At 51.5% G+C, this 57516-nt stretch carries 54 protein-coding genes, 1 tRNA gene, 4 pseudogenes and 1 other annotated feature (2 of these 60 running past the window's edge); of the genes and pseudogenes, 40 read left to right on the top strand and 19 right to left on the bottom strand.

What is annotated here, in order from left to right:
- The 4 genes from C8R14_RS01590 to C8R14_RS01575 form a co-directional block, all read right to left on the bottom strand.
- Nucleotides 1–729 carry the 5' portion of a BPSS1780 family membrane protein gene (locus tag C8R14_RS01590; RefSeq protein ID WP_011633869.1) on the bottom strand. 63 nt of this gene lie to the left of the window's left edge, so the window shows 729 of its 792 coding nt (coding positions 1–729); the start codon lies at nucleotides 727–729; the stop codon falls past the left edge of the window.
- 90 nt (nucleotides 730–819) lie between these two features.
- A complete protein-coding gene (locus tag C8R14_RS01585; protein WP_011633870.1) occupies nucleotides 820–1770 on the bottom strand; it encodes a homoserine kinase in 951 nt (316 codons plus the stop codon).
- A 93-nt stretch (nucleotides 1771–1863) separates the two neighbouring features.
- A complete protein-coding gene (locus C8R14_RS01580) occupies nucleotides 1864–2244 on the bottom strand; it encodes a DUF2782 domain-containing protein (protein WP_011633871.1) in 381 nt (126 codons plus the stop codon).
- Between the two features lie 60 nt (nucleotides 2245–2304).
- Nucleotides 2305–3024 carry an LOG family protein gene (locus tag C8R14_RS01575; RefSeq protein ID WP_011633872.1) on the bottom strand — a complete coding sequence of 240 codons (720 nt, stop codon included), beginning with the start codon at nucleotides 3022–3024 and terminating at the stop codon, nucleotides 2305–2307.
- A gap of 15 nt (nucleotides 3025–3039) precedes the next feature.
- On the opposite strand from C8R14_RS01575, the gene polA reads away from it, so the two are divergent.
- Both polA and C8R14_RS01565 read left to right on the top strand, forming a co-directional pair.
- Complete coding sequence (polA, locus tag C8R14_RS01570) at nucleotides 3040–5760, top strand: DNA polymerase I (RefSeq protein WP_011633873.1); 2721 nt, start codon at nucleotides 3040–3042, stop codon at nucleotides 5758–5760.
- A 122-nt stretch (nucleotides 5761–5882) separates the two neighbouring features.
- Nucleotides 5883–7070 (top strand): DesA family fatty acid desaturase, encoded by a 1188-nt coding sequence (locus tag C8R14_RS01565; RefSeq protein ID WP_011633874.1) that lies wholly within the window; start codon nucleotides 5883–5885, stop codon nucleotides 7068–7070.
- Between the two features lie 81 nt (nucleotides 7071–7151).
- On the opposite strand, the gene rpmG is transcribed toward C8R14_RS01565, so the two are convergent.
- The 3 genes from rpmG to radC all read right to left on the bottom strand — a co-directional run bounded on the left by rpmG (nucleotide 7152) and on the right by radC (nucleotide 8327).
- The gene (gene rpmG / locus C8R14_RS01560; RefSeq protein ID WP_011633875.1) at nucleotides 7152–7307 is read right to left on the bottom strand and encodes a 50S ribosomal protein L33; all 156 of its coding nucleotides are present in this window, start codon (nucleotides 7305–7307) and stop codon (nucleotides 7152–7154) included.
- 40 nt (nucleotides 7308–7347) lie between these two features.
- Complete coding sequence (rpmB, locus tag C8R14_RS01555) at nucleotides 7348–7584, bottom strand: 50S ribosomal protein L28 (RefSeq protein WP_011633876.1); 237 nt, start codon at nucleotides 7582–7584, stop codon at nucleotides 7348–7350.
- Between the two features lie 68 nt (nucleotides 7585–7652).
- A complete protein-coding gene (gene radC / locus C8R14_RS01550) occupies nucleotides 7653–8327 on the bottom strand; it encodes a RadC family protein (protein WP_011633877.1) in 675 nt (224 codons plus the stop codon).
- A 133-nt stretch (nucleotides 8328–8460) separates the two neighbouring features.
- Here radC and coaBC point away from each other — a divergent pair, with 133 nt between their 5' ends.
- The 3 genes from coaBC (at nucleotide 8461) to C8R14_RS01535 (ending at nucleotide 10544) form a co-directional block, all read left to right on the top strand.
- Nucleotides 8461–9666 (top strand): bifunctional phosphopantothenoylcysteine decarboxylase/phosphopantothenate--cysteine ligase CoaBC, encoded by a 1206-nt coding sequence (gene coaBC, locus C8R14_RS01545; RefSeq protein WP_011633878.1) that lies wholly within the window; start codon nucleotides 8461–8463, stop codon nucleotides 9664–9666.
- A 9-nt stretch (nucleotides 9667–9675) separates the two neighbouring features.
- The gene (gene dut / locus C8R14_RS01540) at nucleotides 9676–10125 is read left to right on the top strand and encodes a dUTP diphosphatase (protein WP_011633879.1); all 450 of its coding nucleotides are present in this window, start codon (nucleotides 9676–9678) and stop codon (nucleotides 10123–10125) included.
- A 74-nt stretch (nucleotides 10126–10199) separates the two neighbouring features.
- Nucleotides 10200–10544, top strand: coding sequence for a DUF192 domain-containing protein (locus tag C8R14_RS01535; protein WP_242500200.1), 345 nt, complete (start codon nucleotides 10200–10202; stop codon nucleotides 10542–10544).
- 372 nt (nucleotides 10545–10916) lie between these two features.
- On the opposite strand, the gene C8R14_RS01530 is transcribed toward C8R14_RS01535, so the two are convergent.
- The 3 genes from C8R14_RS01530 to adk form a co-directional block, all read right to left on the bottom strand.
- Nucleotides 10917–12974, bottom strand: a complete 2058-nt coding sequence (locus C8R14_RS01530) for a sodium-translocating pyrophosphatase (RefSeq protein ID WP_011633881.1) — start codon at nucleotides 12972–12974, stop codon at nucleotides 10917–10919.
- Nucleotides 12975–13127: 153 nt separating this feature from the next.
- Nucleotides 13128–14387 (bottom strand): 6-phosphofructokinase, encoded by a 1260-nt coding sequence (locus C8R14_RS01525; RefSeq protein ID WP_110332543.1) that lies wholly within the window; start codon nucleotides 14385–14387, stop codon nucleotides 13128–13130.
- 170 nt (nucleotides 14388–14557) lie between these two features.
- Complete coding sequence (gene adk, locus C8R14_RS01520; RefSeq protein WP_041353442.1) at nucleotides 14558–15232, bottom strand: adenylate kinase; 675 nt, start codon at nucleotides 15230–15232, stop codon at nucleotides 14558–14560.
- Nucleotides 15233–15485: 253 nt separating this feature from the next.
- Here adk and recA point away from each other — a divergent pair, with 253 nt between their 5' ends.
- The 6 genes from recA to C8R14_RS13435 all read left to right on the top strand — a co-directional run bounded on the left by recA (nucleotide 15486) and on the right by C8R14_RS13435 (nucleotide 21514).
- A complete protein-coding gene (gene recA, locus C8R14_RS01515) occupies nucleotides 15486–16517 on the top strand; it encodes a recombinase RecA (protein ID WP_011633883.1) in 1032 nt (343 codons plus the stop codon).
- A 2-nt stretch (nucleotides 16518–16519) separates the two neighbouring features.
- On the top strand, nucleotides 16520–16960 hold the full coding sequence (gene recX, locus C8R14_RS01510; protein ID WP_011633884.1) for a recombination regulator RecX: 441 nt from the start codon (nucleotides 16520–16522) through the stop codon (nucleotides 16958–16960).
- A 17-nt stretch (nucleotides 16961–16977) separates the two neighbouring features.
- On the top strand, nucleotides 16978–19569 hold the full coding sequence (alaS, locus tag C8R14_RS01505) for an alanine--tRNA ligase (protein ID WP_011633885.1): 2592 nt from the start codon (nucleotides 16978–16980) through the stop codon (nucleotides 19567–19569).
- A gap of 38 nt (nucleotides 19570–19607) precedes the next feature.
- Nucleotides 19608–20561, top strand: coding sequence for a thioredoxin-disulfide reductase (trxB, locus tag C8R14_RS01500; RefSeq protein ID WP_011633886.1), 954 nt, complete (start codon nucleotides 19608–19610; stop codon nucleotides 20559–20561).
- 5 nt (nucleotides 20562–20566) lie between these two features.
- The gene (locus C8R14_RS01495) at nucleotides 20567–21163 is read left to right on the top strand and encodes a Smr/MutS family protein (RefSeq protein WP_110332542.1); all 597 of its coding nucleotides are present in this window, start codon (nucleotides 20567–20569) and stop codon (nucleotides 21161–21163) included.
- 204 nt (nucleotides 21164–21367) lie between these two features.
- Nucleotides 21368–21514, top strand: coding sequence for a hypothetical protein (locus tag C8R14_RS13435; protein ID WP_011633888.1), 147 nt, complete (start codon nucleotides 21368–21370; stop codon nucleotides 21512–21514).
- Nucleotides 21515–21671: 157 nt separating this feature from the next.
- Here the strand turns inward: C8R14_RS13435 and C8R14_RS13965 are convergent, their stop codons facing one another.
- Complete coding sequence (locus C8R14_RS13965) at nucleotides 21672–22055, bottom strand: protein phosphatase CheZ (RefSeq protein ID WP_242500240.1); 384 nt, start codon at nucleotides 22053–22055, stop codon at nucleotides 21672–21674.
- A 161-nt stretch (nucleotides 22056–22216) separates the two neighbouring features.
- Nucleotides 22217–22480: pseudogene (locus C8R14_RS01485) on the bottom strand (response regulator); the annotation flags it as partial.
- A 62-nt stretch (nucleotides 22481–22542) separates the two neighbouring features.
- Here C8R14_RS01485 and C8R14_RS01480 point away from each other — a divergent pair.
- From C8R14_RS01480 to C8R14_RS01450, 8 genes and pseudogenes are all read left to right on the top strand, one after another.
- A pseudogene (locus tag C8R14_RS01480) lies at nucleotides 22543–23304 on the top strand (IS5 family transposase).
- Nucleotides 23305–23517: 213 nt separating this feature from the next.
- The gene (locus tag C8R14_RS01475; protein WP_011633891.1) at nucleotides 23518–25212 is read left to right on the top strand and encodes an NADH-quinone oxidoreductase subunit 5 family protein; all 1695 of its coding nucleotides are present in this window, start codon (nucleotides 23518–23520) and stop codon (nucleotides 25210–25212) included.
- A gap of 3 nt (nucleotides 25213–25215) precedes the next feature.
- Complete coding sequence (locus C8R14_RS01470; protein WP_011633892.1) at nucleotides 25216–26016, top strand: hypothetical protein; 801 nt, start codon at nucleotides 25216–25218, stop codon at nucleotides 26014–26016.
- Nucleotides 26001–29129, top strand: coding sequence for a DUF2309 domain-containing protein (locus C8R14_RS01465; RefSeq protein ID WP_110332541.1), 3129 nt, complete (start codon nucleotides 26001–26003; stop codon nucleotides 29127–29129). The genes C8R14_RS01470 and C8R14_RS01465 overlap by 16 nt, the downstream gene beginning before the upstream one ends.
- Nucleotides 29126–29452, top strand: coding sequence for a P-II family nitrogen regulator (locus C8R14_RS01460; protein WP_011633894.1), 327 nt, complete (start codon nucleotides 29126–29128; stop codon nucleotides 29450–29452). The genes C8R14_RS01465 and C8R14_RS01460 overlap by 4 nt, the downstream gene beginning before the upstream one ends.
- Before the next feature lie 205 nt (nucleotides 29453–29657).
- Nucleotides 29658–29828 carry a hypothetical protein gene (locus C8R14_RS13430; RefSeq protein WP_181413693.1) on the top strand — a complete coding sequence of 57 codons (171 nt, stop codon included), beginning with the start codon at nucleotides 29658–29660 and terminating at the stop codon, nucleotides 29826–29828.
- Nucleotides 29813–32941, top strand: coding sequence for a DUF2309 domain-containing protein (locus tag C8R14_RS01455; protein ID WP_110332540.1), 3129 nt, complete (start codon nucleotides 29813–29815; stop codon nucleotides 32939–32941). Before C8R14_RS13430 ends, C8R14_RS01455 begins: the two co-directional genes overlap by 16 nt.
- On the top strand, nucleotides 32938–33264 hold the full coding sequence (locus tag C8R14_RS01450; protein WP_011633894.1) for a P-II family nitrogen regulator: 327 nt from the start codon (nucleotides 32938–32940) through the stop codon (nucleotides 33262–33264). The genes C8R14_RS01455 and C8R14_RS01450 overlap by 4 nt, the downstream gene beginning before the upstream one ends.
- Nucleotide 33265: 1 nt before the next feature.
- On the opposite strand, the gene C8R14_RS01445 is transcribed toward C8R14_RS01450, so the two are convergent.
- Nucleotides 33266–34186: a LysR family transcriptional regulator gene (locus tag C8R14_RS01445; protein WP_011633895.1), complete on the bottom strand. Its 921-nt coding sequence runs from the start codon at nucleotides 34184–34186 to the stop codon at nucleotides 33266–33268.
- A 199-nt stretch (nucleotides 34187–34385) separates the two neighbouring features.
- On the opposite strand from C8R14_RS01445, the gene C8R14_RS01440 reads away from it, so the two are divergent.
- From C8R14_RS01440 to C8R14_RS01365, 16 genes are all read left to right on the top strand, one after another.
- A complete protein-coding gene (locus tag C8R14_RS01440) occupies nucleotides 34386–35807 on the top strand; it encodes a form I ribulose bisphosphate carboxylase large subunit (RefSeq protein WP_011633896.1) in 1422 nt (473 codons plus the stop codon).
- An 84-nt stretch (nucleotides 35808–35891) separates the two neighbouring features.
- Nucleotides 35892–36218 (top strand): ribulose bisphosphate carboxylase small subunit, encoded by a 327-nt coding sequence (locus tag C8R14_RS01435; protein ID WP_011633897.1) that lies wholly within the window; start codon nucleotides 35892–35894, stop codon nucleotides 36216–36218.
- A gap of 176 nt (nucleotides 36219–36394) precedes the next feature.
- Nucleotides 36395–39019 (top strand): alpha-carboxysome scaffolding protein CsoS2, encoded by a 2625-nt coding sequence (locus C8R14_RS01430; RefSeq protein ID WP_207204482.1) that lies wholly within the window; start codon nucleotides 36395–36397, stop codon nucleotides 39017–39019.
- 10 nt (nucleotides 39020–39029) lie between these two features.
- Nucleotides 39030–40559 (top strand): carboxysome shell carbonic anhydrase, encoded by a 1530-nt coding sequence (locus C8R14_RS01425; protein WP_011633899.1) that lies wholly within the window; start codon nucleotides 39030–39032, stop codon nucleotides 40557–40559.
- Nucleotides 40560–40588: 29 nt separating this feature from the next.
- Nucleotides 40589–40837, top strand: coding sequence for an alpha-carboxysome shell vertex protein CsoS4 (csoS4, locus tag C8R14_RS01420; protein WP_242500201.1), 249 nt, complete (start codon nucleotides 40589–40591; stop codon nucleotides 40835–40837).
- On the top strand, nucleotides 40837–41085 hold the full coding sequence (locus C8R14_RS01415; protein ID WP_011633901.1) for a carboxysome peptide B: 249 nt from the start codon (nucleotides 40837–40839) through the stop codon (nucleotides 41083–41085). Before csoS4 ends, C8R14_RS01415 begins: the two co-directional genes overlap by 1 nt.
- Before the next feature lie 108 nt (nucleotides 41086–41193).
- Complete coding sequence (csoS1, locus tag C8R14_RS01410) at nucleotides 41194–41490, top strand: alpha-carboxysome major shell protein CsoS1 (protein WP_011633902.1); 297 nt, start codon at nucleotides 41194–41196, stop codon at nucleotides 41488–41490.
- 41 nt (nucleotides 41491–41531) lie between these two features.
- The gene (gene csoS1, locus C8R14_RS01405; RefSeq protein WP_011633903.1) at nucleotides 41532–41879 is read left to right on the top strand and encodes an alpha-carboxysome major shell protein CsoS1; all 348 of its coding nucleotides are present in this window, start codon (nucleotides 41532–41534) and stop codon (nucleotides 41877–41879) included.
- A 20-nt stretch (nucleotides 41880–41899) separates the two neighbouring features.
- A complete protein-coding gene (locus C8R14_RS01400; protein ID WP_011633904.1) occupies nucleotides 41900–42322 on the top strand; it encodes a ferritin-like domain-containing protein in 423 nt (140 codons plus the stop codon).
- Nucleotides 42323–42330: 8 nt separating this feature from the next.
- Entirely contained in the window at nucleotides 42331–42597 is a 267-nt protein-coding gene (locus tag C8R14_RS01395; RefSeq protein ID WP_041353708.1) for a 4a-hydroxytetrahydrobiopterin dehydratase, read from the top strand.
- Nucleotides 42598–42608: 11 nt separating this feature from the next.
- A complete protein-coding gene (parA, locus tag C8R14_RS01390) occupies nucleotides 42609–43238 on the top strand; it encodes a ParA family partition ATPase (RefSeq protein ID WP_011633906.1) in 630 nt (209 codons plus the stop codon).
- Complete coding sequence (locus C8R14_RS01385) at nucleotides 43235–43429, top strand: hypothetical protein (RefSeq protein ID WP_041353443.1); 195 nt, start codon at nucleotides 43235–43237, stop codon at nucleotides 43427–43429. The genes parA and C8R14_RS01385 overlap by 4 nt, the downstream gene beginning before the upstream one ends.
- A 120-nt stretch (nucleotides 43430–43549) precedes the next feature.
- Complete coding sequence (locus C8R14_RS01380) at nucleotides 43550–44386, top strand: CbbQ/NirQ/NorQ/GpvN family protein (RefSeq protein WP_011633907.1); 837 nt, start codon at nucleotides 43550–43552, stop codon at nucleotides 44384–44386.
- A gap of 22 nt (nucleotides 44387–44408) precedes the next feature.
- Nucleotides 44409–46769 carry a nitric oxide reductase activation protein NorD gene (locus C8R14_RS01375; protein ID WP_011633908.1) on the top strand — a complete coding sequence of 787 codons (2361 nt, stop codon included), beginning with the start codon at nucleotides 44409–44411 and terminating at the stop codon, nucleotides 46767–46769.
- Nucleotides 46770–46781: 12 nt separating this feature from the next.
- On the top strand, nucleotides 46782–47414 hold the full coding sequence (locus tag C8R14_RS01370) for a BMC domain-containing protein (protein ID WP_011633909.1): 633 nt from the start codon (nucleotides 46782–46784) through the stop codon (nucleotides 47412–47414).
- 44 nt (nucleotides 47415–47458) lie between these two features.
- Complete coding sequence (locus tag C8R14_RS01365) at nucleotides 47459–48283, top strand: S1 family peptidase (protein WP_011633910.1); 825 nt, start codon at nucleotides 47459–47461, stop codon at nucleotides 48281–48283.
- Nucleotides 48284–48421: 138 nt separating this feature from the next.
- Nucleotides 48422–48521 (bottom strand) — a sequence feature (AL1L pseudoknot).
- On the opposite strand, the pseudogene C8R14_RS13960 reads toward C8R14_RS01365, so the two are convergent.
- Nucleotides 48435–48790, bottom strand: a pseudogene (locus C8R14_RS13960) (transposase); the annotation flags it as partial. (Overlaps the previous feature by 87 nt.)
- A 54-nt stretch (nucleotides 48791–48844) precedes the next feature.
- On the opposite strand from C8R14_RS13960, the pseudogene C8R14_RS14350 reads away from it, so the two are divergent.
- Both C8R14_RS14350 and C8R14_RS01350 read left to right on the top strand, forming a co-directional pair.
- A pseudogene (locus C8R14_RS14350) lies at nucleotides 48845–50085 on the top strand (nitric oxide reductase activation protein NorD); the annotation flags it as partial.
- Between the two features lie 18 nt (nucleotides 50086–50103).
- Nucleotides 50104–50406, top strand: coding sequence for a hypothetical protein (locus C8R14_RS01350; RefSeq protein WP_011633911.1), 303 nt, complete (start codon nucleotides 50104–50106; stop codon nucleotides 50404–50406).
- Between the two features lie 124 nt (nucleotides 50407–50530).
- On the opposite strand, the gene C8R14_RS13935 is transcribed toward C8R14_RS01350, so the two are convergent.
- The 5 genes from C8R14_RS13935 to ispB all read right to left on the bottom strand — a co-directional run bounded on the left by C8R14_RS13935 (nucleotide 50531) and on the right by ispB (nucleotide 54239).
- Nucleotides 50531–50980 carry a hypothetical protein gene (locus C8R14_RS13935; RefSeq protein WP_240142295.1) on the bottom strand — a complete coding sequence of 150 codons (450 nt, stop codon included), beginning with the start codon at nucleotides 50978–50980 and terminating at the stop codon, nucleotides 50531–50533.
- 24 nt (nucleotides 50981–51004) lie between these two features.
- Nucleotides 51005–51934, bottom strand: coding sequence for a surface carbohydrate biosynthesis protein (locus C8R14_RS01345; RefSeq protein WP_240142296.1), 930 nt, complete (start codon nucleotides 51932–51934; stop codon nucleotides 51005–51007).
- 229 nt (nucleotides 51935–52163) lie between these two features.
- On the bottom strand, nucleotides 52164–52583 hold the full coding sequence (locus C8R14_RS01340; protein ID WP_011633912.1) for a hypothetical protein: 420 nt from the start codon (nucleotides 52581–52583) through the stop codon (nucleotides 52164–52166).
- A 522-nt stretch (nucleotides 52584–53105) separates the two neighbouring features.
- Nucleotides 53106–53182, bottom strand: a tRNA-Pro gene (locus C8R14_RS01335).
- A gap of 88 nt (nucleotides 53183–53270) precedes the next feature.
- Nucleotides 53271–54239: an octaprenyl diphosphate synthase gene (gene ispB / locus C8R14_RS01330; RefSeq protein ID WP_011633914.1), complete on the bottom strand. Its 969-nt coding sequence runs from the start codon at nucleotides 54237–54239 to the stop codon at nucleotides 53271–53273.
- Nucleotides 54240–54422: 183 nt separating this feature from the next.
- Between ispB and hemA the strand changes: the two genes are divergently transcribed.
- The 3 genes in view from hemA to prmC are tightly spaced (each overlapping or abutting the next) and all read left to right on the top strand, a layout consistent with a single transcriptional unit that may run on beyond the window.
- Nucleotides 54423–55676: a glutamyl-tRNA reductase gene (gene hemA, locus C8R14_RS01320; protein ID WP_011633915.1), complete on the top strand. Its 1254-nt coding sequence runs from the start codon at nucleotides 54423–54425 to the stop codon at nucleotides 55674–55676.
- Entirely contained in the window at nucleotides 55673–56752 is a 1080-nt protein-coding gene (prfA, locus tag C8R14_RS01315; RefSeq protein ID WP_011633916.1) for a peptide chain release factor 1, read from the top strand. The genes hemA and prfA overlap by 4 nt, the downstream gene beginning before the upstream one ends.
- Nucleotides 56749–57516 carry the 5' portion of a peptide chain release factor N(5)-glutamine methyltransferase gene (prmC, locus tag C8R14_RS01310; protein ID WP_011633917.1) on the top strand. The gene runs 114 nt beyond the window's last position, so 768 of the gene's 882 nt are visible here — the first part of the coding sequence; its start codon is at nucleotides 56749–56751; its stop codon lies beyond the right edge, outside the window. The genes prfA and prmC overlap by 4 nt, the downstream gene beginning before the upstream one ends.

Below are 57516 nucleotides of genomic sequence, written 5' to 3'. Positions count from 1 at the left end.
AGATCTGGTATTTTCGTCTTGTTCGTAGTGAAAAATATCCTTGTAGCTGACATATGCTGAGGCAAATGCAACCGGGAACCATACGATGAAACCAAGTCCGTAGAGCATGGCTGAAAGCATGGCAAGAATAAACAGGACAATAAAGTAAATCTGGAAAGCAAAGAGATTTTTCAGGCACGCAAAAAAACTTTTACGTATAGCGATGAGAGGGGGCATTTTCTCAAAGATCACCAGCATGGGAGCAAACCAGATTGCCATCAGCAGCGGAATAGTTAGTAGCAGGGAAAATAAAGTAGCAGATAATATGTCGTTCATGACCCCGGCCAGCTCGGTTTCATCAAATCGTTTGCCATGCAGCCACATGTCAATGGCGGCATCTCCTCCACGCAGCATGAAGAACCCAGTAATCAGAACATCACCGACCAGGTAAATTCCACCGATCGTAATAAGGGGTAGGGTATATTTCTTGAATCCGTAAAACAGATATTCCAGTTCCAGTTTACCGTTTAGATCCAGCTGCCTGCATCCAGCCATAATGCCGGCCACAAAGACAGGTACGGTCAATATGCCGACAAGACTCCCCAGGTAAGGGATAAGCCCCAGCGTCGTTCCGATCAGCAAATAAGTAAAACATAGAAAGATCCAGTTAAGGGGTGCCTGGCGGAAAAAGTAAAAACCACTCAAAATCCACTGTAATCCCTGTTTTCCGCGTACATATCGTGCTTCCATCGTATTTCTCCAGTAATTAAAGTACGCCCGGCCAGAATTTTAATTGTTTATAGAGCGTATGTGAAAAGGATAACGATAATCTGTTTGGCTTCAAGCCTGAAGAGAGGGTAGTACACTCGGATTGGTCAGATGATATTCCAGAATTTTTCTGAAGTATTCTGGATCCTTTTTATGTGTCAACTCACCCGGGCGAGGCAGATAATAGTCATATAGACGTGATAACCAAAAACGCAGTGCACCTGCCCGTAGCATAGCAGGCCAGGCAGGGTATTCTTCCGCTGTTAATGGTCGGGCGGCCTGGTAGGCCTTCACGAGGGCATGCATGCGCGCTTTGTCCATTACGCCGTCCCCAAGCGTACACCAGTCGTTTGCAGTAATAGCCAGATCGTATAGTAAAGCATCATTACAGGCAAAGTAGAAGTCGATAATTCCGCCAATGCCGGTGGATGTAAATAAAACGTTATCACGGAAAAGATCGGCATGGATAATGCCTTGAGGAAGGTTGGTTGTGCGCTGCTTTATCTGGAATTGCAACTCCTCATCGAGCAGGCTTTGCTCCGAGCGGGAAAGGAAGGGCATGACTGTTCCAGCAGCAGTTTGCCACCAATCCAGTCCGCGCGGGTTTCTGTTTTTACCATTGTAGTTTAGTCCTGCCAGGTGCATTTTGGCGAGTATTTCTCCGACCTGTGCACATTGTTCTTCTCTGATTTGTGTCATGGATTGCCCGGGTAGAAAGCTCACAATAGAGGCCGGTTTGCCATTGAGAGTACCTAGCAAAGCGTGATCTTGTGATTCAATAGGTTTGGGGCAGGGAATACCCTGCTCGGAGAGATACGCCATCAGATTGAGATAAAAGGGCAATTCAGTGCTGGTTAGCTTCTCGAACAGAGTGAGAATAAATTTGCCTTGTGTCGTGGTAACAAAATAATTGGTATTTTCGATTCCGGATGAAATACCCTGCAAATCAGTCAGTGATCCAAGTGAGTAATTCTGCAGCCAGACGGCAAGTTGCTTTTTGGTAACCGGGGTGAAAACAGACATGAATGAAGTACTGAAAAGGCAGTTTGTAAAGGATGGGATGGCAAATAAACCAGCAAGTTTACTGGAGATCGCTCAGGTTCCGGTGAATCTTGCTCAAAAGCGGTAAATCTCCCACATTGGAACACTTACACCAGATCCCATATCCCCAGGGTGAGTTATGCCGGCAGCACTGCGCCGGTTCAGGAGGTAATAAGGTTTTCCGATTCGAGGGGTGATTTTGATCATGTATAACTCACCATTAACACGATATTCCTCGATTGTTCTGTCTTTTCCTTCATGGATTGTTATTTCTGGCTCAAGAGATGGATCCAGCCCCAGTTCGGGGGGAAGGACACTCTCTTCGCCGCTAGAAGGAGGTTCTGGAATCTCTGGTAATGGAATCAGGTTATCCGGTTGCGGTTTGTTTTGTGCGAATACCAAAGAGGATATCCAGACCAGATTGCTGCAGAAAAATAAAATAATTACTGGCCTCATGCTGATATCCGGATGGTTGGAATATTCTGGTATTTGTCTGATGAAATAAATCTGTCGATGTCAAAGATTGAGTTGTATGTTACGTTCAGTAGCTGAAGGCTCAAACCCGGAAGTTTCGTAGTAACGGAAAATTGCGTCTACGACTTGAGCGGGTTCATCAACAATTTGAATGAGATCCATATCTTCTGGAGAGATGAAATTATCCTGGACGAGTACCTGGCGAAACCAGTCTATTATTCCCTGCCAGAAATCTGAGCAGACCAGAATGATTGGCATCTTGCGGGTTTTTCCAGTTTGGACTAGGGTCAGTGCTTCCATTAGTTCATCTAGTGTGCCGAATCCACCCGGCATCACGACGTAGGCAGTTGCAAACTTGATGAACATATACTTGCGAGCAAAGAAATGGCGGAAAGTCTGGCTGATATCCTGATAAACGTTGCGGCGTTGTTCGTGTGGTAGCTGAATGTTTAGCCCTACACTGGGAGATTTGCCATAAAAAGCGCCTTTGTTGGCAGCTTCCATAATGCCTGGCCCTCCACCGGATATGACTGAGAATCCAGCATCCGACAATTGTCTTGCAATTGCTTCGGTTAATTTATAATGCGGATGGTCGGGATGAGTTCTGGCGCTGCCAAAAATACTGATGGCGGGCTGGATACATTCGAGTCGCTCCGTGCCTTCAACAAATTCTGCCACAATACCGAAAACCCGCCATGATTCTCTGGCTGACCAGGGTTTTTCCAGGGTAAGGGCATCCCCCAACTTTGCTTGTAAACTCATAAAGGTCCTTATTTGATGAAAACACTCGTGCTGGTTGATGGCTCTTCTTACCTGTATCGTGCCTTTCATGCGTTGCCCGATTTACGTAATCGCCTGAATGAACCGACTGGTGCAATTTATGGCGTACTGAATATGCTGCGTCGCTTGTATAAGGAATACCAGCCAGATTATAGCGCGTGTGTGTTTGACGCAAAAGGTAAAACGTTCCGGGAAGAGATTTATCCGCAATATAAAGCAAACCGTCCGCCGATGCCGGCAGATTTGGCTGGCCAGATAAATCCCTTGTATGCCTGTATCCGGGCAATGGGCTGGCCGCTGCTGGTGGAAGAGCAGGTCGAGGCGGATGATGTCATCGGTACGCTGGCCAGACGTGCAGCAGGTGAACGGATACAATGTGTTATATCGACGGGTGACAAGGATATTGCGCAATTGGTTGCGCCAGGTATACGACTGGTAAATACCATGAATAGTGAATCACTGGATGAGGCGGGTGTGCTGCAAAAATTCGGTGTGATGCCTGCGCAAATCATCGATTTTCTGGCGTTGGTGGGGGATAGTGTAGATAACATTCCCGGCGTAGAAAAAGTAGGCCCCAAAACTGCGGTGAAATGGCTTAATCAATATGGCTCGTTGAATAATCTGATCGCACATGCACATGAAATAAAGGGTGTGGTGGGTGAAAATTTGCGCAAGGCACTGGATTGGTTACAGGTTTCAAGAGAGTTGCTAACAATCAAGTGCGATGTTCCGCTTGCAATGGGTTGGCAGGATCTGGTTGCTGCTCCTCTTGATGTTGCTCGGTTGATGGCGCTTTATGAGCATCTTGAATTCCGAAGTTGGTTACGTGAACTCAGGCAATCAGATTCTGAAACAGGCCCAGCAACTATACCTATGTATGATCCATTAGTGCCGGGAGAAAGAAACAGCGATAGCCGGGATTATCAAATCATCCTGACTGATTCCCAATTTGAAGAATGGGTCCAGCAATGCGAGTCTGCTGAACTGGTTTCGATTGATACCGAAACAACCAGCCTGAATCCAATGGAGGCTGAACTGGTGGGGCTTTCGTTATGTACGGAGCCGGGGCACGCAGCTTATATACCGCTGGCACATCATTATCAGGGTGTGCCTTCACAGCTAAATCGTGAACAGGTACTGCAACGGTTGAAGCCCTGGCTGGAGAATAGTGATATACCCAAGGTAGGGCAGAATCTGAAATACGATCGGCATGTGTTTGCTAACCATGGGGTCATGCTGAACGGAATCGCGCACGATACGCTGTTGCAATCGTATGTGCTGGAATCCCATCTGTCACACGATCTGGACAGTCTGGCCCGCCGACATTTGGATATCCAGACCATCAGCTATGATGATGTAACCGGGAAGGGCGCAAAGCGTATCGGGTTTGAACAGGTGGAAATTCAACAAGCGGGGATTTATGCTGCTGAAGATGCTGATATTCCCTTGCGTCTGCATCATTTTTTGTATCCAATCATCAGTAAGGATGCTCATCTTGGACATATTTATCAGCAGATTGAAATGCCATTGCTGGAGGTTCTGTTCCGGATAGAGCGTAATGGTGTGTTGCTTGATACCGATCTTCTACGGGAGCAAAGTGGTGAACTGGCGCGGCAACTGGTCATACTTGAGCAGCAGGCCCATTCCCTGGCTGGCCGTGCTTTTAATCTGAACTCAACTAAACAGATACAAGAGATTTTATTTGGGCAGCATAAGTTGCCAGTTATTAAAAAAACACCAAAAGGTGCGCCATCCACTGATGAAGAAGTTTTACAACAGCTGGCTCTGGATTATCCGTTACCCAAGATCTTGCTGGATTACCGGAGTCTTGCCAAGCTCAGATCGACTTATATCGATAAGCTACCGCAAATGGTGAATAGACAGACCGGTCGTGTCCATACAAATTATGCGCAGGCGGTGGCAGTTACCGGTCGCCTGGCGAGTAACGATCCCAATTTGCAGAATATTCCGGTACGCACACCGGAAGGCAGGCGTATCCGTGAGGCATTTATTGCTCCGAGTGGCTGGTATATTATTTCAGCAGATTATTCCCAGATTGAGTTGCGTATCATGGCGCATATTTCCCAGGACGCTGGGTTGATACGGGCATTTTTGGGAGGGCAGGACATTCATAGCGCTACTGCTGCCGAGGTATTTGGCATTTCTGTTGGTCAGGTGAATGCAGAGCAGCGCCGCTACGCTAAAGTCATCAATTTTGGTCTGATTTATGGCATGTCGGAATTTGGGCTGGCCACCCAGCTGGGTATTGATCGTAGCGCTGCGCGAGCGTTTATTGATCGTTATTTTGCGCGTTACCCAGGAGTGGCAGATTACATGCAACGTACAAGAGAGCTTGCGAGACAGAATGGATATGTTGAAACTGTGCTGGGAAGAAGACTGCAGCTACCTGATATTCGCAGTAGCCAGCATAATCGCCGGATGGGAGCTGAACGGGCGGCGATTAATGCCCCAATGCAGGGTACAGCTGCTGATATTATTAAATTAGCAATGATTTCCGTACATCAATGGCTGGTAAAAGCGCCGCTTCAAAGTAAATTGATCATGCAGGTACATGATGAATTGGTGTTGGAGGTGATTGAGGATGAACTATTTGTAGTTAAGGAAAATCTAATAATATTGATGGAAAATACGTTTAAGTTGGATGTGCCATTAAAGGTTGAGGTCGGGGTTGGGAAAAATTGGGATCAGGCGCATTAACTTTCTATTTGATCCACCTTCTTTTCGAGAATCTTATGAAATTTCTTGACTAATAAGTAGCATCTATTTAGATTGAGCTGTTATAGAATAATTTATGATTACAAAGGAGAACATTTACAGATATGGATATCGCATCGGTATTGTTAACTGGACTTATTGATCTGCCGTGGTGGGGATATATTATTGTGACACTGGTGTTTACCCACATAACGATTGCCAGTATTACTATCTTTTTGCATCGTCATCAGGCACATCGGGCATTGGATTTGCACCCCATACCTAGCCATTTTTTCCGTTTCTGGCTGTGGTTATCGTCTGGGATGGTAACTAAGGAGTGGGCGGCAATCCATCGGAAGCATCATGCAAAATGTGAAACTGTGGATGATCCTCACAGTCCGCAAATTTTTGGGATTAGAAAGGTATTGAGTGAAGGAGCAGAGCTCTACAAGATCGAGGCCAAAAATCAGGAAACACTTGATCGCTACGGGCATGGTACCCCGGATGATTGGATGGAGCGTAATGTGTATTCCAAACATAGTGTGGCAGGTATCGCATTAATGCTAATCATCAATGTGGTATTGTTCGGTCCGATCGGTTTATCGATCTGGGCTGTACAAATGATGTGGACACCGGTATTTGCAGCGGGTGTCATCAACGGCATTGGCCACTACTGGGGTTATCGCAATTTCCGTCCTGGGGATGCGAGTCGCAATATTAGCCCATGGGGGATATTGATTGGTGGGGAAGAGTTGCATAATAATCACCATGCCTACCCAACCTCTGCCAGATTGTCCAACAAGTGGTATGAGTTTGATATCGGTTGGATGTATATCCGCATACTGGAAATGATGGGATTGGCGAAGGTGAAAAAAACAGCTCCCAAGCTGCAACTTAATAAAGCCAAAACCCAGTGTGATCTGGAGACATTGCAGGCGGTTATTTCCCATCGATATGAGGTGTTAGCGAAATATACCAAATCATTGAAAATTGCATTCAAGAATGAGCTGTCATCTTTACAGCAAGCAGCGGTTGAGCTTGGTGTAGATGGCTCAACTCTGAAAAACTGGATACTGGCTGATGCGAAAACCTTGAAGGAAGAGGAACGTACCAAGCTGGATCAGGTGTTGAGCCATACTCAGAAGCTGGATACGCTTTATCGTATGAGAGAAGAGCTGTCTGCGATATGGGAACGGTCAGCGGCAACCAAGGATGAGTTGCTCAAGCAACTTGAAGACTGGTGTCGGCGCGCAGAAGAAAGTGGTATTGAGCTGCTGGAGAATTTTTCACGCAGACTAAGATGCTATGCATAATACTTTCTTTCTGCTTCGGAAGGATGTAAGTTAAGCAATAAAAAACCCGCTAAAAGCGGGTTTTTTATTGCTGGTAATAATTTATTTTAGTTTTGTTTCTTTGTACATAACATGTTTTCTTGCTACCGGATCAAACTTTTTGAGCTCCAACTTTTCCGGGTTGGCACGCTTGTTTTTGGTCGTGGTATAAAAGTGACCAGTACCTGCTGAGGATTCCAGTTTTATTTTTTCACGCATAAATACACCTTCCTTGGTTCGTCGTCTTGCCGAGTGTCAATCAGATACGTTCTCCGCGCGCACGCATGTCGGCAATTACTACATCGATGCCGTTTTTATCTATGGTACGTAACGCGGCATTGGTAAGACGTAAACGTATCCAGCGATTTTCACTTTCTAACCAAAAGCGGCGTGACTGAAGGTTGGGCAGAAAGCGGCGTTTGGTTTTGTTGTTTGCATGAGAGACATGATGGCCGCTCATGGGACGCTTTCCCGTGACTTGACATACACGCGCCATGTTACTAACTCCTGTCATTAAAATACTGAAGCCTTGCATTATAGCTTGTAGAGATATGTTTTTTCAATTTAAATCAAGCCCCGTTCTGCAAATGATACGGTTTCATTATTGCCAATTACAAAGTGATCAAGCACTTTCACATCCACCAGCGCAAGCGCCTGTTTGAGAGATTGAGTCAACATTTCATCTGCCCTGCTGGGTTCGGCAACTCCGGAAGGGTGATTGTGCGCAAAAATCATGGCGGCTGCGTTATGATACAGGGCGCGCTTGACTACTTCACGTGGATAAACACTGGCTTGGGTGAGTGTACCGCGAAATAGTTCTTCGATCATTATGGTTCGGTGTCTGGCATCCAGAAAAATACCGACAAAAACTTCATGTGGCTTTCCTCCCAGGCTAAGACGGAGATAACTGCGCACAGACTGTGGTGAATCCATAATGTCACCGCTTTTGAGCTCTTCTGCCAGTGCACGTCTTGCCATTTCCATAACTGCCTGCAATTGTGCAAATTTTGCCGGCCCCATTCCAGGCAATTTACTGAATTCGTGTAAATTCGCTGCACATAGTTTTGTCAGGCTGCCAAAATGAGTCAACAGATTGCGTGCCAGCTCAACTGCACTTTTTCCGGTAATCCCGGTACGCAGAAAAATAGCCAGTAATTCCGCATCGGAAAGTACGGTTGCACCTTTCTGGATTAACTTTTCCCGTGGACGTTCGGCTTCCGGCCAGTCTGAGATTGCCATATTTAAATGAATCCTGTAAAAATGAGTGTGTTTAATTTAGTGATACGAATGAACGGTCATTCTGGGTAAAAATGAATAGCTATTTGTTTTTATTCAAAAATATATCTAACCAACTGAATATAGATTTATTGTCATGATTTCAACTTGCTCGCTTGCAGGAAAGCGCCTGTTATTGGGAGTAACAGGCGGTATTGCTGCCTATAAGGTAGCAGAACTGACCCGGTTGCTGATGCAGGAAGGAGTGGAGGTACAGGTTGTAATGACTGAATCTGCTTGCCGGTTTGTCGGCATAGCCACGTTTCAGGGGTTAACAGGCAAAAAAGTATTTACTGAGCTTTGGGATACTGATGTACCAAACAGCATGGCACATATCAATCTTTCCCGGGAAGCAGATGCGATTTTGATTGCACCAGCGAGTGCGGATTTCATTGCCAAAATCACGCATGGCTTGGCTGATGATTTGCTTTCTACGCTTTGTTTAGCACGAAACTGTCCTTTGCTGATCGCCCCCGCCATGAACTTACAAATGTGGGAAAACGCTGCAACTCGACGTAATCTGGCTACCTTGCAACAGGATGGGATCACAGTACTCGGCCCGGGTAGTGGTTATCAGGCTTGTGGAGAAACCGGGACAGGGCGCATGCTGGAGCCGAAGAATTTGCTGGATGCGGTACAAAGTTTCTTCCAGCCCAAATATCTTGATGGCAGGCGGGTACTGATTACAGCCGGGCCTACTTTTGAAGCGATTGATACGGTCAGGGGGTTAACCAACCGGAGTTCCGGGAAAATGGGATTGGCAATTGCGCAAGCTGCGCTTGCAGCTGGAGCACAAGTGACGCTTGTATGCGGCCCAATCTGCCTGCCATTTCCGGCCGTCCACAAACTTATTCGTATTGTTAGTACTGAAGAAATGTTTGCTGCTGTCAAAGATGAAGTGAGCAGCAGTGATATCTTTATCAGTGTGGCAGCAGTTGCGGATTACCGTCCGGCTGAACAGCATTCTTTCAAGCTGAAAAAGACAGCGGCGGATATTACACTGACACTGATTCCCAATCCGGATATTTTGCAATATGTGGCCAGCCTGTCCAATCCTCCGTTTTGTGTCGGATTCGCGGCAGAAACGGATGCCGTCCAACAATATGCGGAAGAAAAAAGAAAAAGGAAAAAATTACCACTGATTGTTGCTAACAATGCTGTAGAAGCCATTGGCACAAATGAGAGTGCACTGATTCTACTGGATGATGACGGATCACATTATTTGCCAAGAGCTGACAAGAATGCACAAGCAAGGCTGGTGATGGCGCACATTGCCGGCCTCTACGATAAACACAAAGGATGAATTATCGCAATGAAACAAGTTGATATCAAACTGTTCGATCCACGTCTGAAAGATTGCTTTCCCGGTTATGCCACACCCGGATCGGCTGGCCTGGATTTGCGCGCCTGCATTGATGAACGCACTGAGATTCACCCGGGTGAGACACTCCTGATTCCCTCCGGGATAGCTATTCATCTAGCTAACCCTGGTTTCGCTGCCGTGGTTCTGCCACGTTCCGGCTTGGGGCATAAACATGGAATCGTGCTGGGCAATCTGGTGGGGCTGATTGATTCGGATTATCAGGGACAAATCCTGGTTTCCTGCTGGAATCGGGGACAGACTACATTTGCACTGGAGCCATTGGAGCGGATTGCGCAACTGGTCATCGTTCCGGTGATACAAGCCAGCTTTAATGTGGTGAATGATTTTCAGCACAGTCAGCGCGGAGAGCGGGGATTCGGTAGTACCGGCAAATGCTGAGAGCCTGTTTCACTGTACTGTTGATAATCAGTGTATTGAATACAGCCGGTGCCGAAAATCAACAATTGCCAATCATGAAGCTCAGTATTCTGGATCACGTAATTACTGTCGAGCTGGCGGATACTGCCTCGGCTCGCATGATTGGGCTGATGCATCGACGTAATCTGCCAAAAAATAGTGGTATGCTTTTTGTTTTTCCAGCTCCCGGTATTCATTGCATGTGGATGAAAGATACCGTTATCCCTTTGAGTGTCGCTTTCTTAGATAAAACGGGAAAGATCATCAATCTCGCTGAAATGGCATCTGAAACACTCGCTCCACACTGCTCGACCAGTGCAGCACGATATGCACTTGAAATGAATTCTGGTTGGTTTGCAGCACGAAAGATCAAAGTGGGTGATCGGATGATCGGACTATAGAAACCATAAATTCCGGCAGCATGTGGTGGTAGGAAATGTGCGAGCTATTGCAAGTGTGGATGCCTCTGCTTGACAGCAGATCAGTTTCTGCCTTTCGTATGTGAAAATTTCTATCTTTGTTTGTAGTATCCAGAAGGGTGCTGTAAGACAGAATTAGTTTAAAAATTATCTAACCTCGTGCGAGTGAAGATGAGTAGAGAGGCCAATAGTTAAAACGTGGAATAGAGCTGGTATTGTAGATTATTAATCTGGGATTCTGAATACGTTTACTGATAAATAGAGCGTTTTATCTTTGAATGGATCTTTTTGCAGGATGTACGAAAAAGCCCACCAGATTTGGTGGGCTTTTTGGCAGTGGAGCCTAACTTCTAATTATAGCAGCGGAATAATCAGTAGTGCTACGATATTGATAATTTTGATGAGTGGGTTAATAGCCGGGCCCGCAGTATCCTTGTAAGGATCACCAACCGTATCACCCGTTACAGCAGCTTTGTGGGCATCACTGCCTTTGCCACCATAATTTCCGTCTTCGATATATTTCTTTGCATTATCCCATGCTCCGCCACCAGCAGTCATGGAGATAGCAAGGAACAAGCCCGTAATGATTGAGCCCATCAATACACCTCCCAAAGCCTGCGGGCCGAGGAAAACTCCGACCAGCACTGGTATCAGTACAGGCAGCAAGGATGGAATGATCATTTCCCGAATCGCTGCCTTGGTCAGCATATCGACCGCACGGGAGTAATCAGGTTTACTCGTACCATCCATGATTCCCGGGATTTCTTTGAATTGGCGACGTACTTCAATCACAACGGAGCTTGCTGCACGACCAACCGCTTCCATCGACATTGCACCAAACAAGAAAGGGACCATGCCGCCAATAAATAACCCAATAATCACCAGGTGATTAGATAAATCAAAGGTAAGCAGTTTGTCAGCATGTTCTAGTCCGTGAGTATAATCGGCGAACAGCACCAGTGCAGCCAGGCCGGCCGAGCCAATCGCGTAGCCTTTGGTAACAGCCTTGGTGGTGTTGCCTACCGCATCCAGCGGGTCGGTAATGGCACGGACGGATTCGGGCATACCCGACATTTCAGCAATACCGCCAGCGTTGTCAGTAATCGGACCATAGGCATCCAGTGCTACGATGATCCCGGTCATGGATAACATGGCGGTTGCAGCGATCGCAATTCCATAAAGACCGGCGAGTGAATAGGCAATGATGATACTTGCACAGATTGCTAGCACAGGAGCTGCAGTAGCACGCATGCCCACGCCGAGCCCGGCGATGATATTGGTAGCGTGCCCGGTGGTGGAAGCATTGGCGATATGCTGTACTGGTGGATATTCGGTAGAAGTGTAGTATTCGGTGATGATAACTAATAGACCGGTTAGAGCCAGGCCAACGGCTGTACTGGCAAACAGACGCATGATCAACTCGCCGCCTCCGACTTCGACACCGCCCAGTGACAAGGTTGCTCCCCCCATAAACCATACGGTTATCGGCAAATAAGCGAAGAAAGCAATTCCACCGGCAACTGCCAGTCCGCGATACAGGGCGTTCATGATCTTGCCGCCTTCACGCATCTTGACAAAATAGCAACCGATAATTGAAGCAACGATGGATACTGCACCCAGTGCGAGTGGGTAGACTACTGCATTGCCAGTTTCGGTCTGGAACAATAAAGCACCCAGCAACATTGTTGCAATGATTGTGACTGCATAGGTTTCAAAAAGATCAGCTGCCATCCCGGCACAGTCACCTACATTGTCGCCTACGTTGTCTGCAATCACTGCCGGGTTGCGCGGATCATCTTCAGGGATTCCGGCTTCGACTTTACCGACCAGATCAGCGCCAACATCCGCGCCTTTCGTGAAAATACCACCACCCAGCCGTGCGAAAATTGAAATGAGTGAGCCACCAAAAGCAAAACCAATCAGTGGGTGGATGAGGTTGCTGATATTGCTACTTACATCTGCGCCATTGACCAGCAACGCTGTATAACCGGCTACACCAAGCAAGCCGAGCCCCACAACCAGCATCCCGGTTACAGCACCGCCACGGAAGGCGATGGCCAACGCTTCGCTCAATCCGCTGCGTGCGGCTTCAGCTGTCCGAACGTTGGACTGAACCGAGACATTCATGCCCATGAAACCGGCCAGGCCGGAAAGTATAGCTCCCAGCGCAAAACCAAAGGCTGTATCCCAGGAAAGTGTCAAGCCGATAATTAGGAATAAAACCATACCTACCATACCAATGGTTAGATATTGTCGCTTGAGGTAAGCCGACGCACCTTCCTGTATGGCGGCTGCAATTTCCTGCATGTGCGCATTGCCCGCGGGTTGTGCGTAGATACGCCGAATCCACAGGCCACTAAAAATCAGGGCAAGTATCGCGCTGCAGATTGCAATCGTTAAACCGTTTGCCATAAAGAACTCCAGTTAAAATCAGACCATCCTAAATATGTACGGAGCCAGGCCTGATAGCCCCGCATCAATCTACAATCAAAATCGTGAACAGCTTGAGCATATATAGCTTAAACACATATTTTATATGCTCTTACTGCTAAAAAACAAAACAGATTAAATTTTGAACTCAGCCAGCTTTTTAGCAACTGCCGTATTTTTAAGCCGAATATAGTCGGGCAGTCCATTCTTGTAGGGTGGATAGTCTTCCCCCTCGATTAAAGGGCTGAGATATTCGCGGCATTTGTCGGTAATGCCAAAGCCATCTTCACTGATAAAGTCTGCTGGCATCATTTTTTCTACATTGGCAACTTTGGAAAGTTCAACCATACCGATTTTCCAGGTATAGGGCGAATTGGAGATGCGTTCGATAGTCGGCATCACCGAATTGTATCCGGCAATTGCATATTCCACGGCAGCTTTGCCTGTGGCGTAGGCTTGCTCCACGTCTGTTCGGGAAGCAATATGCCGGGCAGCACGCTGCAGATAATCCGAGACTCCCCAATGATATTTTAATCCCAGGCCATTTCTGACCATATTTGCGATTACTGGCGCCACACCACCCAGCTGCGCATGTCCAAACGCATCGCGCAATCCCTGATCGGACAGAAATTTGCCGTCAGCTCCTTTCACTCCCTCTGATACCACCACCGTACAATAACCGTATTCCTTGACGTAACGATCCGTTTTGGCCAAGAATTTCTCTTCATCGAATGTAACTTCTGGAAACAGGATGATAATTGGGACATGACGATCCTTGCTGGACGCCAACCCGCCTGCGGCTGCAATCCATCCAGCATGACGCCCCATCACTTCCAGAATGAACACTTTGGTTGAAGTCTTGGCCATACTGGCGACATCAAAACTGGCTTCCAGCATGGAAACAGCTACATATTTGGCAACTGAACCAAACCCTGGGCAACAATCCGTGACGGGCAGATCATTGTCAACTGTCTTGGGTATGTGAATTGCCTGGATTGGATAGCCGAGTGTATCGGCCAGCTGTGAGACTTTTAGGCAGGTATCGGCCGAATCGCCGCCACCGTTATAGAAAAAGTAGCCGATATTATGGGCCTTGAATATTTTTATCAGACGTTCGTATTCCCGTCGGTTATCTTCAAGGCTTTTCAGTTTGTAGCGACAGGAGCCAAAAGCGCCGGATGGTGTGTGGCGCAATGCCCGGATTGCTTCGAGGGGCTCTGAGCCGGTATCAATTAAGTCTTCAGTGAGTGCCCCGATAATGCCATTGCGACCGGCATAAACGTTTCCAATTTTATCCGGGTGTGCACGTGCTGTTTCCAGTAAACCTGCCGCTGAAGCATTGATTACAGCCGTTACACCGCCAGATTGGGCATAGAATGCATTTTTTATAGTCATACTCCACTCCTGGTTGATCAAAACCTGTTTCTCGTCCGCGTATCGTGTAAATAAATGTCACGCAGCAGAAGTCTTTGAAAAACCAGCTGCCTGATCAGGTAGTTACAATCTGCCCGACGTTTACGTTAGTCATTTTTCAGCAAATGATCTGGTCTGGAACAGGGAACGGTTCAAAGAAGCGCTTGTCCTGTTTGTTTGAGCGCTGCGAGAATATTTTCCTGTATGGTTTCCACGCTGCCGGTTCCGGCAATTTTGACGTAACCTGGTGCATCGGGATCGCTACTGTTTGACCATTCAAGGTAGTATCCAGCCAATGGCTGAGTCTGCTCATGGTAGACCTGCAGACGTTTGCGCACGGTTTCTTCCCGGTCATCATCACGCAGAACCAGCGCTTCGCCAGTCACATCATCCCGATCAGCAACTGCTGGCGGGTTAAATTCAATATGGTAAATCCGGCCCGAGGACGGGTGTACGCGGCGGCCTGATAAACGTTTTATGATCTCAGCATCAGGCACATCGATTTCGATGACATAGTCTATATGCACATTGGCCGTTCTAAGTGCATCGGCCTGAGGAATGGTGCGGGGGAAGCCATCAAACAAAAAGCCGTTAGTGCAATCAGGTTCTTCAATTCGGTGTCGGACCAGATCAATAATGATTTCATCCGAAACCAGGCCGCCAGATTCCATGATTTTTTTTGCCATTATGCCTAGCTCGGTTCCTGCTTTTACAGCATTGCGGAGTATATCGCCGGTGGAAATCTGTGGAATTGAAAAATGTTCGCGGATAAAACCTGCCTGCGTGCCTTTGCCCGCGCCTGGTGCGCCTAGTAAGATGATACGAATGATTGGCCTCCTTTATTTTTATCTGGATGTTAACCATCCTGAAGCTACGCGTGCCATAGATGTCCTGTGAGTAATCGGTGTTAGACAAATCGGCATTCTGCTCTGTAGATTTTGCTGTGAATTATATCTCAGGCCAGCCAGTGGCTTGAAGTTTTTGGGGGCATTTAGCGCGTCGGCATAGCAGTTGATGCTGGATGGCGTTTTTTACAGATTGAATATGCGATAATTTCAGCTGTCTTTTTCGGGGATAGCTATGGACGAAAACAAAAATAAGGCACTTACGGCTGCACTAGCGCAGATTGAAAAACAGTATGGCAAGGGCTCAATCATGCGGCTTGGTGATAGCGATGTGGCTAAAGATATCCAGGTGGTATCTACCGGTTCGCTGAGTTTGGATATTGCACTGGGTGTGGGCGGACTTCCGCGCGGGCGTATTATCGAGATTTACGGTCCGGAATCTTCAGGTAAAACTACCCTGACGCTGCAGGTGATAGCAGAAATGCAAAAGCTTGGTGGAACAGCCGCTTTTATTGATGCAGAACATGCACTGGATCCACAGTATGCTCAAAAAATCGGCGTTAACGTACAGGAATTGCTGATTTCCCAGCCAGATAACGGTGAACAGGCGCTAGAGATCACGGATATGCTGGTTCGATCCGGATCGGTTGATATTGTTGTAATCGATTCGGTTGCGGCACTGACGCCCCGCGCTGAAATAGAAGGAGAAATGGGCGAGCCGCAGATGGGGTTGCAGGCAAGGTTAATGTCGCAGGCCTTGCGTAAGCTGACCGCCAATATCAAGCGCACCAACACCACGGTAATTTTTATCAATCAGATACGCATGAAAATTGGTGTGATGTTTGGTAATCCGGAAACAACCACGGGTGGTAATGCGCTGAAATTTTATGCTTCCGTTCGCCTGGATATTCGTCGTACCGGATCAATTAAACGTGGTGAAGAAATAGTTGGTAATGAGACCCGTGTCAAGGTCGTTAAAAACAAGGTTGCCCCTCCCTTCAAACAGGCAGATTTCGCTATTTTGTACGGCGAAGGCATCTCGCGCGAGAGCGAGATTATAGAACTGGGTGTGTTGCATAAACTGATCGAGAAAGCCGGCGCTTGGTATTCCTATAATGGTGAGAAAATCGGGCAGGGCAGAGATAATGTGCGTGACTACCTGAAAGAGCACAAGGATCTTGCACATGAGATTGAACAGAAAATACGTGCGGCAGTTGACCTTGCTGAAACAAATAACCGGACTGTTCCACCTTCTCCCAGCGAATAAAGATGAATTTATATACGCGCGCGCTGGGATATCTTGCCCGACGGGAGTATTCGCGGCAGGAGCTGGAAAGAAAGCTATCGCGCCATGAGTGCACACTTGCAGAAATAAAAAATATTCTTGACAGACTTGAGCAGCAAAAACTACTGTCAGATGAAAGGGCAGCTGAGCAGATTCTCCATACGCGCAGTCGTAAATATGGAAGCAGGCGAATACGCTATGAGTTGCAAATGAAGGGAATTACCGATCATCTGATTGAAGCTGCCATGAAAGATTTTGAGCAAACAGAATTTTGCTGTGCACGAGCGCTTTGGTACAAAAAATTTGGCGGGGTTCCGTCTACTCCGGCGGAACGAGGGAAGCAAATTCGTTATTTGGCAGGAAAAGGCTTTCCTTCCGAAGTGATAAGCAGGGTTTTGTGTGATGCTCGGGAAATAGAGAATTGAGTCATGAGGTTTTCAGGATGAAAAGCAGTGAAATCAGGCAGAAATTTCTTGATTTTTTTGAGACACATGGGCATGTCGTCGTGCCATCCAGTCCGCTGGTGCCAGGGAATGACCCCACCTTGCTGTTTACCAATGCAGGTATGGTGCAATTCAAGGACGTGTTTCTTGGTCAGGATAAACGCCCTTACGTTCGTGCCGTCAGTGCCCAGCGTTGCGTGCGTGCAGGTGGCAAGCATAATGATCTGGAAAATGTAGGTTATACCGCGCGGCATCATACTTTTTTTGAAATGCTCGGTAATTTCAGCTTTGGAGATTATTTTAAGCGTAATGCTATTTTGTTTGCCTGGGAATTTCTGACCGGTCCGTTAAATATTCCCAAGGATAAGCTATGGGCAACTGTATATGCGGAGGATGATGAAGCAGCGGATATCTGGCTGAATGAGGTGAAGATTGCTCCTTCCCGGCTGGTGCGTATTGCAACATCAGATAATTTCTGGCAGATGGGGGAGACAGGGCCTTGTGGCCCCTGTTCCGAAATTTTTTATGATCATGGCCCGGAAGTGGCGGGTGGCCCACCCGGATCCGAGGATGCAGATGGTGATCGTTATGTCGAAATCTGGAATCTGGTATTCATGCAATATAACCGCGATACCAGTGGCGAGCTGCATCCTTTACCCAAACCATCGGTGGATACTGGCATGGGTCTGGAGCGTATTGCAGCTGTTATGCAACAGGTTCACAGCAATTATGAAATCGACCTGTTTCGCTGTTTGATTGAAGCGGCTGCCAGAGTGACCGGTGAACAGGATTTGTCAAACAACTCGCTCAAGGTTATTGCTGATCATATCCGTGCCTGTGCTTTCCTGATTACGGATGGTGTGATTCCAGGCAACGAAGGACGAGGTTATGTGTTGCGGCGTATCCTGCGTCGCGCCATTCGGCATGGATACCGGCTCGGACAGAAACAGTCCTTTTTTCATTTGCTGGTGGATGATCTGGTTGATGTCATGGGGCAGGCCTATCCGGAATTGATGGCTGCCAAGAAGCATGTGATCGCTGTTATCAGGCAGGAAGAAGAACGTTTTGCTGAAACACTGGAGAATGGCATGGGAGTGCTGGAAGCAGCATTGGCTCGGGAAAGTAATATGCTTCCGGGCGATGTTGTTTTCCGTCTGTACGATACCTTCGGTTTTCCGGTTGATCTGACTGCGGATATTGCTCGTGAACGGGGAGGTGGAATTGATCTGGCCGGATTTGAGATGTGTATGGCCCAACAACGGGATCGCGCACGTGCCAGCGGCAAATTCACTATGCAGGCGGGTCTTGAATATGTTGGATTACCAACCGAGTTTCACGGCTATGAAACGTTGCAGCATGAAGCGCATATTTTGGTGTTGTATAAGGAAGGCAGCCATGTGGATTTCATAGAGGCCGGTGATGAAGCTGTGGTTGTGCTGGATCAGACTCCTTTTTATGCAGAATCAGGTGGCCAAGCCGGCGACAGCGGAGAACTTCTGTCAGGTAGCGGCACTTTTACCGTAAAAGATACTCAGAAAATTCAGGCCAAGGTATTTGGCCATGCCGGAATGCTGAGTAGTGGTCGGCTGGTGACAGGTGATCGGGTGATCGCCAGGGTTAATCCGATTGCTCGAATCAATACTGCCTACAATCATTCCGCGACACATTTGCTGCATGCTGCATTACGCCAGATATTGGGTAATCATGTCACGCAAAAAGGATCACTGGTTGATGCTGATAGGTTGCGCTTCGATTTTTCCCATAACAGTGCTATGCAGGCAAACGAGATTCGCCAGGTTGAAAATCTCGTCAATGCGCAAATCCGTAAGAACCATGAGGTGGCGACACAGTTGATGGCCTATGATGAGGCCGTCAAGCAAGGTGCCATGGCATTATTCGGTGAAAAATACAGTGATACGGTACGTGTTGTATCAATGGGCGATTTTTCAACCGAGCTATGTGGTGGTACTCATGTGCAACACAGTGGCGATATCGGTTTCTTCCGGATTGTTGCTGAATCTGGCGTGGCAGCGGGTATTCGCCGGATTGAAGCATTGACGGGTGAGGCTGCATTGGCTTACACACAGCAACAGGAGCAACAGTTGCAACAGGTTTCCGATGTGCTCAAGGCAGCACCACACGAAGCTGCTCTGAAGTTATCCCAAGTGCTGGATCATGTCAGACAAGTAGAGAAGGAAATCACAGTTTTGCGATCGAAGCTTGCTGGCATGCAAAGTTCTTCCCTGATTGAGCAGGCGCAGGAAATCAAGGGAATACGAGTGTTGGCGGCAGCGCTGGAAAATGTGAACGTTAGAACATTGCGTGAAACACTGGATAATTTCAAGAGTCGGTTGAAATCGTGTGTTGTCGTGCTGGGTACCATCGAAGACGATAAAGTAATGCTTATTGCCGGTGTAACCAATGATCTGACAGCAAAGCTCAAAGCAGGTGACCTGATCAACTTTGTTGCGCAACAGGTGGGCGGGAAAGGCGGCGGGCGTGCGGATATGGCGCAGGCCGGCGGGACGCTGCCAGACAAGCTACCGCAAGCTCTGACAAGTGTGGCGGGCTGGGTGGAACGCAATCTTTAACCTGTAATTAAAAATTATTCAAATACCTCTTATTCAATATGACAACAACCAGACATTGCAAATTACTCATTCTCGGATCCGGCCCAGCCGGCTATACAGCAGCCATTTATGCTGCACGGGCGAATCTCAATCCGGTGCTGATTACCGGGATGGCGCAAGGTGGGCAACTCACGACGACGACGGATGTGGATAACTGGCCGGCGGATGTTGCCGGGGTGCAGGGTCCAGAGTTGATGGAGCGCTTTCTGAAGCATGCTGAGCGTTTTCAGACTGAAATCATATTTGATCATATCCATACCGCCAAATTGTCAGGAAAGTCGTTTGAACTGACAGGCGACCAAGGAACCTACACCTGTGATGCACTGATTATTGCGACAGGCGCTTCGGCGAAATATCTCGGGCTGCCTTCAGAGGAAGCTTTTATGGGGAAAGGGGTTTCAGCCTGTGCAACTTGTGATGGGTTTTTCTATAAAAATCAGGATGTGGCTGTCATTGGGGGAGGGAATACCGCAGTAGAGGAAGCGTTGTATCTCTCTAATATTGCTCGTAAGGTAACTGTGGTACATCGTCGTGACAAGTTCCGTTCAGAAAAAATTCTGATCGACAAATTGATGGAAAAGGTACAAAGCGGCAAGATTGAGCTAGCGCTTGATCACGTTCTGGAAGAGGTGAAGGGTGATGACAGTGGCGTTACCGGAGTTCGCATTCGTCATGTCCGGGACGATACGGCACGTGATCTTGATTTGCAGGGTGTGTTCATCGCTATCGGGCATCATCCCAATACTGATCTATTCCAGGGACAGCTGGAAATGAAAAATGGCTACATTATTACGCAAGGTGGGAACGAGGGTAATGCAACAGCGACCAGTATCCCGGGTGTATTCGCGGCTGGTGACGTGCAGGATCATATTTATCGCCAGGCGGTTACCAGTGCCGGCAGTGGCTGTATGGCTGCTCTGGATGCGGAAAGATATCTTGAAAAATCCAGCTGAGTGCCATGAATTTTCTGTCCGCATATTTACGTATAGAGAAGGATAACCCGTCATCCAGTCAGGAGACTATCCATGATGCTGCTGCCTTGTTCCGCGAGGCTATGCAGGGAGTTAAACCGCTTGCCAAGACTGGGAGGAAAGTGATGCTTTCTCAATCAAAACGCCGGCTGTTTATTCAACCTCATGTACCAATCCTGCCTTGTGTTGACCATGACTTGCCCGGCGGTCATCAGCAAGAGATAGGAGAGGGTGATGAATGGTCGTTTGCCCGTCCTGGTCTGCAGCGATATACCTTGCGCAAGCTACGGCGTGGATATTGGTCTATTCAGGATGAACTTGATCTGCATGGATTAAATCGGGATGAGGCGTATCGGGTATTGATGACATTTCTGGAGGCTGTTATTTTGCAGGGATATCGCTGTGTACGTGTTATTCATGGCAGAGGACTCAGTTCAAAGAACCGCAGACCGGTACTAAAAATTCTGACAGGCAACTGGCTGATGCGCCATGATGATGTGCTCGCTTTTTGCCAGGCGCTGCCTGAACATGGGGGAAGTGGCGCTGTACTGGTTCTTTTGAGAAATGCGGATAAGTCACCCTGAAAATTGCAGTTGATCGTTTATCTGTTTCTGGAAGCCTGGAAATAACTCTGCCGCTTCGTCGCCCTTTGCCCGACATGCATCCAACATACAGAAATTTTTTTACCTGTTTTTATAAAGTATTGAACCCTCCCCGAGCCTTGTATCGAACGATTCACAAATGGCTATCATCGTTTTTCTACATGCAGGAGTGATATTGAGAAACAGGTGAATTCCAAATGTGGTGCAGTCAAGGGCGCGTGCCACGGTATCAAACTGGGCAATCTGACTACTTTGCTGGATAACAAGGAAATTGCTTTGGAAGGTGGAATGTACGATGTGGATACAGGGATAGTTACGTTTTATGACAAGTAATCATCTTTAAGACGTAACTATCCCCCATTAGTTAGAAACTGCTTTTGTAATAATGATTTTAGAATCCCAATTTTGCCAGCAGATCATTAACCTGTGCCTGGTTGACGTAAACATCTTCTTGTTTTTTGGGTTAATTTCCGGGCCGTTTAATAGATTGTTACTCGGTTTGGTTGCTATTTCTTTGCTGGCCGGAGTATCTCCCAACAATTGTTGAGTTTCCCCTCTCAATTGTTTCAATTGTTTGCAAGATTCTCTGGACAAACTGGCCTGTCAGATCATGAAAGTTTTGTGCTGCCAGAATTTCTGTCAGATAGATTTGTGTGGCAGCCGTTTGATCCGGAACTTCATTCAGAAAATCAAGAGTCTGCTTGAGTGCACGATGTATAACAGGTTCGTTTGCTATGGTGGTTACGGTTTCTTCAGGTATCTGCTTCCATAATTTATGTAAACTTTCGGCGTTTGCAGACAGATTCTCAAGGATGGGCTTGGCATCCTCTACCGCGAACGGAGTAGATTTGGCAGATTGAGTTGTTTTGCTAATAATGTAATTTGTTGCAAACGCTGATCATGTCCAAGCTCGGCCAATCAACTGTATATCACTCTCGTAACCCATTTCAGATGATCTACAATTTTTTCATTAGTATCCAAGCTGCTGTTCATTTTTTGGCAATACCTATTGACTAATCAATAAAAACTCCAGGTTTACGCATGTACCGCCATATTCTGAAGAATTTTGTTCAGTTTCTCGTCGAGTGTGGCTGCAGTAAAAGGTTTGGCGATATACCTGCTTGCGCCGGCTTGAGCCGCGACAATAATGTTTTCTTTCTTGGCTTCGGCGGTGATCATCAGCACGGGGATGTCTTTCAATGCATCATCCGCACGGACATTTTGTAACATGGCTAATCCATCCATATTGGGTATGTTCCAGTCGGAAACAACAAAATCAAAACCACCATCGCGAAGTTTTTAGATAGTGTAGTCATGAGATTAAAAATTTGAGATTCTTTTAAAAAACAAAAGGATTTCATATGACACAATCACATCGCAGACATGATATTTCGGATAAGGTATGGGCATTGCTGGAGGGTCATTTACCGGGGTGCGAAGGAGTATAGGGAGAGGTGGCTGCAGATAATCGTCGATTTTCAATGCTGTTTTCTGGATATAAGAACAGGCGCTCCATGGAGGGATTTACCGCCGGACTACGGAGGCTGGAGCAACACCCATCGCCGCTTTATTCGCTGGCATGATAAGGGTATCTGGGAAAAGTTGCTGGAAATTCTGATTGATGACCCAGATTATGAATGGCTGATGATTGATGCCAGCCACTGCAAGGTTCACCCCCATGCCAGTGGAGCCAGAGGTGGTAATCAGGATATGAGTCGGACAAAAGGAGGCTCAACACCAAAATATATCTGGCTGTGGATGCGCATGGTATGCCGATCAGAATCCTTGTCACGCAAGATGCCACTGCTGATTGCACGCAAGCTGGCCACCTGATTGAAGGAATCGATGTCGATTATCTATTGGCTGATTACGGTTATGACAGTAATGTTCATTATTGAACAGGCGAAAAAACAGAAGATGAACGTTGTTATTCCACCAAAAAAATAGGAAAATGCAAAGATCATTATGATAATGAATTGTATAAACTGAGGTATCTCTTTGAAAATACTTTCCTTCATCTAAAAAGATGGCGTGGTATTGCTACACGATATGCTAAAAATACCTCTCCCTTTCTTACTGCCGTGCAAATCAGGTGTATCGCTCTTGGGGCAAATATCTTGTGACTACACTGCCCGGGTAAAGCATAATTTTTTCTTATGTTCTAAATAAGAATTTCAAATTTTCATTATCCTTTGACTGCCTTTAGGATGGCATTGCCGATGCGAATGGATGGATAGGGTTCGCCTCGGTTCAGAAACGGGCGTCCAGTGCAATCCGGAAGAGCGGGTCCACATCTTGACGCATTTCTCTTTCCCTTTATCGAGGACATATCTGTCGTGAACGATTGGGTCGCGTTTTGTCTAGTGGCTTTGCCGGCCCTGCCGGTTCTTTCTGCCGTCGCCGCACCGTTGATGTCTCGCTCCGCCAAGCATCTGGCTGCGCGGATCAGCACAGGTTTCATGGGATTGACTCTGCTGCTGGCGCTGGCCCTCTTGATTGCGGTACTGCAAATGCCGGCTGAACAGGTCCTGGTGTTGCGCGCCGGGCCGCTGACCTTAATCCTTGACCACTTAGCCGTAGTCATGGCGATACTGGTCTCGGGCATTAGTTTGATCGTGCATATGTACGCGGTGCAGTATATGGCTGACGAGCCCAGCTATGCGCGGTTCTTCGCGTTGCTGGACCTGATGACGGCGAACATTTTGCTGCTGGTGTGCGCATCCGACTTGCTCACGCTGGTCATGTCCTGGTTCCTGGTGGGGGTGCTACTGTACTTCCTGCTGGGACACGACACCACGCGCGCGGCCAGCGGACGCTATGCGTTCTGGACTTTCATCACCTATCGCGCCGGCGACCTGCCTTTGCTCGGGGCGGCTCTTGTGCTTGGACACGCTTACGGCACGATGCAGTTGTCCGAACTGTTCGCGCGCATCGCGGCCAATCCCGACGTGACAGTCGCCGGCTGGCCGGCGACAAGCACTGCAGCGATGCTGGTGGCGTTGGCTGCGTTTGCGCGTTCCGCGCAGTTTCCGCTGCATTCCTGGTTGCCGTACACAATGGAGGGGCCAACCCCGGTGTCGGCACTGATGCATGCCGGTATCGTCAACGCCGGCGGCTTTTTGCTCAACCGTTTTGCCCCCTTGTTCGTACACACGTCGGACGTGCTGCACGTGGTGTTCACGGTTGGATTGTTGACCGCGCTGATTGGATCGGCACTGATGCTCACGCAAAACGATATCAAGAAATCGCTGGGTTACTCAACGATGGGTCAGATGGGTTTCATGGTGATGGAGTGCGGGCTCGGAGCATTTTCGCTCGCAGTGTACCATCTTGTTGCCCACGGTCTGTTCAAGGCTACGCTGTTTCTCGGGTCGGGTGGTGTGATCAGCGATGCGCGCCGCAACGATGGCGTGCCTCCTGACGATATCTACACCTCGGTAGTCGAACGTAAGCCGCTGCGCTTGGTGCGCCTGCCTTGGTTGGTCGCATTGGCAGTGACAGTGCTAGTTCCGGCCTTCGTGCTCGGCTTTTCGCATCTGCTGGTGGCAGCTGATTTCGTGCATAAGCAAGGGGCGGTCATTCTGCTGTTTTTCGGCTGGATCACGGGTGCCCAGGTCTTTTTCTCGATTCACCGTTTGTCTACCGAGAATCCATGGCGGTTGATGGGAATGATCTTCCTGTCGTTTGTCATCGTCGTTGTGGGTTATACGATAATAGGGCATCTGTTCGAGCAGTTCCTCTATCCCGACGCAACTCTGGTAAATGCGATATATGCCGCAGCAGGAGTCGATCTGATTGTTTTCGATATCATCGTGGTGGTGCTGACCTTGATCTTGGTGGCAGCATGGCTCGTCATTTTGTACGCTGACTCCTCGAATATGGGTGGACGTTCGAGGGTCAGGAATATCGTTTACCTCAATCTTTACGCTTTGTTCTCGCGCGAGTTCTACGTGGTTGATGTGTTTGCGCGTCTGGGGCGCATGCTACAAGACGGCTCCAAGCGCGTGAACGTATGGCTGCGCTGGGTTTGATTCATGGAGACGACACCGATGATGATCTCACTGATGGCATTGTTGGCAGTTTTTTTTCTGCCGCTATTCCCGTTTAGCATGGTTTTCAACACCGTATTGCGTGCGGTGCGCTTGGTGTGGTTGCGCGCAGCCTTGCTGCTGATTTGGCCGCAAATCGGCGTGTGGCTGATTTCCGGAGCCAGCATGCATCTTTCACAGGCATGGACATCTGCCGTGCTTGCGTGGGCAACCGGCACATCTCTTTTCTACGCTTGGCGTATGCTGTCGACTCGCGATCTCGACATCTGGATCGGATTTTATGCGAGCTCGGCCTGGGCGCTGGCTTGGATCGGCGTCATTGGCGGGGCCGGCGCAATAGAGCTGAGCGCGGTAATGGCATGCCTATCTGTGACCGTGCTGGCGCTAGCTCTGGTCAGTCATTGCTTGTGCAACCGCTGGGGTGATGTCTACGTCGGCCTGCGGCCGGGCTTGGCGCGGGCGATGCCGCGTCTGGGTGCGGCAACCACGCTCTCAGTTCTCGCCGCCCTCGGCGCGCCGGTATTTCCTGTATTTTTCGCGATGATCTATTTGTTGAGCCTGAGTAATGCTGCGACCGTTGTCAGTGTTCTCATCGTTTGGCTGCTGTGGAGTTGGGCGGGAGCGCAGATATGGCAGGGATTTCTGTTTGGAGTGCCGCACGCTGAATATGTTTTCAAATCTGCAGTGCACGACATCCCGGTATTCTGGACTGTTCTGGCCGCGTTGCTGGCCGTGGCCGTGATTGTGGCCGCTTCTCTTTGGAGCATGACATGGTTGATGCATTGAACTTAGGCAAGATCTTGCGCGTGCATGCCACGGTCTATGTGGCTGCCGAGCCTGTACCGTTGTTCTGGCCGATGCGCACATTTATTTACAATAATCCCCTGCATGGGCTGGAAGGCTTGCCGTTCACAGAGGCGGTTCAGGCTGCGCGCGGGCTTTTCCATGCCCGCGTGTACCTTCCACGCACTACCTATCAGCATTATCTGCGCGAAGGCAAGGGCGATGTGCGCATGCTCGACGCGATTACCGCGCAGTTCGCGCAGACCGCACCCAGTATCGATGGCATCGACTGGCAGCGCTGGCTGAGCGCGGTGCGCAAAGCGCCGACCGACGCCTCGCCCTATGTGCCGCATGCCTCAGCCGAAGACGTCGCTGCAGTGCTGGCTGGCCAGGCTATCCCAAATGGCAGCGCCATCGCAGCCGGTCTGGATGCTGCGATGCTTGCCGATCTGCCTCCTTGGCGGCCGCTGACCGAGTGTATCGATTCGCTGTGGGGAACCAATCTTGCTGCTGAGCTTGACGAGCTGGTGGTCAAAAGCTGTTTGGATTTTTTCGACGAAGATCAGTCATCGTGGCGCATGCCCGGTCGGAAGCAGGGTTTTTACGCTGCCTGGGCTGATGTTGCTCGGCGCAACGGCCGCATGTTTTTGCGCGGGTTGGCGATCAAGCGTATCCTCGATCAGGCGCCACGTGCAGATGCCGCGATTGTTCACGTCATGCAATCGTTAGGCATTGCCGAAGAGCATTGGCAAGCGTATTTTTCGCGCGAACTGTTACGGCTGCATGGTTGGGCCGGCTTTATCCGCTGGCGCTCGGGAGCCGAGCATTATCATTGGGGACGCAAGCACCCGGCCGATCTGGTCGATTTCCTTGCCGTGCGCTTGGTATTCGCGCTGGCGCTGATCGAGGAAAGCGCGCGGCATCGCAAAACACCCGCGAACCGACCTGCGTTCGACGCCTTTTTGCGCGAGCAGCGCGACTGTGCCCTATTGCGCTACGCGTTGCACGCAGGAGAGCTTTTACCTGGGTGGGCCCAACGTATCGATGATGCGCTGGAGCGATCCAGCGGGAATCGCATAGCTCGACTGGCCGAGGACTACGCGAAAGAATGGCGACGCGTACATGCGCAGCGGCAGGGCCAGATACTGCAAAAAATCGCGATGGAGGCTGGAACACCGGTGCAGACGCTGGCCGCGCTCGGAGCGCAGGGCGCCGCCGAAGTCCTTGAGGTGCTGCAGCGCTTTGCCGTGCAGGAAGGGTCGATGTGGCTGCGTGCACTTGAAGCGCGCGCCATCGACCATCTGCTGAGCCAGATCGTGACCCCGGACGAGCCGGCGGTGCCGAAGCGCGCTTTTGCACAGGCGCTGTTTTGCATTGATGTGCGTTCTGAGCGACTGCGGCGCAATCTGGAGAACGTCGGAGATTTCCTGACGTTCGGCATTGCTGGGTTCTTTGGCGTTCCCGTGGGCTTTTTGGGTTACGGCAAAGGAAGTGAAACCCATTTGTGTCCGGCGATAGTCACGCCAAAAAATCTCGTGCTCGAGATTTCCGCTGCAATCGACTTCGACGAAGAGGATTTTGTCTCGACCCTTGGCCATGTGCTGCACGATCTGAAGAGTTCGGTGATCTCTCCCTTTGTCACGGTTGAGGCCATTGGAGCGCTGTTCGGCTTCGATTTGATTGGCAAGACCATGGCGCCGTTGGCCTATCACCGTTGGCGCAGCCGGCTGGATGCACCGCATCCGTTCACCCATTTGTTGCTGGACAAGCTCAGCCGCGAACAAGCGGACTCCATTGTGCGTGCTCTGCAGAGAGCGATGATCGTCAATGCTTTGCGTATTGAGCTGGGCATCGAGCGGGAGCGCGTCAACGACGACATGATTCGCGAGCTGCGCGAAACGGCGCTGGGCCATTGCAGCGGCACCACGATACTGGTGCGCGAGTTTGGTCTTTCCTTGGAACGCGAAGCACGATTCATCGAGCAAGTGCGCGAGGTTTACCGTGTCAATTCGTCATATGCGAATTACCAGATGCTGCGTTTGGGGCGGATTGGTTTTTCGCTCGACGAGCAGGTCAACTATGTCTGGACCGCGCTGACTTCGATTGGCCTGACCCGCAATTTCTCGCGTTTCGTGTTGCTCATCGGACACGGCAGCCATTCGGAAAACAATCCCTACGAATCGGCGCTCGATTGCGGCGCCTGCGGCGGCAGCAACGGGCTGGTCAGCGCCAGGGTGCTGGCGCAAATGGCCAATAAAGCCGAAGTACGGGCGAAACTTCGGACCATTGGGGTAGATATTCCCGCCGACACCTGGTTCGTTCCCGGGCTGCACACGACTACCACCGATACCGTTGAGTTATGCAATCTGGAGCTTTTGCCGCCGCGGTTACTGGTGTATCTGGAGCGTTTGCGGAACGGTCTGTATGCAGCGTCGCGGCTTTCTGCAGCCGAACGCGTTCCGACGCTGCTGCCGCAAGCAAAAACCTTGAAACCGGCTCAGGCTCATCGCATAGTACGTGTCATGTCGCACGACTGGTCGCAGGTGCGACCTGAGTGGGGATTGTCGGGCAATCTGTATTTCGTCGTGGGACGACGCGGTTTAACGCAGAAGGCCAATTTGCATGGACGTTCCTTTCTGCAATCCTATGACTGGCAGCTCGATCCCAAGGGACGCCTGCTGGAAAATATTCTTGCCGGCCCGGTGGTAGTGGGGCAGTGGATCAATATGGAGCACTACTTCTCCACCGTCGACAACACTCATTTTGGCAGCGGCAGCAAGGTTTATCACAACGTTGCCGGGCGCTTTGGCGTGATGACCGGCAATCTGTCCGATCTGCGCACCGGGCTGCCGGCGCAGACTGTGATGCGCCATGGTCAGCCTTATCACGAGCCCCTGCGCCTGATCGTGATGATTGAAGCGCCGCTGGACTTCGCGCGCCGCGCCATCGAGGCCGTAGCCAAGGTCAAGAGTCTGGTGCAGGGGCAATGGGTCCGTACCATTATCCTCGATCCGACGCAGGATATGCAGGCCTATGTTTTCGACGATGGCGAGTGGCAAGTACATTTCGTATCCGCATCCCAATCGACATACACCGAGGAGGTCGTCACAGCATGAGCACGTTCAAACTCTCTCCCCTGAAAAAACTAGAAATCATCCTCGCAGGCGAGCATCGCGAATTCGCTACCAGCTTGCTTGATCGCGCTGATGTAAAAGGTTACACCATTGTTGGCAATCTTTCGGGCAAGGGTAGCCAAGGTTTTTACGGAGGACACTTGATGTTCAACGAGGACGATGCGCTGATCATGATCATCGTCGCGGTGTCACCGAATCTTGTCGATGCATTGCTCGAAGGCTTTCAGCCGTTTTTCGAGGCTCATTCCGGAGTGATTTTCGTAAGCGATATCCAGGTTGGCCGTCCGGTCAAGTTCATGGCCTGAATTAGAATGTGTTAAGCACTTTGTCCAAGAGTTAGTTACTCTATTGAGATGATCAAACGTAAGCCCTATCCGACAGATGTATCAGATGAAGAATGGAACTTTGCCGTATAATCGGAAAGTGTGCGACGTTGAGCGCGATTTGCTGGGCCTGAGTAATGCTGCGACCGTTGTCAGTGTTCTCATCGTTTGGCTGCTGTAGAGTTGGATGGGAGCGCAGATATGGCAGGGATTTCTGTTTGGAGTGCCGCACGCTGAATATGTTTTCAAATCTGCAGTGCACGACATCCCGGTATTCTGGACTGTTCTGGCCGCGTTGCTGGCCGTGGCCGTGATTGTGGCCGCTTCTCTTTGGAGCATGACATGGTTGATGCATTGAACTTAGGCAAGATCTTGCGCGTGCATGCCACGGTCTATGTGGCTGCCGAGCCTGTACCGTTGTTCTGGCCGATGCGCACATTTATTCACAACAATCCCCTGCATGGGCTGGAAGGCTTGCCGTTCACAGAGGCGGTTCAGGCTGCGCGCGGGCTTTTCCATGCCCGCGTGTACCTTCCACGCACTACCTATCAGCATTATCTGCGCGAAGGCAAGGGCGATGTGCGCATGCTCGACGCGATTACCGCGCAGTTCGCGCAGACCGCACCCAGTATCGGTGGCATCGACTGGCAGCGCTGGCTGAGCGCGGTGCGCAAAGCGCCGACCGACGCCTCGCCCTATGTGCCGCATGCCTCAGCCGAAGACGTCGCTGCAGTGCTGGCTGGCCAGGCTATCCCAAATGGCAGCGCCATCGCAGCCGGTCTGGATGCTGCGATGCTTGCCGATCTGCCTCCTTGGCGGCCGCTGACCGAGTGTATCGATTCGCTGTGGGGAACCAATCTTGCTGCTGAGCTTGACGAGCTGGTGGTCAAAAGCTGTTTGGATTTTTTCGACGAAGATCAGTCATCGTGGCGCATGCCCGGTCGGAAGCAGGGTTTTTACGCTGCCTGGGCTGATGTTGCTCGGCGCAACGGCCGCATGTTTTTGCGCGGGTTGGCGATCAAGCGTATCCTCGATCAGGCGCCACGTGCAGATGCCGCGATTGTTCACGTCATGCAATCGTTAGGCATTGCCGAAGAGCATTGGCAAGCGTATTTTTCGCGCGAACTGTTACGGCTGCATGGTTGGGCCGGCTTTATCCGCTGGCGCTCGGGAGCCGAGCATTATCATTGGGGACGCAAGCACCCGGCCGATCTGGTCGATTTCCTTGCCGTGCGCTTGGTATTCGCGCTGGCGCTGATCGAGGAAAGCGCGCGGCATCGCAAAACACCCGCGAACCGACCTGCGTTCGACGCCTTTTTGCGCGAGCAGCGCGACTGTGCCCTATTGCGCTACGCGTTGCACGCAGGAGAGCTTTTACCTGGGTGGGCCCAACGTATCGATGATGCGCTGGAGCGATCCAGCGGGAATCGCATAGCTCGACTGGCCGAGGACTACGCGAAAGAATGGCGACGCGTACATGCGCAGCGGCAGGGCCAGATACTGCAAAAAATCGCGATGGAGGCTGGAACACCGGTGCAGACGCTGGCCGCGCTCGGAGCGCAGGGCGCCGCCGAAGTCCTTGAGGTGCTGCAGCGCTTTGCCGTGCAGGAAGGGTCGATGTGGCTGCGTGCACTTGAAGCGCGCGCCATCGACCATCTGCTGAGCCAGATCGTGACCCCGGACGAGCCGGCGGTGCCGAAGCGCGCTTTTGCACAGGCGCTGTTTTGCATTGATGTGCGTTCTGAGCGACTGCGGCGCAATCTGGAGAACGTCGGAGATTTCCTGACGTTCGGCATTGCTGGGTTCTTTGGCGTTCCCGTGGGCTTTTTGGGTTACGGCAAAGGAAGTGAAACCCATTTGTGTCCGGCGATAGTCACGCCAAAAAATCTCGTGCTCGAGATTTCCGCTGCAATCGACTTCGACGAAGAGGATTTTGTCTCGACCCTTGGCCATGTGCTGCACGATCTGAAGAGTTCGGTGATCTCTCCCTTTGTCACGGTTGAGGCCATTGGAGCGCTGTTCGGCTTCGATTTGATTGGCAAGACCATGGCGCCGTTGGCCTATCACCGTTGGCGCAGCCGGCTGGATGCACCGCATCCGTTCACCCATTTGTTGCTGGACAAGCTCAGCCGCGAACAAGCGGACTCCATTGTGCGTGCTCTGCAGAGAGCGATGATCGTCAATGCTTTGCGTATTGAGCTGGGCATCGAGCGGGAGCGCGTCAACGACGACATGATTCGCGAGCTGCGCGAAACGGCGCTGGGCCATTGCAGCGGCACCACGATACTGGTGCGCGAGTTTGGTCTTTCCTTGGAACGCGAAGCACGATTCATCGAGCAAGTGCGCGAGGTTTACCGTGTCAATTCGTCATATGCGAATTACCAGATGCTGCGTTTGGGGCGGATTGGTTTTTCGCTCGACGAGCAGGTCAACTATGTCTGGACCGCGCTGACTTCGATTGGCCTGACCCGCAATTTCTCGCGTTTCGTGTTGCTCATCGGACACGGCAGCCATTCGGAAAACAATCCCTACGAATCGGCGCTCGATTGCGGCGCCTGCGGCGGCAGCAACGGGCTGGTCAGCGCCAGGGTGCTGGCGCAAATGGCCAATAAAGCCGAAGTACGGGCGAAACTTCGGACCATTGGGGTAGATATTCCCGCCGACACCTGGTTCGTTCCCGGGCTGCACACGACTACCACCGATACCGTTGAGTTATGCAATCTGGAGCTTTTGCCGCCGCGGTTACTGGTGTATCTGGAGCGTTTGCGGAACGGTCTGTATGCAGCGTCGCGGCTTTCTGCAGCCGAACGCGTTCCGACGCTGCTGCCGCAAGCAAAAACCTTGAAACCGGCTCAGGCTCATCGCATAGTACGTGTCATGTCGCACGACTGGTCGCAGGTGCGACCTGAGTGGGGATTGTCGGGCAATCTGTATTTCGTCGTGGGACGACGCGGTTTAACGCAGAAGGCCAATTTGCATGGACGTTCCTTTCTGCAATCCTATGACTGGCAGCTCGATCCCAAGGGACGCCTGCTGGAAAATATTCTTGCCGGCCCGGTGGTAGTGGGGCAGTGGATCAATATGGAGCACTACTTCTCCACCGTCGACAACACTCATTTTGGCAGCGGCAGCAAGGTTTATCACAACGTTGCCGGGCGCTTTGGCGTGATGACCGGCAATCTGTCCGATCTGCGCACCGGGCTGCCGGCGCAGACTGTGATGCGCCATGGTCAGCCTTATCACGAGCCCCTGCGCCTGATCGTGATGATTGAAGCGCCGCTGGACTTCGCGCGCCGCGCCATCGAGGCCGTAGCCAAGGTCAAGAGTCTGGTGCAGGGGCAATGGGTCCGTACCATTATCCTCGATCCGACGCAGGATATGCAGGCCTATGTTTTCGACGATGGCGAGTGGCAAGTACATTTCATATCCGCATCCCAATCGACATACACCGAGGAGGTCGTCACAGCATGAGCACGTTCAAACTCTCTCCCCTGAAAAAACTAGAAATCATCCTCGCAGGCGAGCATCGCGAATTCGCTACCAGCTTGCTTGATCGCGCTGATGTAAAAGGTTACACCATTGTTGGCAATCTTTCGGGCAAGGGTAGCCAAGGTTTTTACGGAGGACACTTGATGTTCAACGAGGACGATGCGCTGATCATGATCATCGTCGCGGTGTCACCGAATCTTGTCGATGCATTGCTCGAAGGCTTTCAGCCGTTTTTCGAGGCTCATTCCGGAGTGATTTTCGTAAGCGATATCCAGGTTGGCCGTCCGGTCAAGTTCATGGCCTGAATTAGGTGGTAGCAGGATCCTGGAGCGAAGCCAGATGTCTTGCCTCTCGAATCAGAAAGTCAAGAAAGGCTTGCGCTACGGTCGACAGCCGCTTGCCTTTGCGATGCACGATGAACCACTGCCGCATAATCGGAAAGCGTTCGACGTTGAGCATGGCCAGTCGCTGCATCGCCAGTTCGAGTTCGAGTGTATGCAAGGATAGGATGCCCAGGCCTAATTCGGCTTGCACCGCCTGCTTGATCGCCTCGTTGCTACTCATTTCCATTACCGAATGAAACTCTACTCCGTACCGGGAGAAATGCCGCTCAGCCGCTTTGCGCGTTCCTGAGCCAGGCTCGCGGGTGATGAAGGTTTCGCGCTCCAGGTGTTTGAGTGCGACCCGACTCTTGGCAGCTAGCGGATGGGTCGGTGCGGCAATTATGACCAGTGGATTGTCAAGAAAGGCTTGAGCGACTAATTCTGAGTTCTTCGGTGGCTGTCCCATGATCGCCAGATCCATGTTCGACGTGGTCAGCATGTCCAGAATCTGTTCCTGGTTCGACACTCGCAGTCGCACCTGCACTTTAGCGTGCTGTCTGCAGAATGCGGCAATCAACTTGGGCGCGAAGTAATTCGCGGTACTCGCCACCACTAGATCCAATTCGCCTCGGCGCAGGCCACTGAATTCTTCCATTGCGGCGCTGAGGTCCTGCATTTTCGCCGCAATGATAATCGCGTGGCGGTGCAGCTCGCGTCCGGCGTCGGTGGGTTGGATTTGTTTGCCGACCTGGTCGAACAAGGGTACACCGACTTGCTCTTCGAGCTGCCGCATCTGCATTGATACGGCAGGTTGCGTCAGATGTAGCACGTCAGCCGCGCGCGTGAAGCTCTGGCGACGCATGACAGCGTCGAAAATTTGTAGTTGGCGAAAAGTCAGATACATAATTTTCACATAAGTTTATCTAATGCATTCTATCAGAAGATTGAGTTGTATTTTATGATTACATTCGATACTATGTTTGCAAGCAAATCGATGAATCCATCCCTAAGACCAGGATTGATGCCTTGGTCGATTGTGCTGAACAAATTTTCCTTCGTCGTTTAGTTCTCGCGAGCAGCGAGCTTTAAGGAGTCGTCAAAACATGGCAATCAAAACCTATCAGGCCGGTGTCAAGGAGTACCGACAAACTTACTGGCAACCGGATTACGTGCCGCTAGACACTGACATTCTAGCGTGTTTTAAAATTACCCCACAGTCTGGCGTCGATCGCGAGGAGGCGGCGGCGGCGGTAGCCGCAGAGTCGTCCTGCGGTACTTGGACCACAGTGTGGACCGACCTGCTGACCGATCTCGATTACTACAAGGGTCGCGCCTATCGCATCGAGGATGTTCCCGGTGACGATGCTCGCTTCTATGCTTTCGTCGCGTACCCCATCGACTTGTTCGAAGAGGGTTCTGTGGTCAACGTGTTCACCTCTCTGGTGGGCAATGTATTCGGTTTCAAGGCGATTCGCGCCTTGCGTCTGGAAGACGTGCGTTTCCCGATCGCATACGTGAAGACCTGCGGCGGCCCTCCGAGCGGCATCCAGGTGGAGCGTGACAAGATGAACAAGTATGGTCGGCCGCTGCTGGGCTGCACCATCAAACCTAAGCTGGGCCTGTCGGCCAAGAACTACGGTCGTGCGGTGTATGAGTGTTTGCGCGGCAGCTTGGACTTCACCAAAGACGACGAGAACATTAATTCTCAGCCGTTCATGCGCTGGCGCGATCGTTTCGAGTTCGTGCAGGAGGCCACTCTGAAGGCTGAGGCCGAGACCGGCGAGCGTAAGGGTCACTATCTGAACGTCACCGCGCCAACGCCTGAAGAAATGTACAAGCGCGCAGAATTCGCCAAAGAGATCGGTGCGCCGATCATCATGCACGATTACCTCGCCGGTGGCCTTTGCGCTAACGCAGGTCTGGCGAACTGGTGCCGTAACAACGGGATGTTGCTGCACGTTCACCGCGCCATGCACGCCGTGCTCGACCGCAACCCGCATCACGGTATCCACTTCCGCGTGCTAACCAAGATTCTGCGCCTGTCCGGCGGAGATCACTTGCATACCGGTACCGTGGTGGGCAAGCTGGAAGGTGATCGCGCCTCCACTCTTGGTTGGATCGATCTGCTGCGCGAATCCTTCGTACCGGAAGACCGTTCGCGCGGTATCTTCTTTGATCAGGATTGGGGTTCGATGCCCGGCGCTTTCGCCGTCGCGTCCGGCGGTATCCACGTGTGGCACATGCCTGCGCTGGTTGCCATTTTCGGTGACGATTCGGTGTTGCAGTTCGGCGGCGGCACGCTCGGTCATCCTTGGGGCAACGCTGCAGGTGCACACGCTAACCGCGTTGCGCTCGAAGCCTGCGTACAGGCGCGTAATGAAGGCCGTCAGATCGAGAAAGAAGGTCGCGAGATCCTTACCGCCGCGGCTCAGCATTCGCCCGAACTGAAGATCGCCATGGAAACGTGGAAAGAGATCAAGTTCGAGTTTGACACGGTTGACAAGCTCGACATTGCCCACAAGTAATGTTTCAAACCAAATTCGATCGATCTGCGTTCCAGTGAGACTGCGGCGATCGGATTCGATTCCTAATTTTGAAAGGATATAGCTATGGCCATTCAAGCCTATCACTTAACAAAAAAATACGAAACCTTTTCGTATCTTCCCCAGATGACGCCCGAGCAGGTGCGCCGTCAGATCGCCTATGCCCTTGCTCAAGGCTGGAATCCTGCGGTTGAGCACGCTGTCAAAGGAACGTCTGCCAAGGAGAGTTTTTGGCATATGTGGAAGCTGCCGATGTTCGGCGAGCAATCGGTCGATGCTGTGCTGGCCGAGATTGAGGCCTGCCATCGCGAATTTCCTGATCAAATGGTACGTTTCATCGCTTATGATAACTACTCGCAAAGTCAGGGCGTGGCTTTTGTTGTTTACCGCTAAAACGAGCGGATCCATCCCAGGGGCGGGTTCTGGTTGCATGAAATCAAACTACTCAGTGCGACCAGCGGCCGCCTAAAATGAACTCAAGTGCTGAGGTTCTTATGACAATCGCTGAATCAAGTTATGCCAATGCGAACATGTCCGGGCGCGCACTGGCGCTCCAGCGTCGCCAGGCGATGGCCCGTCAAGGCAAAACCGCCATTACCAAAACGTCTGTGCTGCGCAGCAGGGCAGACGTCGCCATGAATGCAGATAAGGTTGCTACTGCCTGGCACGGTTCGCAGGCTCCTGTTGCTGCGGCAGTATCGGCTGCGCAGGTCTTGACGCGCACTGAGCCTTTGTCGGCAGCAGTCGTATCGGCTGCGCGAGCGCGGCGACAAGCGCTTGCCAGCGTTGGCAAGGCAGCGTTGCAAACTGCTTCAAAAAATTATACTCGTCCGAGTGCACATTTGCGTCCAGCTGTACAGCCGTTTGCCACAATCAGGTGCGATTGCGATGCGCAGTGCGAATGCCAGACTCGGCACAGGGCAGTCGCCGAAATGCCGGTGGCCGGGGTTGCGGTGCAAGAAAGCGTTCAGCGTGCGACAATCGTCGCCGAGCAGGCGACCGGGCGCGCGCTGGCCAAGATGCGTCGCGCAGCGTTGACACAAGATGGCAAAGCCGGGCTCAAGCGGGTTGCCCAGGCGACCAAGATTGCTGCTGCGATGCCGGGGCAGGATTGGCAAGCTGCGATGGTCAAAGGCGCTACCGGAAGACAGATCGCGGAGCAGCATCGTCGCGTGCAGTCACTCGCGGGGCGCGCCGGTCTGTCGAACAGCGCTGCTTCTGCTTCCAGGCCAAGCGGACGGGTCAAGACGCGCGATGCCAAGCAAGTGCCGATGAAGGTCGAGGAAGGGCATACTTTGTCCGGTCAAACCGTGACTGGTACCATGGTCGAGCGCAGCATCAAAGTCACCGGCAACGAATCGGGATCCTGCCGCAGTATCACCGGCACCGAATATATTGGCGCGGAACAGTTTCAAACTATCTGCGGTGTACGCGCCGAACCAGGCGTGTCCAAGGTTGAGATGAGCCACACCTTGCGCGAGCAAAAGATCACAGGCATAGCGCTCGGTCGCTCGACCAAGGCCACGGGTGACGAAGCGGGTGTTTGTCATCCCGTGACCGGCACCGAATATCTGTCCGCCGAGCGCTTCCAGCAGTTTTGCGGCACACGCCCGGCGCCCTCGCCGGAGAAAGTCGCACTGGCTTTCACCAACAAGGACATGGCCGTGTCTGGCTCCCTGGTCGATCGGCCGCGCAAAATCACCGGCGCAGAGTACGGTGCTGATCGATCGATCACCGGTACCTGCTACGGCCGTCCGCCAGAAAACGACAATGCACCGGACAAGGTTGCAATTACGCACACCGGTTCGGGCAAGACTATCACGGGCACCCTGGTAGGCCGTAGCGAACACCTCACTGGCGACGAAGCCGGTAGCTGCCGTGCGATCACAGGCACCGAATATCTCTCCGCCGAACAGTTTCGCGACTTGTGCCATACCAATGCGCCGGCAGCGCCGCGCAAGGTCAGTGTGATGTCAACACGCGGTGCGCAAGCCATCTCGGGTGCTGCCGTCGACCGTTCGTCCAAGGTAACCGGCAACGAGACAGGTTCCTGCCGAGCGATCACCGGAAGCCAGTATTACACTACGGCCGATTTTGCGGGGCTTTGCGATGCGTCCGGGCCGAACAAAGTCAATACGATGCATACCCTCGCTGGTCATACCATTACTGGTTCGGAGGTTGCTCCCGGCCCAAAGTTGACGGGTGACGAATCTTACGGGTGCAAATCCGTCACCGGCACCGACTATATCGGCACCCAACAACTTGCAGCTGTTTGCCCGCCAGGGCAATCATCTACAGTACAACCCGTGAATAAGGTCGTCTTCGACAGTACATTGCAAGGCCAACCAGTTTCCGGCAGCTATCCGGGCCGTGCTGCCAACGTCACCGGCAACGAAGCCGGCACCTGCGCCCCCATCAGCGGCGTACAGTATGCAGGAATGTCGCAAATTCAGGAATTTTGCCCGGCTCCGAGCCTCGATGCTCAGGCGGCGCGCGTACGCGACAGCGCCGTGATTCCAGCCAGCGTCGTGACCGGTGACCGTCCAGGTGCAGGCGGGTCGCGCATGACCGGCGATGAGCGCGGCGCTTGCGAGCCGATTTCGGGCACACCATATCTTGGGCTGGATAATATGCCTGACCAATGCGCAACTAGCAGTCGTTTCGTTGCGCGCGGACGCACTTTTGATGTCGCGCCACGGCCGCCTGCACCGAAGGATTTCAGCATTGTGCCGCCGTCGCGTCAGCGCCAGATCCAGAGTCCGGGGCGTGAGTGCCAGGGAGATAATCTCACCGGCAGTGTGCTGAGCAATTTACGCATAACCGGGACGATCAACAAGGCCGATGGTCTGATTACCGGAACGCCGGAGTTCCGGCATAGCGACACGTCTCGTAGCCAGGTGCAACTGGATGAAGTCGTCGCTGCTGCGCAGCGACTGAGCGGTGAAGGTAGTCAGCAGGGAGTGCGTATTTCGGGTGATGCTTGGAATGCAAACCCTCGAGTTACCGGTACCGAGGGCTCGTCCAGTCTGGTACGCAACCCTTCGATGCGCGGCCAACCGCGTGGCGTCGGTGTCAACGCAGTGAAATTCCGCGAGCTCGAGCGTCTTGAAGTGCCTGAATCGGTCATTACTGGTTCGTCCGGCAATACCGATAGAGGCGCAACCATTACCATTTCGGGCGGAGCGCGCGGCTGAGGATACGAAGATGAATACACGACAACGTATGCAGGCATTGCGACGCAGTAGCGTTGGGCCGATCGATGTGGCCAATGAGAGCGGTATCGCAGAGGTGCTCGAACATCCTGCTTGCGTGATCAGTAGCGGGCAGATCTGCGAACACTCGCTTGTCGACCGCGACCTTAATCGCCTATTGTTCGACTATGAGCGGACGGTACGCTCGCGCTTCACCCGTATCGTCGAGGTGCTCAAACGCATCTCCATGCATCAGCACGACAAGGATTTCACCGAGCGCGCGCAGCAGCTCGCCCACGAACAACTCGGTTTTGATCTGCCGTCGAAGATGTTTGAGGATGCTTGGGTGTGCGGGTTGGATTTATCGGCCCTGCATTCGCACTGCATATTCAGCGTCCTGAAGTCGTGCGTCGATAATGCGCGAACCGAGCAGGCTGGCTGGCGTCAGCGCATACCGCTCGATGAAAACTTCTTGCGATCCTGCGGTTATCACACAGTGGATATCAGCCCCTGTTCGGATGGTCGGTTGCAGGGTATGAGCCCTTATGTGTTGCGCATTTTACCTGGGCCTAATGTGCAGGTGAAGGCTTATGCGGGCGCGCTGTTCGACATTGAAGCCGATGTATGCGATTGGGCGCAGCGCGAAGTCGAGCGACTGTCAGGCGCGATGGTCGATGGCGAGCGTCTGGACTATCTCAAGATCGCCGTCTACCACTTCAGCAGCTCCTCGCATAACGGTGACGGTTGCGCCGCGCATGGCAGCAACGATCGCCAAGCCACCGAGGCGGCACTCGGCCGCCTGGATGAACTACGTGAGGCGATCGATCGCAGTTTCGGCATCGGCGCCGCGCCCGACGTGCTGTTGATCGGAGTCGATACCGATCTAGACGCTTTGCGCATTCATCTTCCCGATGCGTACGGCGACGTCAATTCGCATCGCTACATCGAAACCGTGAAGATCTACCGCGAGACGCTTGGGCTATCCGCCGAGGTGGCGCGCGCGCGCGTCGCCGAGATAATCGCCGACGTCGAGAATACCGGCGGTTGGGGCCAAGGCCAAGGGCGGATGAATGATGGCATGCGCCGTTTGGTGTCTGCGCTGGCCGAAGCTAATCTGTCGCAGATCGAATACGTCATCAAGCATCATACCGGTCGCTACGCGACTATCGGGCACGACGAGGAGTGCATCGTCGCTGGCGACGCGGTTCGGTCGTTAAAATTGCGCAACCTGTTTTATTTCGCCCATCTCGACACCATCGAGGAAGGGGCGCCCGATATGGATGTCGGGATCGATATCTTCGCCAAGCTCAATGTCGCACACGGTCTGCCGGTCCCAGTGCTGGTGCATTTCGAATATGATGCCCGGATTCCCGAATCGCGCGCGCGCGCGGTTGAGCGCGGTCGGCGGGTGCGTGATGCGATCGAGGCGCGCTATCCCGATCTGGTTGCCAAGGGTCTACTTAATTGCGCGATCGCGGTGAGTGAGCGCGCTGGCGACGAGCGCTGCGACTTTGTGGCTGACGAAGTTGCAGCGAACCATTGAGTATTGAGGACTAAAACGCTATGCGAATCATGCGAGTCGAAAAAACCCTGGTGTCGACCAACCGCATCGACGGCTTTGGACATCGCCCGCTGCTGGTCGTGCAGGACAAACCCGGCGGAACGCGCAGTGTAGCCGTCGATGCGGTGGGCTGCATCCCGGGAGACTGGGTAATCTGTGTCGGTTCTTCAGCAGCTAGAGATGCGGCTGGTGCCAAGGATTTTCCCTCCGATCTAACGATCGTTGGTATCATCGACCACTGGAATCCGGAGGCGATCTGATGGAGATCTGGCGCGTCGTCGGTGAACTGGTTTGCACTCGGCGTGTTCCGGGACTCGGTTCGACATCGCTGCGCGTACTAAAAGGGCAGAAGGGTGAAATCATGGTGGCGTCCGACGCGGTCGGCGCCCCACCGGGAAAATGGGTGTTTACTACGCTGGGCAGCGCCGCTAGGTATGCGATGCCAGACCAGAGGACGACGACTGATCTCACGATCTGCGGCATCATCGAAGGCTGGGACGAAGCGTGAACAGACGTGTATATATTACGCGTATAGAGCAAAAGGCGCACGCATGGCGGGCGCTTGAGTGCAGAGAAGTGGCAGTTTAACCAATTTTTTGACTAAAGGAGTAAGAAAATGGCAGAAATAATGGGCATTGCCCTGGGAATGATTGAAACCCGCGGTCTGGTTCCCGCGATTGAAGCGGCCGATGCGATGACCAAGGCTGCTGAAGTACGTCTGATCTCGCGTCAGTTCGTCGGCGGCGGCTACGTTACCGTGATGGTGCGTGGCGAAACCGGCGCGGTCAACGCCGCAGTTCGTGCAGGCGCTGATGCTTGCGAGCGTGTGGGTGACGGCTTGGTGGCTGCGCACATTATTGCTCGCGTGCACAGTGAAGTTGAGGGCATATTGCCCAGGACTCCGAGTGCCTAAGAACCCCCTACCTTTCTTGAAACAACTACGAGGACAGTAACATGGCTAACGTAAACGGCATTGCCCTGGGAATGATTGAAACCCGCGGTTTGGTTCCCGCGATCGAAGCGGCCGATGCGATGACCAAGGCAGCGGAGGTGCGTCTGATTGGCCGGCAGTTCGTCGGCGGCGGCTACGTCACTGTGCTGGTGCGTGGCGAAACCGGCGCGGTCAACGCCGCAGTTCGTGCAGGCGCTGATGCTTGCGAGCGTGTGGGTGACGGCTTGGTGGCTGCGCACATTATTGCTCGCGTGCACAGTGAAGTTGAAGGCATACTGCCGACCAAGCCAGACGTCAGCGGCGGTGGTGGCGGCGGCCGCGATGCCGAGATCACTTCCACGCTTAGTTGATCGACGGATCGTTTCCTGCCATGGCTGTCGATCCGAGAACCTTAGGGTGGCTGGCACGCGCTCTCAACCACGAGATGGGAGCAGTCCAGCAATACCTCGCACAAAGCGTGCTCGCGCGTCTTTGGGGGGATGTGGAACTTGCAGCACACCTGCGCGCCGAAGCTATGGAAGAGCTGGAACATGCTGAACTTTTGATTGAGCGTCAGATCCTACTTGGCGTGGCTCCTTGTGGCGGACAGTTGCCCGTTGTTCGCTTGGGCCGCAATGCACAGGAATTATTCGCTCACGACCAACAAATGGAAGTGCAGGCCGTCCAACTTTATGTCAATGCGCTAATGCATGCACAGCGCTTGCGTGACCAGGACTCGATAGCACTGTTCCAATCGTTGTTAGCGCAGGAGCAGGAGCATCTAGAACACATTGCGCATACCAAATCCGGATGAGCTTTGACATGAGTGACGAATTGCAAGGCTGGGAGCGGCGCGACAAGCCGCCGACGTTGTATAGGCGCTTTTCCTTCGAGCGTTATGCCCAGACGCGCGCATTTCTCGATGCCTTGTCGGTTCTGTGCGATGAGTTCAAGCGGCATCCACAGAATATTAGTTTCGGTACCACCTACGTTAACGTCACGCTCGAACCGGCTGACGACAAGGTCTTCGCGTCGCAGGATGAAACTTTTGCCGCACGCATCTCAGCGCTGGCTGAACAGGGGAAGTGATCGTGGTTGACATGCGTGTCATCGCGATCACCAACCAAAAGGGCGGTGTCGGTAAGACTACGGTGGCAATGAACCTTGCCGCTGGGCTGGCGCGGCGGGCATCAGTAGTAGTGGTCGATCTTGACCCGCAGTCCTCGGCCACGCAATGGGCGACGGCCGGCACTAAGGCCTTTCCTGCTACGGTCAAGCAGCTTCGACTAGGCGTTGTCCTGCCCGATTTGCGCAAGGAATTCCGTGCCTTCGACTATATCGTGCTTGACTGCCCGCCATCGGTCGACACCCGCGCCGCTATGTTTGCGCTCCTGACTTGCGATATCGCGCTGATCCCGGTCCTGCCTTCGCCTGTGGACCTGTGGGCCAGCCTGCGTTTGCCGCAGGAGATCGACGAGGTGCGCAAACGCTGTTCAAATCTGCGAGCCTTTCTGCTACTCAATCAGATTGAAGCGCGCAGCGCGCTATCAGCGGCGATGCAAGAAGCACTGGCTGAGTTCGGACTGCCGGTGCTGCAAACCTCGATACGTCGGCGTAGCATCTACAAAACGGCTGCGCTCGAAGGCGTATCTGTGTTTCAAATGGGTGCGCGCGGGCAAGCCGCCGCCGCAGAAATTGAAGCCATCATCCAGGAGATTGTTACATCATGACCAACATAAAAGACAAGCTTACCAGTAGTGTGCGCCAGGCAAGATCTACCACGCCTTCCAAGGCTGTTGCGCCGCGTGTGGTAGCCGAAGACACCAAGCAAACAAACATACAAGCCAAACCGGTTCGCCAAACCGCTGAGCCGGTTTCGAGCGCTCAGGCGCTTTTTCCTGACCGCGTATGGCCGGACTAAGCCCGGTTGAACCGAAGAATTCTGGATATCATTATGAGTAACGAAAACCTGACGCGAACCTATATGCCCCGGTGGAATGCATCCTACCGTTCCACGACTTCAACCCAGGAGGCGCAAGCGATGTCGCTGCCGGCAACGGCCGTCGTTGCGCCGACATCGAGTTCACTCGACAGCTATCGTGTGACCCGCGAACCGTACTATCGCGCCACCGGCGATGAAGTTGCGCTGTATGAGGCAGCGTACTCGGTGCGTATGCCCATGATGCTCAAAGGACCCACCGGCTGTGGCAAGACCCGTTTTGTCGAATACATGGCGTGGAAGCTCGGCAAACCGTTGATCACTGTGGCATGCAACGAAGACATGACTGCCTCCGACTTGGTCGGCCGCTTCTTGCTCGACACCAGCGGTACGCGCTGGCAGGACGGACCGCTGGCGCTGGCGGCGCGTTATGGTGCGATCTGCTATCTAGACGAGGTGGTCGAGGCACGGCAAGACACCACGGTTGTGATTCATCCACTGACCGATACGCGGCGCATTCTGCCATTGGAGAAAAAAGGCGAGATCATCGAGGCGCACCCCGATTTCCAAGTCGTTATCTCGTACAACCCGGGTTACCAGTCCCTGATGAAAGATCTCAAACAATCAACCAAGCAGCGTTTCGGCGCCTTAGATTTTAACTATCCGGAACATGAAGTTGAGGCCGAGATCATCGCGCATGAAAGCGGCGTGAGTATGGACGTGGCGAAAAACCTGGTGCATATTGCTGAGCGTGCGCGCAACCTGAAAGGACACGGGCTCGACGAAGGCATTTCTACCCGCATGCTGATCTATGCCGGCCGTTTGATCGCGCAGGGCGTGGCGCCGCTGGCGGCGTGCCGCGTCGCCCTGGTGCGACCGATCACCGACGACCCTGACATGCGCGATGCGCTTGATGCGGCTGTAACCACCTACTTCTGATGGGCGACATGGGTCTCGCATTATGGCTATTCACCTTGAAGAATTCCAGAGTTTGCTCGACGAGCTACCCGGCAGTGCGCAGGAACTGCTGCGCGCGTCTTGGAACGAGGCGGCGCGCGCACTCACGCCGCGTGGCTTAGATAACTACCTCAAAGGAGCGGTCGCGTTGCATCACCTCGGCCGCGGGGAGGACCTTGTGGTCGGTTTCATCCAATCCATGCCCGAGTTGGCGCGCGGAGTGGGTGAGGAAGTACTGCCTGACCTAGTCAACTTCCTTCTTGGCATGGCATCCAAGACCTCGGGCCATGTGCTTGCGCTGATCGTCGGCACTGCGCCATTAGCGGCACAGCGCTTGAGCGATGCCGGCCTATTCGTCAGTTATCTGAAGGTGCTCGAGATCATGCTGGCCCAGGCGCCTCGCGGCCTGCGACCGATGCTGGAAAACTTGGACCGTCTGCTTACCCAGCTCACTCTGGGCGGCTTGCGGCGCTGGGTGCAGTGGGGTGCACAGGCGTATCGCAGCGATTTAGACGGTCAGGTAGCGTACTTTTCTCTGCAAAGCGCCGACGCGCTGGCTGTGCTGCAGCAGGAGCGCAAGGGCACGCTGTTCGTCGACATTCAGCGTCGTTTGAACATCTATCAGCGCGCAATGTGGGGACGTGATTTTTTCCTGCGCCCTACTTCCGGCGATTACGAAAGCCGTGAAGAGTTGAAGCCCTACATTGAGCATTACGTCATTCATATTGCCGATGCCTACGACAATTACAAGCCACTGGGCCCCGATACGCCGCCCGAGCAATGCGTGCCGGCACTAGAGATCTACCGCGCCGCAGTTAACCATTGTGCTGCGCATCTGGTGTTCACTCAACAGCCGCTGTCCATGCAGATGTTGCATCCAGCGCAAATGGCGGTGATTGAGGTATTCGAAGATGCGCGGGTCGAGGAGCTGTCAATCCGGCAGTTTCCGAACATGCGCGAAGCTTGGCTGATGCTGCATCCGGTGTTCGATTACTCTCGTGAGCCGCAGAGCATCGGCGAATTGCTCGACCGCCTGGGCCGCGCCCTGCTTGAAGAGCAGAGCCACGATCCTCATCCGTGGGTGCGTGAGGCCGTGGTGGCGTTTCGCGCACAGACCGATCTTTCGACCAATCAGACAAGCTGGAACCTCGGCATAGACTTGTCGCACAAGCTGTTCGAGTTGCCGCTACCCGAGTTCAACAACCGTACCGACCACCGCTTGAGCGCGATCTACCGAGACGACAACCGAGCGGTATGGCAGCTCGAAGAGTACGACGAGGCACAGGCACTGGAGGCTACTTGGCAGACGCGGCAGCAGGTACGCAAAAAAGTCAACCTGATGGAAATGGTCAACGAGGTGGATAACGAGTTTGCCGGTGATGACGCGCAGGAAGTCTGGGAACTGCCGACCGAATATCTGTTCGATGACGGCGTCAGCATCAACGAACTCGAAGGTCGACCACCGATTTCCGAGCCTTTCCATTATCCCGAGTGGGACTATAAGATTCAGCTCGAACGCCCGAACTGGGTCACCGTGCTCGAACACCATCCACCCGTGGGCGAACTCGCAATTATCGAGAACATCATCATCGAAAATAAGCCAGTGATCTCACGGCTGAAATTCCTGATCGAATCGATGGTGCCACAAGGCATGCAGCGCATCAGGCACGTAGAGGACGGCGACGATCTCGATATCAACGCCGCAGTGCGCGCGATGATCGACATCCGCATGGGCCAACCACCGGACCCGCGCATCATGATGCGGTACAAGCGCACGCTGCGCGAGCTTGCAGTGATGGTACTGCTGGATATGTCCGAATCGTCCAACGACAAGGTGCGCGGACACGACTACACGATAATGGATCTCACCCGCGCAGCCACAGTGTTATTCGCCGACGCGCTCGATCGCATCGGCGACCCATTTGCGATCCATGGCTTTTGCTCCGATGGACGGCACGACGTGCATTATCATCGTTTCAAAGATTTCGACCAGCCGTATGGTGACATCGCCAAGGCTCGCTTAGCCGGCATGAAGGGCCATTTTTCTACACGCATGGGCGCAGCGCTGCGTCACGCTGGATATTATCTGGCGCAGCAGCCCAAATCCAAGCGGGTAATTTTTGTCATCACCGACGGCGAACCGGCCGACAACGACGTGCACGACCCGCAATATCTGCGCTATGATACTAAACATGCAGTCGAAGAACTCGCGCGTAAGGGCATTACGGTGTATGCGTTATCCCTCGATCCGCATGCTGACCAATATGTGTCGCGTATTTTTGGAGCTAAGAACTTCACCGTCATTGACGAAGTCGAGCGCCTGCCGGAGAAATTGCCGATGCTCTACATGAGCCTCACACGTTAAGGGCGCCATGCAATGAAAATAAGCTTGCGTACCTTCGTATTTCTCGACGCACTGCAACCGCAGCTCGCATCTTATCTCGCCACCTCGTCGCAAGGCTTTCTGCCGGTGTCGGGCGACGCCTGCATGTGGATCGAAGTTGCTCCCGGCATGGCGGTCCATCACCTTTCAGATATCGCGCTGAAAAAAACCAATGTGCGCATGGGCGAGCAGGTGGTGGAGCGCGCGTTCGGATCGATGGAACTCCATTACCGTAATCAAAGCGAAGTGCTTGCCGCCGGAGATGCGGTCCTGCAGCAACTTGGCATTACAATGGAATCGCGGCTGCGCTGCAAAATCGCCTGGAACGAGATCATCCGCGCCATCACTCCTGATCACGCTACGCTGATCAATCGTCAGCTGCGCAAGGGTTCGATGCTGTTACCGGGGAAGAGCATGTTCATCCTCGAAGTAGAGCCAGCTGGATACATCATTTATGCCGCGAATGAAGCTGAAAAGGCTGCGCATGTCACATTGGTGGATGTCAAACCCTTCGGCAGCTTCGGCCGACTGACCATGATGGGGTCTGAGGCTGAGGCCGAGGCTGCGCAGCATGCCGCAGTAGCGGCGATAGAGCAACTGAACCAGCGCGCCGCCGCCCATCCCTGAGTCGGCGCGACGCTACCGAACCACCTATATAGTGTATATGTATTATGGAAATCGACTCAATCGCCAAGCGTCTGCTGTTTTGCACAGTGCGCGTGGACTCCGAACTCGAAGACGGCAGCGCTGGCTCGGGAACCGCGTTCATTATCACCCACAGTCATGCCAATGGCACGACGCCGTTCATCGTTACCAACCGGCATCTGGTCGAGGGAGTGCGCCGGGGTGGGCTGGTGTTCACGCAGGCGCGTGACGGCAAACCTGCGTTCGGCGAGCGTTTTCAACTCAACATCGACGACTTTACAGCGGCCTGGTTTTTCCACTCCGACCCCGAGGTCGACCTGGCCATCGTGCCGTTGCGCCCATTAGAGCGCGCTGCGCGGGAGCTGGGCATAGAGCTGTACTACCACGCCATCGACAGCGCCAGCATTCCCGATGCCGCCGCCACACGCGGCTTCGACGCACTTGAGGAAGTGCTATTCGTCGGCTATCCTAGCGGCATGTGGGATGTGGTCAACCTGATGCCTATTTTGCGCAGAGGTACCACTGCTACGCCGCTGGAACTCAATTTCGAGGGCCAGAAACAATTTTTGATCGATGCCGCAGTGTACCCGGGATCGAGCGGCAGTCCGGTATTTGTGGTGCGCGACGATCCGTTGCGCCCGCGCGGAGACGGCGCACGCTCGATTTGGTTTGCAGGCGTCGTCGCTGCAGTGTTTTTCCACGAAGAAACCAACCAGATCATCCCCGGCCCGGTGCCGGCGTACAATACGGGGCAATCGGTAGCTTCCGAGATGATCGACTTGGGCCTGGTGGTCAAGTCCGAGTCAGTGCGCGAAGTCATCGACGCTTTTGTGCAGCGCTGGCTTAGCTGATTAGAACTCGTTTCACCAATAGCAGCGTGTGCGAAAGATCTTATTAGGATGCAGCACAAGGTATCGTCGCGCCGCACAGCCGCATTACTGGAGCAAGTATGGAAAAGATTATCTATTCCGGATTAAACCGGATTCGCATGGCATCACTCAGCTCGATCCCACACAGGTCCCGATGCTGATCAATGTAGGCGTTTCTTTCTTCAGTTCGTGGTCGAGCGCCGCCTGGGCGAAAAAAGCATTGGCTGTCTTTAGAATATCGTTGGCACGGCGCAGCTCCTTGATCTCACGCTCCATGGCTTTGATGCGTTCACGTTCACCGGATGTTACACCGTCGCGCCACATCACTACGCTTGACCCAATCCAGCAATGTAGATGGCACACAGCCAATCCTCTGGGTGGAATCGATTCAACCGCTGCCTACAGTGAGGAATATTCCTGACGATGCTCCTGCACCAACCGGACTGCCCGTTCTTTTACTTCCAGGGAAAGCTGATTTTGTTTATTTATGGCTCTATTCTCTTAAAGGCTAGAGTCTCCTCAAAACCCGGAGTGATTCAGGATGATAACCAGATATACCAGTATATTGGTGTAGCTTGCTCATGAAATTATGGCCAAGAAGATACCGTTCAATCAGAACGGATGTGCTGACAGCTTCTTATCGTGACGATAATCACTATTTCTGGGAGTTTGAGGAGTTTGATTTGAGCGCTCTCGATTGCTGCCGGATATGGCACGCCGAAGCAGGTTTGCAGACGAGTCAGTTTGATGGAATTTATTAATGAAACAGAATGCGAATTTGCTGGCGATGTGGCGATGATGCCAACGAAGTATGGATATTGGATTCTGAACTTTTTCCATATGAAGATAACGGCATTTCCTATAACACCATGTGGGTAAGGAACGGATTGCTTCGCCTCATTATTATTCCGAGTGGGATTACAAGATTCGATTGGAACGACCTGAATGGTCAACGATTCAGGAAAAACGTCCAAAGCCAGGAGATATTCAGGTTATTGACGACATTGCTACTCAGTATAAAAAGGAAATTCATCGCATGAAATTCTTGCTTGATGCGATGCAGCCTCAAGGTGTATAACGTATTTGCAAGCTGGAGGATGGGGATGAAATTGATATTAATGCAGCGATTTCTTCGTTCACTGATATACGTATGGGGCAGCATCCAGATCCGCGCGTCATGATGCGTGCCGTGCGTAAAGTGCATGATATATCAGTATTAGTATTGCTAGATTTGTCGGAATCCACTAACAACAAGGTGAATGGTCATGAATATTCCGTACTGGATTTGACTAGACAGGCAACTGTGCTATTGGCAGGTGCCATTAACCGGGTGGGGGATCCTTTCGCAATCCATGGTTTTTGTTCGGATGGCCGACATGATGTTCAGTATTACCGTTTCAAGGATTTTGATCAGCCATACGATTAAATTCCCAAGATGCGGATTGCCCCGCATGACTGGCCAGCTATCTACCCGTATGGGAGCGGCTATACGCCACGCGAGCCATTTCTTGAAAATGCAGCACTCTGCCATGAAGTTACTGTTCGTTATTACTGATGGTGAACTGGCGGACGTCGATGTGCGTGACCCGCAATATCTGCGGTTCGATACCAAAAAGGCAGTAGAGGAAGCAGGGCGTTCTGGGATATTAACCTTTTGCAAGAGCCTTGATTCGCATGCTGATCAATATGTATCCAGAATATTTGGGATGCGCAACTATATGGTGGTGGATCATGTTATGCGGTTGCCGGAGAGACTGCCGTTGTATGCGGGATTGACTCGTTAATCTGACTGAGGATAGTTTATGAGAGAGAAAGGTTACTCGGGAGTGGATCAGGATGCAGCTGGAGGACTGACTCCCTTGGGGCGTATCGTAATTGATGCGTGGGTTTTTGGTATATTGCCCGAGAGTGAAACCTGTACGGGATGGAATATGTCTCGGATGCAGGTTCTTTATGAAGAAGTTTACGCCGCATGGGAGCCTTACTCACATCTTCCCAGCCTCTTGCCGCCAGAATTGCAGCAGCGACATTCTGTTTTATATGAACAGAGAATAGCTATTGCAAGGAATAGCGGATGGGATACGGATCTTAGTGATGAATCTTGATCGGGTTATTGGGTATGTTCTGCGGGAGGAAGGCATTGGAGTTTTTCTGAAACCGAGCCCTTTTACTCGTGATGTCTGCTAGAAATATTCCAGGGATACACTGTTTTTTATCTCTTTGTATCTATCAAGTATTGATTTTGAACAGATACCGTGAGTGTTGTATAACCTTTATCGTTTGGAAACGATTCAGTAAATGGCCAAATTGTGCAATTTTTTGTTCGATTTGGGCGACTGAAATTTCAGGGAAACGATGGTTGTGATAAGAAAGCCGGTTTGGTCCCGGGCGGCGCATATATAACTGGGTTAATGTTGTTTTCAGATTGGCAAGCGCCCAACCCACCATGTATTTTGCAATAGAGCTTGCTGCTGGCTGAGATCGAGCATAGCCACTGTCCTCCAGTACATCCACGATACGCTCGCATGCCAGGCGATCTTGTTGTGCTGTCAAATAATAATCAATAAGTTTCTTGCGTTCTTCTCCATCTGCAACACCCAATTCACCACGCAAAATCCGGGATAAGGTCTCTTCAAGTTCGTCGAAGTTAAACGACGGATAACTAAGTTTGGTAGGCAATCCCTGGAAATCATAGTCGTAGTATTATTCATTGAAAGCAGCCAGATAAGAAATGGCAGGTACACCTAGGGCATAAGCTTCTAGTCCGGTTGTACAGCCATTGTGTATCATTGTTTTCGAAGCCAGAAGCCAGGGGATGACATTACCTTTATTTGCAACCTTTACCCGGCGACATTGGGCAGCAATATTGTGATAAACCTGTAAATTTTCACTTGGGTGAGGGCGGACAACAATAGTTACATCAGGAAAAGCGCGCTCCAATGCTGGGATAAGCTGCTTGAAACTCTCCAGTATGGCTTTCTTGTGGTGCCACAACCCTTCGGCAAATTCGTCACTTAAGCCGATCCCACCCTGTCCGCGCCGGGATGTTTTTTCTCCATTTTTACCCGAAATGAACATTCCGATACTGGGAATAAAAGGATTAACACTGGAAAAATTGGTATTGATCAGGATAAAGTTGCCATAAGTTTCACGTAAGTGCTCTACCTTTGCTGAAAAATAGGCGCGTATTTCTGGTCGCAAGATGTCGCCTCGCGGATTCCCGGTTATGTGAATGGGTAAATTTTCCGGAAGTTGCGGATATTGTTTGATGAGATCAGAATTCTCCTGACCCCAGGCAAAGAAATGAGAAACATTTTTCATCGTAACGGGAGATAACCGTAGCGAGAAATAGGTATCTGCCGGAGGATGAACCAGTGCTTCCTCTTCCCAAGCAACAATTTCGTGGCCAAGCATGCGAAGGATCCGGAATATGGAATTACTCAACCTGCGCATACTTTTTGCAAGATATATGCCGCGTGGTAGCGAAGCAACTTCAAAATGAATGTAGGCACGAGAACCGATAACAACCGGGAATCCGCGTTCGGCAGCCACGCAAGATAACAGGAGTTTTGCATCCAGTTCACGAACCTGGTTCTCAACGGGTATGATCAGTGTCGACGCGGTAGTAGCCATGTTCCGAAGTTTCTATTAAAAAACCATTATTTAATAATCATACATTAGTCGCGCGCCTAATGTTTTTATGTCATCTGCCTTTTGTTCAAGCACATGCCAGGGATGATGCAGCAACCGCTGCGGCACATAGTAAAATACGCAACTGACAAGTTGTAGTTTTATATGCTTGACGGCATGAATATATATTTCAGGAATACTTTCTCACTGTAAATATTCCCTGCTTTTATCACTAAGCGTTATCTGTAGAAACTTTGGGTCGGAACTTGATTATTTTTGCCGGGTTGTGAGGGGTTTGTTTTGCCATCATTGCATACAAAGCAAGTGGAAATTCTCTTTGCAGGCGGCGCATAACCGCTGTTTGATCTTCCTGATAATAAACTGCTTCATATTCAATGGGTTGATCAAGTGATTCACGTTCATGTGAATGGAAATTTTGCCAAGCAATATCTACCCAGCATTTGCGCTGGCCATCAATAAATACAAATTCCTCACGATCAATAATAGCTAAATATTGCATACTTCGGATAGGTATGAATAGATTTTTTGCTCCGCAGCGAGCAAATAACTGGATAGCCAGGTTATAGGTGGTTGCTGGTAACGTCCTTTTTTCCCGTTTGATTTCAGGATCGCGATAACAAGTGATTTCCATTTCCAATATCCTCAATTAAATAGTTAATCGTCACCTAATTAATTTAGGGATGGTGACAATTCTTCAGCGGATATCGTGGAATTCCTAAATATGCCGGACAAAAATCCGCGTTTACTTTTTGAGTTTTAACCCCTTATCTGTTTGTTTTGCAGAAGATAATCAGGTGGGAGATTCTTCTACTAAAACCTTAATAGTCAATGTCAATGCCTTTAACAATTATCAGATCTTCAAAAAATTGTATCGCGATTTCAGATTGTTTTGGCAGAGACTTGTTTTGGCAGAGACTTGTTTTGGCAGAGACTTGTTTTGGAAGGAATCATTTAAACGCAAGCGCCAAACCTTATATTGTGCAAATCACGTATGAAAGATTTGGCGTGCTGTGGCGTTGACGACATTTTTGCTGCTTTCACGACTTGCAAGGCATATTTGATTTACTCAGGAACCTGATAACGATACTGTGGATCATGTCAACATTGCGTCTGGTAGTAAACTGTGATTTTCGGGTCGAGTTGCAAGCTTATTTGGTCGGGGTGAGAGGATTTGAACCTCCGGCTCCTGCGTCCCGAACGCAGTACTCTACCAGGCTGAGCTACACCCCGAATGAAATAGTTTATCGAAAACAGCACTAGCAAGGAAATATTTAGGATTTCCAGTGATAATTGCTGAAGCTGGCAATTCTGGTAAAAATTAGTAATTTCTCGAAACAGCGAACTCCGCCAATTCTAGCAAACATTGTTTATAGATAGAATCACGGAGCGTAGAGATTACGGAAGTGGCCATGTTGGCTTCTTTCTGCGCGCATTGCTTTGCGTAATCCAGCGCACCAGTTTTCTGGATGATTTCGAGTACTGGTCCAAACCCGTCTTTTCCACCAGATTCAATAGCATGACGGACCGTATTTGCTTGGTCGGTCGTGCCAGCCCGCATGGCGAAGATCAGTGGCAGAGTCGGCTTTCCTTCTGCCAGATCGTCACCCAGATTTTTACCAGTGTCATGATCATTACCCGAATAATCCAGCAAATCATCCACCAGCTGGAATGCTGTGCCCAGATGCATGCCATAAGCAGCCAGTGCTTCTTCTTCAGCCGGAGTGGCTCCGCCCAGTATCGCTCCCAGCCGGCCAGCAGCTTCAAAAAGCTTGGCGGTTTTGAAACGGATAACCTGCAGGTAATTTTCCTCTTCAACGTCTGGGTCACGGCAGTTAAGTAATTGCAGTACCTCACCCTCGGCAATGGTGTTGGTTGCGTCGGCCAGCACCTCCATAACTCGCATGTTATCGACTTCCACCATCATCTGGAAAGCACGCGAGTACAGAAAATCACCCACCAACACACTGGCAGCGTTGCCAAATAAAGCATTGGCTGTGGCCTGATTGCGGCGCAGTTGGGATTCATCCACTACGTCATCGTGTAATAGTGTTGCGGTATGGATAAATTCGACAACAGCAGCGAGATTATAGTGATGCGTACCCTTGTAATCGTATAACCCTGCGGCAAGGATGACTAATGCTGGCCGTAACCTTTTTCCGCCGCTATGGATGATGTATTCGCTGACCTGTCGAACAAGAACAACTTGAGAATGAAGCTTTTGCTGGATAACGTTATCCACCTCGCCCATATCTTTGGCGATAACGTTTCTGATTGACTCGATTGACACAATGACTCCCTGAAGAAACCGCTATGGTAGAAATGTCCCTGCCCGGGTGTCAAGGATTCCTGCAGGCAAAACAGCCGAGATACATATTGTGCGGCGTATCGCCATGGAACTTCCATTGATTGGGGCGGTATAACTTCCGTTATAATTAGCCAATTTTGAATTGGCGTCATCAGGATATTTTTCATGCAACTTTTTGCCTTTGGTGTTAACCATCATACTGCACCTTTAGATATACGCGAACATGTGGCTTTTACGGAAGAGTCGATGCAACATGCGCTTCATGATCTGGTGGGTCACCAGCTGGTTAAAGAAGCGGCTATAATCTCAACGTGCAATCGTACTGAAATATACTGCAATACTGATACACCCGATAAAGCTGTCGGGTGGCTAGCTGATTTTCATCATCTCCATTCTGGAGATCTTGAGCCCTACCTTTACAAATTGTTGCGGGAGCAGGCTGTAAAGCATGCATTTCGCGTTGCCAGCGGACTGGATTCCATGGTGTTGGGTGAGGCACAGATACTGGGGCAGATGAAGAACGCAGTGAAATCAGCTGAACAAGCGGGAACGCTGGGATTGTTATTACATAAAATGTTTCAGCATACATTTTTTGTAGCGAAGGAAGTGCGTACCTCTACAGAAATAGGTGCCTGTTCAGTTTCAATGGCTGCTGCTGCTGCACGTCTTGCCGAAAGAATTTTTGGCAATATTAGTGAACAAAAAGTGCTGTTTATCGGTGCCGGCGAAATGATTGAGTTGTGCGCTGCTCATTTCGTTGCCAAACGCCCCGTGCATGTAACGGTTGCAAATCGTACTGTAGAGCGAGCGGAAGCGCTGTCGCGACGTTTTAATGCGCACCCCATCTCTTTGGGTGAATTGCCGGATCAACTGGCATTGCATGACATTGTTGTCACCTCAACGGCAAGCCCGCTGCCGATACTTGGCAAAGGAATGCTGGAACGAGCCATCAAGTTGCGCAAGCATCGCCCGATTTTCATTGTTGATCTGGCTGTGCCACGAGATGTTGAGCCGGAAGTAGCTGAGCTGGATGATGTATTTCTATATTATGTGGATGATTTGGCTGATATTGTCAGGGAAGGACTGGATAGTCGTCAGGGGGCAGTAACTCAGGCAGAAACAATTATTGATTCAAATGTTATGGACTTTATGCATTGGGTCGCCACACGGCGGTCTGTTCCAACTATTCGCGCACTGCGCGACCAGGCCGAGCAATTTCGTCAGCATGAGCTGAGCCGCGCCCATAAATTACTGGCGAAGGGGGAAGATCCTGTAAAAGTGCTGGAATCACTTAGTAGTGGATTGACCAATAAATTTCTCCATTCTCCTTCTTCCGCTCTCAACCAGGTATCCAATGATGAGCGTGAGCAACTTGTTGAGCTTGTCAATCGGTTGTATCAGTTGCGTTATCCACGATGAATAAGGGAATTGTGGATCAGCTTACCCGGCTGAGTATACGACTGGAGGAATTGGACAAGCTGTTGAGCAATGAAAAGATCACGGCTGATCTGGATAATTATCGGAAACTTTCTCGTGAACGATCTGAAATTGAGCCGGTAACCAGGTTTTATCATACTTACCAGCAGGTTGAGCAAGATTTGGCTACCGCTATGGAAATGAGTGTGGATCCGCAATTCCGGGATTTTGCTGAAGCCGAGATTGATGCAGATAAGCAGAAGCTGGCGGATATTGAAACCGAGATACTCAAGCAGCTGTTGCCCAGGGATCCGAATGATGAGCGCAACATTTTCCTGGAAATACGGGCCGGTACGGGAGGGGATGAATCTGCTCTGTTTGCAGGTGACTTGTTTCGCATGTATAGCCGCTATGCGGAGCGTGAGGGATGGCAAGTAGAAATTGTTTCCCAGAATCCTTCTGAAGTGGGCGGATACAAGGAGATTATTGCCCGGATTATTGGCCACGGTGCCTATTCTAGACTTAAATTTGAATCGGGTGCACATCGGGTGCAGCGTGTTCCGGCGACTGAAACACAGGGGCGTGTGCATACTTCAACCTGTACTGTTGCTGTGCTTCCGGAAGCAGATGAAATTTCTGGCGTAACTCTGAATCCGGCTGATTTAAGAATCGATACATTCCGCGCTTCCGGCGCGGGCGGGCAGCATATTAATAAAACAGATTCGGCTGTACGGATTACCCATTTGCCGACAGGAATTGTGGCTGAGTGTCAGGAAGGGCGTTCCCAGCATAAGAATAAGGCACAGGCAATGAGTGTGTTGATTTCCCGTATTCTCGACAAGCAGGTGCGTGCGCAACAGGCTGAACAGGCAGCTGCCAGGAAATCGCTGGTTGGCAGCGGTGAACGTTCAGAGCGGATCCGGACCTATAATTTTCCACAAGGGAGAATTACTGATCACAGAATTAACCTGACACTCTATAAAATAGAGCAGATTATGGACGGTGAGTTAGATGAATTATGCTCTACTTTGGCAGCCGAACATCAGGCCGCACAGCTGGCTGCCATGATCGAAAGATGATAGGAAATATGCTTTCCTCGGAACAACAGCAAGGTATAAACACGCCCGCTACAATTGGTGAACTCTTGCAGAATGCAGCAAGTGTTGTAGATCGGATTGATGCGCGTTGGCTATTGCAAAGTGTACTGAACGTGGATGCGGCTTTTCTGATTACACATGCAGAATTGTTACTCGGTATGGAGCAGATTGTACATTTCCAGCAATTGCTTGCGAGGCGCATGGCGGGGGAACCTGTTGCATATCTGACGGGCGAAAGAGGGTTTTACGATCTGGTTTTTGACGTGACGCCAGATGTTTTGATTCCTCGCCCCGAAACGGAACTATTGGTGGAAATGGCATTGTCTAAAATTCCACCAGATCGGTGCTGTAACATTCTTGATTTGGGCACCGGAAGCGGTGCTATTGCCATTACAATCGCCAGACATCGTCCTGATATTTATGTGACAGCAGTTGATCTTTCTCCTCTGGCACTGGCAGTGGCGCGCAGAAATGCTAAAAGATGTTCTGTAGAAAATGTGGTATTTATTAAAGCAGACTGGTTTTCGGGTTTTATCAGTGAAAAGTTTGATGTGATTGTGGCTAATCCGCCTTATATAGTCGAGGGAGATCCGCATCTTGAAGCCGATGGCCTGCGTTTTGAACCCACTATCGCACTGGTGGCCCAGAATAACGGCCTGGATTGTATTCGTAGAATAGTTGATCAGGCTCCGGATTATCTGGAACATTCCGGATGGTTAATGCTTGAACATGGATACGACCAGGCT

Source organism: Nitrosomonas eutropha (assembly GCF_003201195.1).
GTDB lineage: Bacteria > Pseudomonadota > Gammaproteobacteria > Burkholderiales > Nitrosomonadaceae > Nitrosomonas > Nitrosomonas eutropha.
Note: the sequence above shows the minus strand (reverse complement) of the source record. Positions and strands in the feature narration are given on the sequence as shown.

What these genes read in the sequence shown, in the direction of transcription:
- C8R14_RS01585 (WP_011633870.1), bottom strand. Translation starts at nt 1,770, where the DNA reads ATGTCTGTTTTCACCCCGGTTACCAAAAAGCAACTTGCCGTCTGGCTG.
- C8R14_RS01580 (WP_011633871.1), bottom strand. Translation starts at nt 2,244, where the DNA reads ATGAGGCCAGTAATTATTTTATTTTTCTGCAGCAATCTGGTCTGGATA.
- C8R14_RS01575 (WP_011633872.1), bottom strand. Translation starts at nt 3,024, where the DNA reads ATGAGTTTACAAGCAAAGTTGGGGGATGCCCTTACCCTGGAAAAACCC.
- polA (WP_011633873.1), top strand. Translation starts at nt 3,040, where the DNA reads ATGAAAACACTCGTGCTGGTTGATGGCTCTTCTTACCTGTATCGTGCC.
- C8R14_RS01565 (WP_011633874.1), top strand. Translation starts at nt 5,883, where the DNA reads ATGGATATCGCATCGGTATTGTTAACTGGACTTATTGATCTGCCGTGG.
- rpmG (WP_011633875.1), bottom strand. Translation starts at nt 7,307, where the DNA reads ATGCGTGAAAAAATAAAACTGGAATCCTCAGCAGGTACTGGTCACTTT.
- rpmB (WP_011633876.1), bottom strand. Translation starts at nt 7,584, where the DNA reads ATGGCGCGTGTATGTCAAGTCACGGGAAAGCGTCCCATGAGCGGCCAT.
- radC (WP_011633877.1), bottom strand. Translation starts at nt 8,327, where the DNA reads ATGGCAATCTCAGACTGGCCGGAAGCCGAACGTCCACGGGAAAAGTTA.
- coaBC (WP_011633878.1), top strand. Translation starts at nt 8,461, where the DNA reads ATGATTTCAACTTGCTCGCTTGCAGGAAAGCGCCTGTTATTGGGAGTA.
- dut (WP_011633879.1), top strand. Translation starts at nt 9,676, where the DNA reads ATGAAACAAGTTGATATCAAACTGTTCGATCCACGTCTGAAAGATTGC.
- C8R14_RS01535 (WP_242500200.1), top strand. Translation starts at nt 10,200, where the DNA reads ATGAAGCTCAGTATTCTGGATCACGTAATTACTGTCGAGCTGGCGGAT.
- C8R14_RS01530 (WP_011633881.1), bottom strand. Translation starts at nt 12,974, where the DNA reads ATGGCAAACGGTTTAACGATTGCAATCTGCAGCGCGATACTTGCCCTG.
- C8R14_RS01525 (WP_110332543.1), bottom strand. Translation starts at nt 14,387, where the DNA reads ATGACTATAAAAAATGCATTCTATGCCCAATCTGGCGGTGTAACGGCT.
- recA (WP_011633883.1), top strand. Translation starts at nt 15,486, where the DNA reads ATGGACGAAAACAAAAATAAGGCACTTACGGCTGCACTAGCGCAGATT.
- recX (WP_011633884.1), top strand. Translation starts at nt 16,520, where the DNA reads ATGAATTTATATACGCGCGCGCTGGGATATCTTGCCCGACGGGAGTAT.
- alaS (WP_011633885.1), top strand. Translation starts at nt 16,978, where the DNA reads ATGAAAAGCAGTGAAATCAGGCAGAAATTTCTTGATTTTTTTGAGACA.
- trxB (WP_011633886.1), top strand. Translation starts at nt 19,608, where the DNA reads ATGACAACAACCAGACATTGCAAATTACTCATTCTCGGATCCGGCCCA.
- C8R14_RS01495 (WP_110332542.1), top strand. Translation starts at nt 20,567, where the DNA reads ATGAATTTTCTGTCCGCATATTTACGTATAGAGAAGGATAACCCGTCA.
- C8R14_RS01470 (WP_011633892.1), top strand. Translation starts at nt 25,216, where the DNA reads ATGGAGACGACACCGATGATGATCTCACTGATGGCATTGTTGGCAGTT.
- C8R14_RS01465 (WP_110332541.1), top strand. Translation starts at nt 26,001, where the DNA reads ATGGTTGATGCATTGAACTTAGGCAAGATCTTGCGCGTGCATGCCACG.
- C8R14_RS01460 (WP_011633894.1), top strand. Translation starts at nt 29,126, where the DNA reads ATGAGCACGTTCAAACTCTCTCCCCTGAAAAAACTAGAAATCATCCTC.
- C8R14_RS13430 (WP_181413693.1), top strand. Translation starts at nt 29,658, where the DNA reads ATGGGAGCGCAGATATGGCAGGGATTTCTGTTTGGAGTGCCGCACGCT.
- C8R14_RS01455 (WP_110332540.1), top strand. Translation starts at nt 29,813, where the DNA reads ATGGTTGATGCATTGAACTTAGGCAAGATCTTGCGCGTGCATGCCACG.
- C8R14_RS01450 (WP_011633894.1), top strand. Translation starts at nt 32,938, where the DNA reads ATGAGCACGTTCAAACTCTCTCCCCTGAAAAAACTAGAAATCATCCTC.
- C8R14_RS01445 (WP_011633895.1), bottom strand. Translation starts at nt 34,186, where the DNA reads ATGTATCTGACTTTTCGCCAACTACAAATTTTCGACGCTGTCATGCGT.
- C8R14_RS01440 (WP_011633896.1), top strand. Translation starts at nt 34,386, where the DNA reads ATGGCAATCAAAACCTATCAGGCCGGTGTCAAGGAGTACCGACAAACT.
- C8R14_RS01435 (WP_011633897.1), top strand. Translation starts at nt 35,892, where the DNA reads ATGGCCATTCAAGCCTATCACTTAACAAAAAAATACGAAACCTTTTCG.
- C8R14_RS01430 (WP_207204482.1), top strand. Translation starts at nt 36,395, where the DNA reads ATGGCCCGTCAAGGCAAAACCGCCATTACCAAAACGTCTGTGCTGCGC.
- C8R14_RS01425 (WP_011633899.1), top strand. Translation starts at nt 39,030, where the DNA reads ATGAATACACGACAACGTATGCAGGCATTGCGACGCAGTAGCGTTGGG.
- csoS4 (WP_242500201.1), top strand. Translation starts at nt 40,589, where the DNA reads ATGCGAGTCGAAAAAACCCTGGTGTCGACCAACCGCATCGACGGCTTT.
- C8R14_RS01415 (WP_011633901.1), top strand. Translation starts at nt 40,837, where the DNA reads ATGGAGATCTGGCGCGTCGTCGGTGAACTGGTTTGCACTCGGCGTGTT.
- csoS1 (WP_011633902.1), top strand. Translation starts at nt 41,194, where the DNA reads ATGGCAGAAATAATGGGCATTGCCCTGGGAATGATTGAAACCCGCGGT.
- csoS1 (WP_011633903.1), top strand. Translation starts at nt 41,532, where the DNA reads ATGGCTAACGTAAACGGCATTGCCCTGGGAATGATTGAAACCCGCGGT.
- C8R14_RS01400 (WP_011633904.1), top strand. Translation starts at nt 41,900, where the DNA reads ATGGCTGTCGATCCGAGAACCTTAGGGTGGCTGGCACGCGCTCTCAAC.
- C8R14_RS01395 (WP_041353708.1), top strand. Translation starts at nt 42,331, where the DNA reads ATGAGTGACGAATTGCAAGGCTGGGAGCGGCGCGACAAGCCGCCGACG.
- parA (WP_011633906.1), top strand. Translation starts at nt 42,609, where the DNA reads ATGCGTGTCATCGCGATCACCAACCAAAAGGGCGGTGTCGGTAAGACT.
- C8R14_RS01385 (WP_041353443.1), top strand. Translation starts at nt 43,235, where the DNA reads ATGACCAACATAAAAGACAAGCTTACCAGTAGTGTGCGCCAGGCAAGA.
- C8R14_RS01380 (WP_011633907.1), top strand. Translation starts at nt 43,550, where the DNA reads ATGTCGCTGCCGGCAACGGCCGTCGTTGCGCCGACATCGAGTTCACTC.
- C8R14_RS01375 (WP_011633908.1), top strand. Translation starts at nt 44,409, where the DNA reads ATGGCTATTCACCTTGAAGAATTCCAGAGTTTGCTCGACGAGCTACCC.
- C8R14_RS01370 (WP_011633909.1), top strand. Translation starts at nt 46,782, where the DNA reads ATGAAAATAAGCTTGCGTACCTTCGTATTTCTCGACGCACTGCAACCG.
- C8R14_RS01365 (WP_011633910.1), top strand. Translation starts at nt 47,459, where the DNA reads ATGGAAATCGACTCAATCGCCAAGCGTCTGCTGTTTTGCACAGTGCGC.
- C8R14_RS01350 (WP_011633911.1), top strand. Translation starts at nt 50,104, where the DNA reads ATGAGAGAGAAAGGTTACTCGGGAGTGGATCAGGATGCAGCTGGAGGA.
- C8R14_RS01345 (WP_240142296.1), bottom strand. Translation starts at nt 51,934, where the DNA reads ATGGCTACTACCGCGTCGACACTGATCATACCCGTTGAGAACCAGGTT.
- C8R14_RS01340 (WP_011633912.1), bottom strand. Translation starts at nt 52,583, where the DNA reads ATGGAAATCACTTGTTATCGCGATCCTGAAATCAAACGGGAAAAAAGG.
- hemA (WP_011633915.1), top strand. Translation starts at nt 54,423, where the DNA reads ATGCAACTTTTTGCCTTTGGTGTTAACCATCATACTGCACCTTTAGAT.
- prfA (WP_011633916.1), top strand. Translation starts at nt 55,673, where the DNA reads ATGAATAAGGGAATTGTGGATCAGCTTACCCGGCTGAGTATACGACTG.